This window comes from Pseudomonas sp. NPDC086566 (assembly GCF_050280885.1).
In the GTDB taxonomy this organism is placed as follows: domain Bacteria; phylum Pseudomonadota; class Gammaproteobacteria; order Pseudomonadales; family Pseudomonadaceae; genus Aquipseudomonas; species Aquipseudomonas vlassakiae.
The window spans coordinates 224,286-281,956 of record NZ_JBNNWD010000004.1 but is presented as its reverse complement, the minus strand read 5'-3'; the positions used below and the strand labels follow the sequence as shown (position 1 = coordinate 281,956).

Genomic DNA, 57,671 nt, shown 5'->3' with positions numbered 1-57,671 from the left:
ATCCCGCCGATCCAGGAGCTGCCTTCTTTATCGGAATTCTTCTTGCCAGCCATCCTGCTCTCCTTATGGTTTGTGCGCGACGCGCTCGAGCAGCTCATGCAGCTGTTCAAGCTTGATGGACAACGCCTCAACGTCATGTTTAGACGGAATGCCAAGGCGATTCAAGGCGCGACCTACCCGTGCGTCGAAAGCTTTTTCGATCTTGTCCAGTTGGACTTCGACTTTGCCGCGTACACGGCTGACTTCTACAACGGCTTCGTCGAGCTGGTGGTTGGCAGCATCGAGCTCTTTGTCGATGCGCTTCTTGCCTCGTTTCTCGACGCCTTCACCGGCCTTGACCAGTTCATTGAAGTAGTCGGAGCCTTCCTGGCCGACGCGGGCATAGGCGCCGATACCGGCCAGCCAGATCTTGCGGGCGTAACCACGCACCTCGCCAAGCGTGCCCAGGGCTTCTTCCTTTTTCTTCGCAGTCACTTTGGCCATGCTGTGTACCTCATGCTCATGAGTGGAGGAAAAACCGCCCATGGAGGTTGGGCTTGTGCACACGGTAGGCAAATAAATTAGAAACCTCACCCTAAGCTCACGGCGGCCACATTCATGTACCGCCGCCCATCCGGTCAGGTGCCTTAGCGTGCACGCTCTCACCTGATCGGAGCCTCACCATGAGCGACATGCTGCAAAGCCCTACCTTCAGACAATCGATCGCACATTGCTTCGCCAAACGGCCGCGCTTGCGAGAGGTGCTGTCTCGCGAGGGTTTTCACCTTCTCGTCGACCACTACCCGTGGATCCGCCGCAACCACCCACAACTGTCATCGCTTGACCCGTTTGTCGTCCTCTCCCCCGCCGAAGCAGGCAGCGCGCCCGGGCAACGCCAACTGGTCGAGGTGTTACTGATGCACTTCCTGGCGCGCACCCCACTGCAGCTGACGGCAAGCGACCAGCTGAGCATTGCCCCGCCACAGGTCTTTCGCGCGCAGGAAAGCGCCGCTGGCAGCGCTTCGCAGCCGGAAATCAACCTGGACATGGCAAGGCTCAACAGCGCTTTCGACGACCTCCTCAGCACCCTTGTCGAAGCCTTCCAGCAAGCCCAGGTCAGCTTCTGGAACGGTTATGACGATGACAGCCAGGTACCCCGGCTGCGCTGGGTCGAGCAAACCATCAAAGCCGCTTTGTTGGCCAATGTGCAGCGCCAGGGGCTGCGCGACGACGAAAAGTCGATGCTGTACGAAATGCTCGCGGGCGCCACTGACGGGTTGTCGATCAATACCCTGCAGATCACGCTGGAACACGACGGAGACACTTTTCATCCGCCACTACCCACCCTGCTGCTGACAGCAACACGGGGCACGGCCAACCGGGTGCTGGCCTGCAAGCCTTCCGGTGTCGTTCGCAGTTACAAGGACTTGCCTGCGTTCGGCGCCGCGCTGCAGGCCGAACTGGCCGACCGTTACCACTTCCGCACGCTGCATTGGGCCCGCTCGCCTGCAGGCGAAAGCCCCTTTGCCCTGCAGGGCACTGAAGTCCTCAATGTCATCCTTGACGACATCAGGCGCCTGCGAGTGAACGGCCTGGCCTCTGTCTCCGAACTCGAGGCAACTTTCGCTCGCGTCAGCGACCCATCACCCCACTTTCTCGACCAGGCTTGCCAGGTCGATGACCTGCCCTCCGTCAAGCTGCCTGGCTGGCTGGTGAACGCAAAGCCCGCGGAGCGCTTCGACTATCACGCGGCGTTGCTCGAACTGGCCGCCAGCCAGGGGCAATTCAAAGGCACCACCTCGCTGGGCGATATCGACTCGATAAGCCGCTACGCCAGCCGACGCTTGCGTGAGCAGTTGCAGGTCGCCCATCAGGGCAAGACAACATGCAATCCGGATGCACTGCTCATCAGTATTTCCGAAAGGCTCGAAGGGTCCAGCCCGACAGCACCACAGAGCTTGTTCCTCAGGGAAGAAACCCTGACCGAGCTGGCAATTTCCCGGCTGGGCTCCAGTGAAGTGGCAACCCGCATCAGCAACGCCGACGGCACGCCCTACAAAGGTGAGCTCACGCTTGAAGACATCGAGTCGCTGATCATCAAGGCTGACATCGGCGGCAGCTACCCGAAATACGTGAACGACAAGGTCAACACCCAGCCCCGCAGGGCTGCGCGTGTCAGCCAGTTTGCCCGCGAGTGGCGCAGCCAGCTGCGGTTCAGCACGCTCAAGGCGGGCTGCGAGGGGCAACTGGACGAAGCCACGCGCAAGGCGCTTCTGGATGCCTGTCACGCCGACGAGAAGGCGCCACGGCCACGCTTCGCCCCGCTGGCCTTTCTCTGCGCACCGGGTGCCAAATCCGCCGATCGTGCGCACGGCATGTATCTGATCGAATTGCCAGGGCGCAGCGGCTGGCTGCTGTACCGCCCGTTCTATGAGAACAACACCCTGCTGCAATTCGCCACCCTGGAGGCGCTGATGGTGGCCCTGCGCAGCAAAGGTGAGTTGCAGCAGAGCGTACTCGACTGGCTGGGTAACGACATCCGGGCTGTTTACGAGAATGACGGTTTCATTCGCCCGCATCTGCATCCCGGGCTGTCGAACATCGCCCATTTGCTGGGCGTCGACTCTGCGCTGGTCGACACGGTGCTGGACACGCTCAAGCGGCCAGTCACCATCGAGTTCGCGGCCTGGGACGACGATCTGGATCGCCACCTGTTCGATGCCAGAGTCGAAGCCATGTTGCAGGCCGCTTCAAGGAACAGCGTTTCCAATGCCCAAGAGAAATGGGCATTGGTGAAGCAGGCGGCGTGGGCGCTGTTCAACACGCTGACGCTGTTCTGGCATGGCCCCCTCGCCAGTCTTGTGTGGCTGGTGCTGGCGGTCTCGGCAGCCAAGGATGATGTGTCGGCATTGGCCAACGGCACGGACGAAAACCGTATCCTGGCGGTCACCGACCTGCTTACCAACCTGGCCATGCTCCTCGCCCACGGCGCAGCGCGCCCTCCTGTGCCCATGGTCGAGCCGCCGGCACCGCTGCGTTTCGCGCAACCGGCCGAGCGGTTACTCAACGAGGCGCCGCCCAGCGAGCCGCCCACAGAGCGTGACTGGGCGGCCCCTGATGCCACAACTCGGCCCGGGCATGCCTATGCCAGCAGTTGGCGCGCCAATCAGCGGCTGGGTAACCTGTCGACGGAGCGACGCCAGGCACTGGCCAGGTTGCAGGCCCGGCAGTCGCTCGCTGGCCTGAAGCCGTTGAGCGAGGGGCGCCTGCGGGGGCTGTACGAGGTTAAGCAGCGCTACTACGTGAAGTTGGGCGAAACGGTTTACGAGGTGCAGGAGAACTGGGGCGGCGTGCAGGTGATTGGCCCGGACCAGAGCCAGGATGAATGGGTCTCGCAATGGCAAGGGAGCGCGGACGGCTACCACATCGTCGGGCGTGAGCGCAGCAAAGGCCCCTGGCTGACCCGCTGGAACGGCGAATGGTCGCTGGACCTGAGCCTGGCGGGTGGCATGCCACAACGACTGGACCGAAACCTGCATCGACAATGACCTGTTGCTGATGCGGCGTCTGCTGGAGCTGCCCGACCACGAACGCCTGAAGGAGCTGGCCCAAGGGCTGCGCAGGCTGCCGACAGATGAGGTACAGACACGCCAGTACATCGTGTACCGTGATGCCACCCGCGATGCGCTCAGCGTCAGCCGGCGCCTGCTCAAGGTCAGCGAGCGACTGGACAAGACGCTGGCCGAAGCGCTCGATGACACCCAGGTCGACTTCCAGCACAAGAAAAGCAAGATCGACAAAGCCATCAAGTCACGCCCTTACTCGACCTTGATCATCCGTGCGCAAATGCTGAGCGACCTGGCGTACCTCACACTGGACAAGACCTTGCTCAGTGCCGAATCTGCGGCCGAGCTGCTGCCGCTGCAGGGCGCCCTGAGCGACAAGGCGCTGACCACCACCTTCTGGACCCATGACGGCCTGACCGCCGCCAACCTGCCGCTCGAGCAACAGGCCGAGGTGCTGACCAACGCCCTGCGCGACTACCTGCGCACGCTGGGCAAAGCCCATTACATGCGGTCTTTCGACGAAACGGCTATCGATAGCGGCATGCTCACTGAGTTCATCAAGGCACTGGATGACGTGATCGACCTGACCGAGGCCGAACTGGACGGCGTGGTCAAAAGCATCGAAAGCGGCATTGCCTCGCCCCCACGCCGCGTCACCCACCGCGTGCGGCCCGGCAAACGAACATTGATCCGAACCTCGAAAGGGCACTCGGTGCTGGTGGAGCGTGAGCAGGAGGGCAACCTGGCGGTTCAACGTAACCCGGTCACCGAGCAACCGGCTGGCCGCTATGAACTACGCGAAGGTACCTGGTACGAAATCCCCGCCCAGGATGCCCAACCGGGCGTTCCGGACAGATCCGAGCAGCGCTATCGCGCAAAGCACCTGCTGGAGCGAAAGGACGAACGGATCAGGATCGCCAACCTGTATAGCAACGAGCCCAATAGCCTGAAGGACCTGATGGACTGGCACATCCAGGACATGCGCGAGGTGTCCGGGCAACTGGCAAGCAGCGATACGCCGAAAGACATGAAGCTGGTCAGCGACCTGGGCCTGGCCATCCAGACGGTTACGGCAGAAAAGCAGCGCCTGCTCACCGAGGCCTACCTGAAGACCCGCCACCCGGACGGCGAAGCCTTACGTTACCTCAATCAACAGAAGCGCCTGCAGATTAGCCGTACTACCACGCGCAAGGCCCTGAGCAGACCCGGCGATTACCTCGACGTGTACCAGATCAGGGACACCGAGGCCCCCCAAACGGTGCTCTGGGAAGCCCACTTCCACTACCGCAGCGAAGATGCACCGGCCCGTGACTTTGCCAAGGGCCACCTGAAATTCTGGGAGCCGCGCAGCAAGGACCGTGAGGCGCGGATGGAAGAAGCCAGCAGCGCTGCAGAGCGCTTGCAGGTCTACCGGGGCGACCTGCGCCTGGAGCAGGTGAACGGCGTGATACCGTTCCCTGACCAGTGAGCTACGCCCTTGCCGGCGACAGCCCTGGCTTCAGGCCAGGGCCTTGTCCAGTGCCCGCTCGATCTCGCCCTTGATGGTACCGCTCATCATCGACAGCATCATGCCGAGCTTAAGCTCCACGCGGATGCTGTCATCAAAGATGTGCACGCTGCCATTGGCGCCGCTGCGCGCCACGTCGACCCGGTCACCGTTCCAGGTGGCCTTGAGGTCGTATTCACGGCTGAGCCTGTCGACCAGCGCTTCGGCCTTGGCGCGGGCGGCATCGCGGCCGAGGGAGTGTTTGCGTTCGACGCTGATCTGGGTCATGCGGGTGTTCCTGGGTCTGTAGACATAATCTGCATTATGCCCGCCCCTGCCCCAAGGCACACCCCGCCAAGACAAATCCGCCCGTTCGCCCTAGAATGGCGGTAATTTTTTTCGGTGAAGCGATATGAACGACCAGCGCAAAGGCGACCACGCCGAACCCACCACCCATTTCGGCTACCAGGACGTCCCTGAAAGCCAGAAGGCGAAGAAAGTCGCCGAAGTGTTCCACTCGGTCGCTGCCAAGTACGACCTGATGAACGACGTGCTCTCCGGCGGCATGCACCGCCTGTGGAAGCGCTTCACCATCGAGCTTTCGGGCGTACGCGCCGGCAGCCGCGTGCTGGACATCGCCGGTGGTACCGGCGACCTGGCGGCCAAGTTCTCGCGCCTGGTCGGCCCGACGGGCCAGGTGATACTGGCCGACATCAACGATTCGATGCTCAAGGTCGGCCGTGACCGCCTGCTCGACCGTGGCGTGGCCGGCAACATCGAGTTCGTCCAGGCCGACGCCGAGAAGCTGCCGTTCCCGGACAACCACTTCGACTGCGTGACCATCGCCTTCGGCCTGCGCAACGTCACCCACAAGGACCAAGCCATCCGCTCGATGCTGCGGGTGCTCAAGCCGGGCGGGCGCCTGTTGATCCTGGAGTTCTCCAAGCCGACCAACAAGCTGATGTCCAAGGCCTACGATGCCTATTCGTTCGCCTTCATGCCGCTGGCCGGCAAGCTGATCACCAATGACTCGGAAAGCTACCGTTACCTCGCCGAGTCGATCCGCATGCACCCCGACCAGGAAACCCTCAAGAGCATGATGGTCGAGGCCGGTTTCGACCGCGTCACCTACCACAACATGACCAGCGGCATCGTTGCCGTGCACCGGGGAATCAAGCCCTGATGCTGCTGGCCGGGCTGCTCGCCAGTGTCGAACATGGCCTGAACCGTGTCCTGCGCATGGACAGCACGGCCTTGCCACGGCTGGCCGCGCTCGCAGGCAAGGTCATCGAGATCGACTGCCGCCAGCCGGCCCTGCAGGTGTTCATCCTGCCCGATGAAGAAGGCCTGATGCTCGCCGCCCACTGGGAAGGCGGGGTCGACTGCAGCCTGCGCGCCCCTGCCGGCAGCCTGGTGCAACTGGCCGTGGCCAAGGACAAGACTGCCGTGCTGCACAGCCCGCAGGTCGAGCTGCATGGCGACAGCGCCGTGCTGCTCGACCTGTTCGGCATGCTGCAGGACCTGGAACTGGACTGGGAACACGAGCTGCAGCGCTGGCTCGGTCCGGTTGCCACGGCGATGCTCGCCGGGCACCTGCGCCTGCGCGCACGCTGGACCCGCCAGGGCCTGGCACGTTTCAGCCAGAACCTGTCCGAATACCTGGCCGAAGAGTCCCGAACCCTGGTCGGCAAGCGCGAAGCTGAAGCCGCCTTCAGCGAACTCGATGCCCTTAAGCTCGACACAGAACGCCTCGAGGCCCGCCTCAAGCGCCTCTCCCGATCCCTTGATACCAGCGAAAACGCATGAAGCTGCTCGCCGTCCGCCGTCTTTTTCGCATCCAGCGCGTGGTAATCCGCTACCGTCTCGATGACCTGCTGTTCGAACAACCCCTGCTGCCCTGGTGGCTGGCCAGCCTGCGCCTGCTGATGCCTTGGCGCTGGCTGCCGCGCAAGCCTTCCGAGCTCAGCCGCGGTGCGCGCCTGCGCCTGGCGCTGCAGGACCTTGGGCCGATCTTCATCAAGTTCGGCCAGCTGCTGTCCACACGCCGCGACTTGCTGCCCACCGACATCGCCGACGAGTTGATGCTGTTGCAGGACCGCGTGCCGCCGTTCGACCCGAAAAAAGCCGTGGCGCTGATCGAAGAACAGCTCGGCGCCAAGGTCGGCGAAGTGTTCAGCCGTTTCGACGTCGAGCCACTGGCCTCGGCCTCGGTCGCCCAGGTGCATGCTGCCCGCCTGAAGAGTGGCGAAGAGGTGGTGGTCAAGGTGGTTCGCCCTGGCCTTAAGCCGGTCATCGCCCAGGACATGGCCTGGCTGTTCCAGATCGCCAAGGCCGCAGAGCGCGCCTCGGCCGACGCCCGCCGCCTGCACCCGGTGGAAATCGTCGGCGACTACGAAAAGACCATCTACGACGAACTCGACCTGCTGCGTGAGGCGGCCAATGCCAGCCAGCTGCGGCGCAACTTCGAAGGTTCCGAGCTGATGTACGTGCCCCAGGTGTACTGGGACCTGTGCCGTCCCAAGGTGCTGGTGATGGAGCGCATCTATGGCGTGCCGGTGACCGACATGGCCACCCTGGCCGACCAGCGCACCGACATGAAGATGCTCGCCGAACGTGGCGTCGAGGTGTTCTTCACCCAGGTGTTCCGCGACAGCTTCTTCCACGCCGACATGCACCCCGGCAACATCTTCGTCAGCACAGTCAAGCCGTGGAGCCCGCAGTACATTGCCATTGACTGCGGCATCGTCGGCAGCCTCACCGCCGAAGACCAGGACTACCTGGCGCGCAACCTGATCGCTTTCTTCAAGCGCGACTATCGCCGCGTTGCCGAACTGCACATCGACTCGGGCTGGGTGCCAGCGCATACCAAGGTCAATGAGTTCGAAGCGGCAATTCGCACCGTGTGCGAGCCGATCTTCGAAAAACCGTTAAAGGATATTTCCTTTGGCCAGGTGCTGATGCGGCTGTTCCAGACCGCCCGGCGCTTCAACATGGAAGTCCAGCCGCAGCTGGTGCTGCTGCAGAAGACCCTGCTCAACATCGAAGGCCTGGGCCGTCAGCTGTACCCCGACCTGGACCTGTGGAGCACCGCCAAGCCGTTCCTGGAACGCTGGATGCGCGAACGCATGAGCCCCAAGGCGGTGCTCGGCAACATTCATGGCCAGGTCGAGCAGCTACCGCACCTGGCTGGCATGGCCCGCGACCTGCTCGAACGCCTGTCGCAGCCGCACCTGGAAGACCCGCAGCTGCCTGAGCGTCGCCGCCAGGGCGACCGCTGGGCGCTGCGCCTGCTCGGTGCCGGCCTGCTTGGCGGCGGTGCGGTGCTGGCCACCGGCGCCGCCGAGGCCGCCAGCCTGGCCGCACCTGGCGCCTGGCCGGCCTGGCTGATGCTGGCTGCCGGGCTTTACCTGATTGTGCGCCAATAGCCAGCCGCGCTGCTGGCTGGCACACTAGCGCAAAGGGCCCGACACAGGAGCGGGCCCGCTTTGGAGTCGACGATGAAAGACTGGCTGGACGAGATCAAGTGGAACAGCGATGGCCTGGTACCGGCGATCGCCCAGGACCACAAGACCGGACGCGTGCTGATGATGGCCTGGATGAACCGCGAATCGCTGGCGCTGACCGCCGCCGAACAACGCGCCATCTACTGGTCGCGTTCGCGTGGCAAGCTGTGGCGCAAGGGCGAGGAGTCCGGCCATGTGCAGAAGCTGCATGAAATGCGCCTGGACTGCGATGCCGATGTGATCATCCTGATGGTCGAGCAACTGGGCCATATCGCTTGCCATACCGGCCGTGAAAGCTGCTTCTACCGCGTCTTCGAGGACGGCCAATGGAAAACCGTCGACCCGGTTCTGAAAGACCCGGATGCCATCTACAGCGCAGGACACTGACATGAGCGACACCCTCAACCGCCTGGCCGAAGTGCTCGAAGAGCGCAAGCAAGCGGCGCCCGACAGCTCTTATGTGGCAAGCCTGTACCACAAGGGCCTGAACAAGATTCTCGAAAAGCTCGGCGAAGAGTCCGTCGAGACCATCATCGCAGCCAAAGACGCTGCGGTGAGCAAGGATTACAGTGATGTCATCTATGAAACCGCAGACTTGTGGTTCCATAGCCTGGTCATGCTCAGTGCGCTGGGCCAGCATCCGCAAGCCGTGCTAGATGAACTGGAGCGCCGTTTCGGGCTTTCCGGGCACGATGAAAAGGCCGCGCGTCAGCCCTCGGCCTGAGCCAATAGAATTCTAGGAGAGCACCATGGGTATTTTTGACTGGAAACACTGGATCGTCCTGCTAGTCGTCGTCGTCCTGGTCTTCGGCACCAAGAAGCTGAAGAACTTCGGCAGCGACCTGGGCGAGTCGATCAAGGGCTTCCGCAAGGCCATGAGCGATGAAGAGAACAAGCCGGCCGAGCAGACCCCTCCGCCCGCCCAGCCTGTGCCGCCGGTGCAGAACACTGCCCAGCCGCAGCAAGGCCACACCATCGAGGGCCAGGCCCAGCCGGTCCAAGAGCCGCAGCGGAAAGACTGACCCATGTTCGGCATCAGTTTCAGCGAGCTGTTGCTCGTCGGCCTGGTCGCCCTGCTGGTGCTCGGCCCCGAGCGCCTGCCAGGCGCCGCGCGTACTGCGGGGCTATGGATCGGGCGGCTGAAACGCAGCTTCAATGCGATCAAGATGGAGGTCGAGCGCGAGATCGGCGCCGACGACATCCGCCGCCAGCTGCATAACGAGCACATCCTGCAGATGGAAGAGGAAGCCAAGCGCATCCTCAACCCACTGACGCCACCCGCGCAGCCACCGGTAACCACGGCCAGCGTGCAGCCACCTGCCGGGCTCGAAGCCAGGCCGGTCGAGCCACCTGCCGCCCCGGCCACACCTTCTGAACCGCCTCAACCGCCGCGAGCCCCATGAGCGAGAACCCGGAACATGACCAGCCAATGCCGCTGGTTTCGCACCTGACCGAACTGCGCACCCGCCTGCTGCGCTGTGTGGCAGTCATCTTCCTGATCTTTGCCGGGCTGTTCTCCTTCGCCCAGCAGATCTACACCCTGGTGTCGGCGCCGCTGCGCGACCATTTGCCGGCCAATGCGACGATGATCGCCACCGACGTGGCCTCGCCGTTCCTGACGCCGTTCAAGCTGACCATGATCGTCTCGCTGTTCCTGGCGATCCCGTTCATTCTCCAGCAGATCTGGGGCTTCATCGCGCCAGGTCTGTATCGCCATGAAAAGCGCATTGCCATTCCGCTGCTGGTGTCGAGCATCCTGCTGTTCTACGCCGGCATGGCTTTCGCCTATTTCCTGGTGTTCCCGCTGATGTTCAGTTTCTTCGCCAAAGCCACGCCGGAAGGCGTGGCGATGATGACCGACATCGCCGCCTATCTCGATTTCGTCATGACCTTGTTCTTCGCCTTCGGTGTCGCCTTCGAGATCCCGGTAGCCGTGGTGCTGCTGGTGTGGATTGGCGTGGTCGACGTGATGTACCTGAAGAAGGTCCGCCCGTACGTGATCATCGGCTGTTTCGTGGTCGGCATGATTCTCACGCCGCCAGACATCTTTTCGCAGACACTGCTGGCGGTGCCGATGTGGCTGCTGTTCGAGATTGGCGTGCTGTGTGGCAGCCTGATCCGCAAACGCAGCCATGCCGACGACCAAGCCACCGACGACCCTAACGACCAGCCGCCAGCGACCCAGCCGTGAACCTGTTACTTCTTGAAGAGGCCGATTTCGTCTCGGCCGAGCGTGTCGTTCTCGCTGATCGGCGCTTCACCCACATGCAGGAAATCCACGGTGTCGAGGTGGGCGACACGCTGCGCGTGGGCCGCATCAATGGGCTGATGGGCAAGGCCACCGTGCTGCGCCTGGAGAAGCATGAAGCCGAGCTGGAGGTCGTCTTCAACCAACAGCCGCCGGCCAAGCTGCCGCTGACCCTGGTGCTGGCAGTGCCGCGCCCGAAAATGCTGCGCCGGCTGTTCCAGACCGTGGCCACCCTGGGTGTGCCGCGACTGATCCTGGTCAACAGCTACAAGGTTGAGAAAAGCTTCTGGCAAACGCCCTTCCTCAACCCTGAAACCATCCGCGAGAACCTGATTCTCGGCCTGGAGCAAGCCCGGGACACGGTGCTGCCCGAGGTGATCATCGAGAAGCGCTTCAAACCGTTCGTCGAAGACCGCCTGCCCGCCATTGCCGACGGCACCCTCGGCCTGGTCGGCCACCCTGGCCCCTACCCGGCCTGCCCACGCGCGGTTGAAGGCCCGGTAACCCTGGCCATTGGGCCCGAAGGCGGCTGGATTCCTTACGAAATCGACCTGTTCGGCAAGGCTGGCCTGGCACCCGTGCAGCTGGGTGAGCGCATTCTTCGTGTGGAAACCGCGGTAACCGCCTTGCTCTCAAGGATTTTCTGACAGACGGGTCAGCTTTTATCTATCAAGTTTCCCCGGCGCAAGCCGATGGTGTTGGCAACACTACAATAATCTGTGCTGCCACGTTGCCGGGGAGTCGAACATGTACCAATGGTTTTCCCAATCGCTCGGGAATGTAAGCGTCAATCGCAAGTTGGGGCTGGGCTTTGGCCTGGTGCTGGTGTTGACCCTGGCCATCACCTTTACCGGTTGGCAGGGTTTGAACAGTGTCACCGAGCGTGGTGACAAACTGGGCAACATCTCGGTGATCCACCAGTACACCCAGGAGCTGCGCATCGCCCGCCAGCACTACCAGCGCGACCGCAGCGATGCGGCCATCGGCGAGCTGGAAAAGGCCTTGGGCAATCTCGAACGGCAGATCACCTTCATGCTCGGACAAATCGAGCAGCCCACCGATCGCCAGCGCCTGCAACAACAGCAGGCCGCCGTGAACCAGTACCAGCAGGCCTTCAACGAGCTCAAACAGGCCGGCCAGCGCCGCGAGGCAGCCCGCGGCGTGCTGGGCGACAGCGCCGACAAGGCCGTCGAGCTGATCAATCGAGTGCAACAGCGCCTGCTGCAGAACGGCGACATCAGCCAGTACCAACATGCCGTGGAAGTCAGTGCGCTGGTGCAACAGGCGCGCTTCCAGGTGCGTGGCTACACTTACAGCGGCAACGCTGAGTATCAGCAGACCGCGCTCAAGGCCATCGACGAGGCGCTGACCGTACTCAAGGCGCTGCCAGCCAAGCTACCGGCCGAACATGCCGCCAGCCTCGACGACTCGGCCAGCGCGCTGGCCGCGTACCGCGATGCGGTCACCCAGTTCGGCAATGCCCAGAACGCCAGTGAGCAGGCACTGCAGCGCATGGCTGAACAGGGCTCGCTGCTGCTGCAGACCAGTGAGGCAATGACCGTTTCGCAAACCGAAGTGCGCGATGCCGGCACAGCCCAGGCCAAAGTCATGCTCGGCGGTGCCACGGCCTTGGCCCTGGTACTGGGCCTGCTCGCGGCGTGGGCCATTACCCGGCAGATCATCGTCCCCTTGCGCCAGACCCTGGCTGCCGCAGAGCGCGTGGCCAACGGCGACCTGCGCCAGGACCTGCATTCGACTCGCCGCGACGAACTCGGTCAGTTGCAAGCCAGCATGCAACGCATGACCCAGGGCCTGCGCGAGCTGATCGGCGGCATCGGCGATGGCGTGACGCAGATCGCCAGCGCCGCCGAAGAACTGTCGGCGGTCACCGAGCAGACCAGCGCCGGGGTCAACAATCAAAAGGTCGAGACCGACCAGGTGGCGACGGCGATGAACGAGATGGCTGCCACGGTCCACGAAGTAGCGCGCAATGCCGAGCAAGCTTCGGAAGCGGCAGCTATGGCCGACCAGCAGGCACGCGAAGGCGATCGCGTGGTCAGCGAGGCGGTTGCGCAGATCGAGCGCCTGGCCAGCGAGGTGGTCAACTCCAGCGAAGCGATGAACCAGCTCAAGGCCGAAAGCGACAAGATCGGCAGCGTGCTCGACGTGATCAAGTCGGTGGCCCAGCAGACCAACCTGCTGGCGCTCAATGCCGCCATCGAAGCGGCACGTGCGGGTGAAGCCGGGCGCGGCTTTGCAGTGGTCGCCGACGAGGTACGCAGCCTTGCCCAGCGTACCCAGCAATCCACCGAGGAAATCGAAGAGCTGATCGCCGGCTTGCAAAACGGCACGCAGCGCGTGGCCAGTGTGATGGACGCCAGCCGTCAATTGACCGACAGCAGCGTCGAACTGACCCGCCGCGCCGGCAGCTCGCTGGAAACCATTACCCACACGGTGTCGTCGATCCAGGCGATGAACCAGCAGATCGCCACAGCCGCCGAGCAGCAGAGCGCCACCGCCGAGGAGATCAACCGCAGCGTGATGAATGTTCGCGATATCTCCGACCAGACCTCCGCAGCGAGTGAGGAAACCGCCAGTTCAAGCGTCGAACTGGCGCGCCTGGGTACCCACCTGCAAGGGTTGGTCGGGCGATTCAGGCTCTGACGGCTCATTACTTGCGCTGAATTTTCCTACAGAATTTTCAGGTCAAGTCCTACAAGCCCTCCGCCGATTGGCAGGGATGGAATGCCAGTACTACGCCAGCATTCCATCCCCACCAACTGGACGGAGACTTGCCATGTTCGGCTACCTCAATCACAGGCTCGGCAACATCAGTGTCGGCGCCAAGCTCGCCCTGGGCTTCGCCGTGGTCCTCGCGCTGACCCTGGTCACCACGGTCAGCGGCTGGCGCGCACTGGACGGTGCCATCACCCGCTCGGAACAGCTCAGCGAAATCGGCCGGATCAATGATCTGGTCAAGGACCTGCGCGCCGAGCGCATCACCTACCGGGTGCTGGCGGACGACGCCAGCAAGGCGCAGATCGCCAGCATCCTGCAGCAACTCGATGCCATGCTGACCACCCTGCAACAGCGCAGCAGCGTCGATGAATCACGCCAGATGCTGACCCAGAAGCTGCAGCTGCTACAACGCCTGCGCGATACGTTCACCACGTTGCAACGCAGTGTCGACGAGCGCCGTGCAGTGCGCGCGGCGATGCAGGCCCAAGAGCAAAAGCTCAACGAGGTCATCGACGAACTGCAGACCCAGGCCTTGCTGAAGATGCCCGCCGACAGCCAGGGCGGCGTGCTGGGGCTGATGGATAACCTGAGCCGTCAGGTCGACATTGCCAATCAACAAAGCCTGGTGCCGGCATACACCTTCTCGCCCCTCGAGGACTTCGCCAAGGTTGGCGATGTGGCACTGAATGCCGCCGATACCAGCCTCGGTCAACTGCTCAAGGGCCTTGCGCCACTAGGGCTGCCACGTACGCTGACGGAACAGCCTGGCATCGAACTGGGCAAGTACCGCAGCAGCCTGGAGCAGTACCGCCAAACGGCGTTGCAAGTCGAGCAGTTGCAGAATGAAATGGAACAAATGGGCACGGAGCTCAGGGCCGTCAGCCTGGAGCTAAGCCAAAGGAAAGTCGAGCAACGCGACAGCGAGGCCGTGGCTGCCCGCTCCTTGCTCACCAGCGTCGCGCTGCTGGCCCTGATCGTAGGCTTCATCGCTGGCTGGCTGATTACCCAGCAGATCACCCAACCGCTGCGCCAGACGCTGGCGTTGGCCGCGCGCATCGCCAAAGGCGACCTGAGCCAGCTCGAGCCGGTGCGGCGGCGAGACGAAATGGGACAACTGCAGACCCGCATGAGCGAGATGATCGCCAGCCTGCGCGAGCTGATCGGTGGCATCGACCAGGGCGTCGGCCAGCTCTCCCAGGCGGCCTCGCAGCTGGCTGCGAGCAGTGAGGACACCAAGCTGCGCATCAACCAGCAGCGCGAGGAAACCGACCAGGTCGCCACCGCCATGAACCAGATGAGCGCCACGGTGCAGGAGGTGGCGCAGAACGCCGAACAGGCTTCACTGGCGGCCACCAATGCCGACCAGCAAGCGCAACTGGGTGACCAGGTCGTCGGCGAAGCCATTGGCCGTATCGAGCAACTGGCGGGGCAGATGGACCATTGCCTGGCCGCCATGCAGCACCTGGCCGGCGAAAGCCAGCGCATCGGCAGCATTCTCGATGTGATCAAGTCGGTGTCCGAACAGACCAACCTGCTGGCCTTGAACGCAGCCATCGAAGCGGCACGGGCCGGTGAAGCCGGGCGCGGCTTTGCCGTGGTGGCCGATGAGGTGCGCGGCCTGGCCCAGCGCACCTCGACCGCGACAGAAGAGATTGGCCAGTTGATCGATAGCCTGCACAACGGCACCGACGAAGTGAACCGGCTGCTGGACAGCAGCAAGAGTCTCACCGAGCAAAGCGTCGAGCTGAGCCGCCGAGCCGGCCAAGCCTTGGGGCAGATCACCGACACGGTATCGAGCATTCAGGGGATGAACCAGCAGATCGCCACGGCCAGCGAGGAACAGAGCGTGGTGGCCGAGCAAATCAACCGCAGCGTGATCAGCGTGAGGGACGTGTCGGAGCAGACCGGTGCGGCCAGTGAGCAGACGGCGGCTTCGAGCGGGGAGCTGGAGCAGCTGGGGCGACAGTTGCGGGGGATGGTGGGGCGGTTCAACCTTTAGGACCGCGTCGCCTGCTTCGCGGGTGAACCCGCTCCCACAAGGATCTCCGCCGCCTCATGGGCAGTAAGATACCTGGGGGAGCGGGTTTACCCGCGAAGAGGCCAGTGCGGCTACAACACCTGGCGCAGGAAAGCCTGGGCCCGCGGATCCTTAGGCGCAGCAAAGAAGGCAGCCGGCGCCGAGTCTTCCAGCAGTTTGCCGTGGTCAAAGAACAGCACGCGGTCCGCCACTTCACGGGCAAAGCCCATTTCGTGGGTGACGCAGACCATGGTCATGCCTTCCTGGGCCAAGGTCTTCATCACGTCCAGCACCTCGCCGACCATTTCCGGGTCCAGCGCCGAAGTCGGTTCGTCGAACAGCATCACCTTCGGGTCCATCGCCAGGGCACGGGCGATCGCCACCCGCTGCTGCTGGCCGCCGGACAGGCGCGACGGGTATTCATTGGCCTTCTGCGCGATGCCAACCTTCTCCAGCAGGGCCCGGGCCTTGGCTTCACGCTCGGCCTTGTTGCGCTTGCGCACCACCTTCTGCGCCAGGCACAGGTTTTCCAGCACGGTCATGTGCGGGAACAGGTTGAAGTGCTGGAACACCATGCCGACTTCGCGGCGGTAGGCGTTGATGTCGGTCTTCGGGTCGGCCAGTTGCAGGCCGTCGATGGCCACGCGGCCTTCGTCGAAATGCTCCAGGCCGTTGAGGCAGCGCAGGAAGGTCGACTTGCCCGAACCCGACGGGCCGAGCACCACCACCACTTCGCCCTTGGCGACCTGGGTGGTGACGTTATCCACAGCCCGCACTACATGGCCACGGGTGTCGAAGACTTTCAGCAGGTCACGGACTTCAATCACTTTGCGCAAGCCTCCGCTCGAGCCGGCTGGCGATGTGCGACAGCGGCAGGTTGATCAGCAGGTACAGGCCGGCCACGCAGAACCAGATCTCGAAGGTAGAGAACGACGTGGTAATGGCCTCGCGGCCGCTCTTGGTCAGCTCGGTGATGGCGATCACCGACACCAGCGAGGTGTCCTTGACCAGGCTGATGAACTGCCCGGCCAGCGGTGGCAGCACACGCTTGAATGCCTGTGGCAGGATCACGTGGCGCATCGACTGGCCCGCGTTCAGGCCCAGCGAGCGAGCGGCCTCGTTCTGGCCCTTGGCAATGGACTGCACGCCGGCGCGGACGATTTCCGCGACATAGGCGCCGGTGAACAGCGCCAGCGCGGCCACCCCGGCAAACTCACGGGACAGGTTGAGCACGGTGCCGATGAAGAAGTAGAAGATGAAGATCTGCACCAGCAACGGCGTGCCGCGCACCAGCTCGACGTACACCGTCGACAGGTCGCGCAGGGTCGGGTTGTTCGACAACCGGCAGAGGCCGGCGAACAGGCCGATCACCAGGCCCAGCGCACCAGACACCACCGAGATCCACAAGGTGGTCCACAAGCCCCATGCCAGCGGGCCAGCGGCCCAGTGACGGGTCACGCCGACCTGGTCACCTTCGGCGACATCGTCGCCACGGCTCAGTTGCAGGCTGTCCTTAGCCACGTCGAGCACTTGCTCATCGCCGTTTTCATCCTTGAGCGTGACACGCGCGGCGTCACCGGAAACGACGATTTCCTGCACGCTGCCGTTACCGGCGGCACGCTGCACTTCCTCGGCCTTGTAGGCGAAGTACTGCGGTACGCGGTTCCAGCGCCACTCGTAGGAAATCATCGAAGTGGCCATGTACAGGCTGAACGCCAGGCCCACCAGGACCAGGGCGGTCAAGCCATGCCAGGGCCACTGGGCTTTCTTGTGTTTGATCACGTGGGGTACTTCCGTAAATGCGAACGCGCAGGGTTTGCCTGCGCGTCGGGGTCATAAAGCCGGGCTTGTGGCCTGGGCCTTATTCCATTTCCTTCAGCCAATCCTTGTTCTTGAACCACTTGTCGTGAATACGATCGTAGGTCCCGTCATGCTTGATCTGGTGCAGGAAGTTGTTGATGAAGTTGATGCTGTCGTAGTCGCCTTTCTTCAGGCCGAAGGCCAGCGGCTCGTAGGTGAAGGGCTCTTCGAGGAACAGCAGCTTGCCGGCGCCGGCCTTCTCCACCGCCACCACGTTGTACGGCGCGTCGTAGACGAAGGCGTCAGCCTTGCCGTTGACCACGTCCATCACCGCTTCCTGCTCGTTGTCGTAGCCGTGGTACTTGGCTTTGCCGATCAGCTTCTTGGACACCATTTCGCCGGTGGTACCGAGCTTGGAGGTCAGGCGGTACTTCTCGTTGTTCAGGTCCTTGTACGACTTGATCTCGCCCGCCAGCTCCTTGCGGATCAGCAGGGTCTGGCCAACCACGATGAAGGGTTCACTGAAGTTCAGGCGCAGGTTGCGTTCCTGGGTCAGGGTCATGCCGCTGCCGATCATGTCGAACTTGTCGGTTAGCAGGGCCGGGATGATGCCGTCATAAGCGGTGGAAACAGCCTCGAACTTCACACCCATGGATTTGGCCATGGCTTTGAGGATATCGACTTCGAAGCCGATGATCTCGCCGCGCTTGTTGGTCATCTGGAACGGCATGTAGGTGGGGTCCATGCCCACCCGCAGGGTGCCGCGCTTGACTGCGTCGTCAATGGCGCCGGCCTGGGCCGCAGTTACGGCGACCAGGGCGGTGACACCGACCAGCAGTCGCGAAAGGTATTTCTTGATCATCACCAAGTCCCCTAGCAAGTAAAGAAGCGAATCTTATTGTCATGGCATGGCCGTACCGGCCGATGCGGATTATCGGAAAGGGATGCTAACGCATGGCGGCGCTCGGACCTAGAGCCGGGGGGGACTTTGTTGGCCAAAAAAAAGCATCGCGGATAAATCCGCTCCTACAGGCGTAACCCTCGTAGGAGCGGATTTAACCGCGATTGCGATTTATCAGGCGCCGACGAGTGCCGGCTGGCCTTCATTCTCCGGATGCAGCGGCAGCAGCGGCGAATGTGGGTCGTTCTTGATGGAAGCACGCCACACATCGATCCACGCCGCATTGTGCCCTGCCCAGACCTGCTCATGCAGGCGGCTCAAGGCTACCGGGTCGCTGAGCAAGGCCAGGCGGGTGTTGAGGTCCAGCCCTTTCGGCCCGACCTCGATCGCCTTGGCCACGCGCTCGGCACGCAGCGCCTCGATCGGCGCGGCCTGGCCGTGACGGGCAGTGGCCATGGCACAGGCCAGGGCGTTCTGCCGTGGGTCGACCACCGCACGCACGAAGCCGTCATGCAGGGCATGCCAGCGGTTCTCGTGGGTGTACTGGTCGGTGGCCAGGAGTTCTTGCGGCGTCGCGTATTCCTCGGGAATCAGGAACAGCTTCTCATCCTTGGCCGCCAGGCCCAGGCGCGTGCGGCTGGAGATGACCGATACCGGGATCGACAGCACCAGCGAGCCAACGATCGGCGCCAGCCACCACAGGAAGCTCGGGTTCAGCCAGGCCACCAGCCCGGCCCAGGCGAAGCCCAGCAGGGTCTGAGGACCATGGCGGCGCAGCGCTTCGCTCCACGGGGTGGAATCGTCGTCACGCTGCGGCGAGTTCCAGGTCGCCGCCCAGCCAAGAAACGCGGCCAGCACGAAGCGGGTGTGGAAGATCATCCGCACCGGCGCCAGCAGCATGGAGAACAGCATCTCCATCAGCATCGACAGGGTGACCTTGATGCGCCCGCCGTACTCGACGGCTCCCTTGGCCCAGATCAGGATGACGCTGAGCAGCTTGGGCAGGAACAGCAGCACGATCGTGGTGGAGAACAGCGCCACGGCCTTCTCCGGGTGCCACTGCGGCCACAGCGGGTAGAGCTGGTACGGTTCGATGAAGTACTGCGGCTCCATCAGGGTGTTGGTCGCCAGCAGTGCCGTCGACAACACCAGGAACAGGAACCACAGCGGCGCCGACAGGTAAGACATCACGCCAGTGAGGAACACCGCACGGTGCACCGGGTGCATGCCCTTGACCAGGAACAGGCGGAAGTTCATCAGGTTGCCGTGGCACCAGCGGCGGTCGCGCTTGAGCTCGTCGAGCAGGTTCGGCGGCAGTTCTTCATAGCTGCCCGGCAAGTCATAGGCAATCCACACGCCCCAGCCGGCACGGCGCATCAGCGCAGCTTCGACGAAGTCGTGGGAGAGAATGGCCCCGGCGAACGCGCCCTTGCCCGGCAACGGCGCCAAGGCACAGTGCTCGATGAACGGCTTCATGCGGATGATCGCGTTATGGCCCCAGTAGTGCGATTCGCCCAGCTGCCAGAAGTGCAGGCCGGCGGTAAACAGCGGGCCGTACACGCGGGTGGCGAACTGCTGCATGCGTGCATACAGGGTGTCCATGCCAGAGGCTTTCGGCCCGGTCTGGATGATGCCGGCGTCCGGGTTGGCCTCCATCAGGCGCACCAGGCTGCTCAGGCACTCGCCACTCATGACGCTGTCGGCGTCGAGCACGACCATGTACTTGTACTCGCCACCCCAGCGACGGCAGAAGTCGTCGAGGTTACCGCTCTTGCGCTTCACGCGGCGACGGCGGCGGCGGTAGAAGATACGGCCGAAGCCCTTGGTTTCGCGGCACACGTCCAGCCAGGCCTGTTGCTCGGCCACGGCGATATCGGTGTCGTTGGTGTCGCTGAGCACGAAGAAGTCGAAACGGTCGAGGTTGCCGCTGGCCGCCACCGACTCGAAGGTCGCCCGCAGGCCTGCGAACACGCGCGGCACGTCTTCGTTGCAGATCGGCATCACCAGCGCGGTACGCGCCTCGGGGGCAATCGGCTCGTTGCCGGCACTGCTGCCGGAAATCTTGTATTTGTCACGCCCTGTGAGCAGCTCGAGGAAGCCCATCAGCGCGGTCCAGAAGCCTGCCGAGACCCAGCAGAAGAGGATACCGAACAGTACCAGGATGGACGTCTGCAAGGCATACGGCCACACCTGCACCACGGTGTCCCACAGCGGCTGGTTGACGATTTCGTTCAGGTCGACGAACGACCAGCCCTGGTACGGCAGGATGCCCTTCATGTACCAGCCGGCGACGATGGTCTGGCCAATCATGAGGGCAAGCAGGATATAACGACGGATCGAGCCGACCGTGCGCCAGCGCGCCGCTGGCAGCTCGCGCTTGGGCGGCTGCGGCGCGTTGGCACGGCCCGTCATGCGCCGCCACATGCGGATCAGTACATTGGTGCGCCATGGCTCGGGCACGACCTTGGTGCGCTTGATCGGCGGCGCGATCTTCAGGCACAGGCGGCCGCTGCCGTCGACACCGAGCATCTCGGCGTCTTCCAGCTCGGCGGCGCTGCCCACGGTCAGGCGCGGGCCGACCGAGGCCTGCACGGCCTCGGTGGCGTTGGCGGCCGGGTTGGCCGCCAGGCGTTGGTGCAGCTCACTGAACGAAGTGCAGCTGGCGAGTTCCGCGCGCTGCTCATCGCTCAGTGGGAGGTGGGCCAGGTATTCGCCAAGCGATTCTGGCCTTGCGCTTGAGTTACTCATCGGCAGGCAACTGATAGCTCCAGGTCTCGGTCAGCACTTTTTCAGTGGTGGCCGGGGTCCCGTTGGTGGGTGCCGCATCGGCGGCAGGTTGTTCGGCCTTGGCTGGTTCCGCCTTGGCGGTCTTCTCATGCTTGGCGTGCTTGGCTGCTGCCTTTTCCTGCTTGGTTTCAGCAGCAGGCTTGGCTGCCTCGACCGGCACGTCACGCACCAGCGCAGCGCGCATTTCGGTGGACTTGTTGGCTTCCTTGACCTTCAGCCGCAGGGTCAGGCGCCAGCCCTTGGTCTCCGGGTTATAGCGCAGATTGTTCTCGACCACCTCGGCGTTGTCGCCAACGCTGATCTGGCTGCGCACCGGGGTGTCTTCCGGCAGGGCGGCAAGGGCCGGGCCGGCGAAGTCGACCAGGAAGGCGACGCTGCCGTCTGGCTGGCGGATCAGGTTGGACTGCTTGACGTCACCGGTGGAGCGCAGGGTCTGCTTGACCCAGCCCAGGTCAGGGGCCTGGAACTGCTGCTCGTCGATGGTCCAGTGCAGGCGGTAGGCGTATTCGAACGGCTTGCCTGGCTCAGGCAGCTTCTCCGGGCTCCAGAAGGCAACGATGTTGTCGTTGGTCTCGTCGGCGGTCGGGATCTCGACCAGGTCGACGGTGCCCTTGCCCCAATCACCTTTCGGCTCGATCCAGGCACTTGGACGCTTCTGGTAGTTGTCGTCGAGGTCTTCGAAGTCGCTGAAGGCGCGCTGGCGCTGCATCAGGCCGAAACCACGCGGGTTCTCGACGCTGAAGTTGCTCACGGCCAGGTGTTTCGGGTTGTTCAGCGGGCGCCACAGCCATTCGCCGTTGCCGGCATGGATCGACAGGCCTTCGGAGTCATGCAGGGCCGGGCGATAGTTCAGCACCTTGGAGGGCTGGTTGGGGCCGAACAGGAACATGCTGGTCAGCGGGGCGATACCCAGGCGGCTGACCTGGTCACGCAGGAACACGCGCGACTGTACGTCGACCACGGTATCGGTACCCGGGCGCAGGATCAGTTTGTAGGCACCCGTGGAACGTGGCGAATCCAGCAGGGCGTAGATCACCAGGTGCTTGTCGGCCGGCTTGGGCTTCTCGACCCAGAACTCGGTGAAGCGCGGGAACTCTTCGCCCGACGGCAGCGCGGTGTCGATGGCCAGGCCACGCGCCGACAGGCCGTACACATGGCCCTTGCCGACCACGCGGAAGTAGCTGGCCCCCAGCAGGGTCATGATCTCGTCCTGCTTGTCGGCCTTGTTGATCGGGTAGAGCACGCGGAAACCGGCGTAACCCAGGTTCTTGACGGTTTCCGGGTCGTGCGGCACATCACCGAACTCGAAGCGGCTCGAGTCGTACTTGATTTCCTCGACCTTGGTCGCAGTGATCTCATTGATCTTCACCGGTGTGTCGAAGTGCATGCCCTGGTGGTAGAAGGACAGCTTGAACGGAGTCTTGTCCTTGGCCCACTCGGCCTTTTCCTGCAGGAAGTGGATCTTCTGGTAGTCCGCGAACTTCATGTCGCGGAACACCGCAGGCAGATTGCTCTTCGGTGCTTCGTATTTCTGGCCGGCCAGATCCTTTGCCTTGGCTGCAACATCGTCAAGATTGAATGCCCACAGCTGGCCCGCGCTCATCAGGCCGACCAGTGCCACACTGGCCATCAGGGCCTTGCGCAGCCCGGTGCCGGGGATTCTTGATGCTTTTTGGGGACTAACAATCACGAGCAACCCTCGCCGAAAACAGATCATGAAACCAACGGCCAGCGACAAATGCCGGGTTGGCGAGCACTGTTCGGACCCCATGAGGGCGTAATGATTCCCCAAACGGGTCCAGACAATGCTCGAGTCAGAGTGAAACGAACCTGCGAACGCAGGCCCACGCAGCGCGCGATTATCCAGCAGGATGCGTTACAACGCATCAGTGTGGACCAACTATTTATCGTACAAAACCCCTTGTTTTCCTATAAACAAAGGGTTTTTCGACCTCATATTTGTAACAAGAATGTCACAGGGCCATCATTGACCAGGTGCACCTGCATGTCTGCGCCGAAGTGCCCACTTGCCACATTGGCGTGCTGGCCGCGTGCCTTGCTCAAAAGATAGTCGAACAATTGCGCCCCGAGCGCCGGTGGTGCGGCGGTCGAGAAGCTCGGTCGCATGCCGCTGCGGGTATCAGCCGCCAGGGTGAACTGGGACACCAGCAGCAAGCCTCCACCGACATCCTTGAGCGACAGGTTCATCTTGCCCTGCTCGTCACTGAACACGCGATAGTTCAGCAGCTTGTGCAACAGTTTGTCGGCGTGTTCACGTGTATCTTCAGGCTCCACCGCCACCAACACCAACAAGCCCTGGTCAATGGCACCGACAATCTCCCCGCCTACCTCCACGCGTGCGCCCCGCACGCGTTGCAGCAAGCCCTTCATGCTTCTTCCAGCGGCAGGTCGAGCAGACGGCGCGCCATCTGGTCGGCCGCACGCACCAAGGCATCGGTGATCCCTGGCTCGGAGGCAGCATGCCCGGCGTCGCGGATCACCTTCAATTCGCTGTTCGGCCAGGCCTGGTGCAGCGCCCAGGCGTTATCCAGTGGGCAGATCACGTCGTAGCGGCCATGCACGATCACCGCCGGCAGGTGGGCAATCCTGGGCATGTCGCGAATCAGCTGGTCGGGTTCCAGGAACGCGTTGTTCATGAAGTAGTGGCATTCGATGCGGGCAATCGACAACGCGCGCTGTGGCTCGGAGAAGCGGTCGACCACCAGTGGGTTCGGGCGCAGCGTGGCGGTGCGGCCTTCCCAGGTGGACCAGGCCTTGGCCGCGTGCATCTGGGCGATCTGGTCGTTGCCGGTCAGGCGCTTGTGGAAGGCCCTGACCAGGTCACCCCGCTCCTCCGCTGGGATCGGTGCGATGTAGTCCTGCCAATAGTCCGGGAACATGCGGCTGGCGCCTTCCTGGTAGAACCACTCGATTTCCTGCGGACGGCACAGGAAGATGCCGCGCAGGATCAGGCCGTGAACGCGCTCTGGGTGGGTCTGGGCGTAGGCCAGCGCCAGGGTCGAGCCCCACGAACCGCCGAACAGTACCCACTTTTCAATGCCCAGGTGCTTGCGGATGCGCTCAAGGTCCTCGACCAGGTGCCAGGTGGTGTTGTTCTCCAGGCTCGCGTGCGGCGTGGAGCGGCCACAGCCGCGCTGGTCGAAGGTGATGATGCGGTACAGGTTGGGGTCGAAGTAACAGCGGCTCTGGGCATCGCAGCCCGCACCCGGGCCACCGTGGATGAACACCACAGGCAGACCTTCCGGCGAGCCGCTTTCATCGACATACAACACATGCGGCGCTTCCACGGCCAGATCGTGCCGGGCGTAGGGTTTGATCTGCGGGTAGAGGGTCTGCATCGCGCACTCCGTGTGAGGATTTATTCGGCCGTGGGCCATCATAAACCTGAATTGTCCTTTGAGCATTCCCCCCTCGCTTCCAGCACAGATATATAACGCCTGCCAAGGTCAGGGCCCGGGATAGTGCAGTTCCACTATTGCCATGGAGCGCCTGCACATGTCACTGAATGCACAACCCGACGACATTCCGCATTACGAACTGATCGAACACAAGGCGCCGGCCTGGATCAAGGCCCTACCCGCACAGGCCAGCAGCACGCTGCGTGCGGCATTCAAGGCGGTCCCCGCCTCGCTCGAGCAAGCGTGCCTGCGACATCCCGAGGTTACCCGGGCACTGGGGCGCGAACATGAGCACTACCGGGCCGCTGTGGCAGCGGCAAGCAAGCTGTTCGAAACCCTCCCTGACCTGGACACATTCGCCACCCAGCAGCTTGAAGCCGCAATCAAACAAGAGTTCCAGCTTGAGATCGACGTGGCGAACACCTACCTGTTCGACGCGGTGGGCTATGCCCACCGGCGCCAACTGGGCGCGGCCAAACCGCAAGATTTCGTCCGTTCACTGAAACATCACGCCCTGCAGAACTTCGAACATGCCTCGACTGAAGCTGGCGGGATGGATGTGCCAACGCCACGAATGCGCTCGGTCATTCTCGATCAGCGTGGCTATCAGAACGGGCCGCCGTTCGAAAATGTGATAGCCATCGAGCCCACCGCCTTCGCCGCCTTGTGCCGAAAGCTCGACATTGGCGGCCAATACCAGGCCCTGATCGATGCCATCTACTACCCCGCCCCGCTGCTGCAACCGGGCCAGTCGAAGACATGGGAGACACTGCTGAACGCCCAGGCGCCGGTGCTCGACACGCTCGGCCAGGTCGAACTTTCGGCATTCAGGCAAAACCTGCACCTTGCCTACTTGCAAGCTCAGGTCAGTCAAGCCGCCTATGACGCCCTGCTGGCTACTTCGCTGGATGAACTCGACCCCGCCGCACCTGCCACCTTCAGCTTCCTCAGGCTGTGGCAGACCGAGCTGAACGGCATGCTGCTGATCCAGTTCCGGGCGCTGCCCTGTGTGGTGCTTTACACCCCGCATGCCGTCGAATCGACGCTGCAGGAATACCCGTCCCTGGAGGCATTGTTCAACCACTTGCGCGACTCGGCCCAGAAAGACCTGACGGTCATCACACGCCACATGCCGGATGCGCAAAAGGCGCGCCTGAGCACCCAGCTGCTGGACCTCCTGACACCGCTGACCTTCACTCTGAAGAATGCCTACGAGCGAGTCCCCGACCCGAACGCCGAACTCCCGCTCGTGCCACGCGCAACCAGCCGTCCATTCCAGGCCGAGTTGCTCTACCAGAACTTCACCAAGCTGCGCGACGATGCAAGGTTCCATGCCGTGCCGACCCTCGCCATGGACATCAAGACCTTCCATGATCGCCTGGCCTACTTCGAGTCTATTGCCCTGAATGCCCTGAACATCGTGGGTTTCCTGTTACCGGGGATAGGCCTGGTGGTGCCGGGCGTCGCTATCGCGGCGACTGTCGTCAATGACCTGCTGCTTGGGTCGATGATCCTGCAAATGGGCCATGAGGTTTACGAAGGCATCGAAAGCTGGCAGCACGGTGAACGTCAGCAGGCCTATGCCTACTTGCTGGATGTCGTGGAAAACATCGTATTCCTGGCCGTGATCGAAGCCGGTGCCGGTGCGGTGAAGGCAGAGCTGAAGGGCGATGTCGCAGAGCCCGAACCCGTTCTGCGCGACGTCACCGCGCCCTCTTTCATCGAGGAATTGCTGGAAGTGGAAATGCCGGATGGCAGCAGGCGCCTATGGAACCCCGACCTGACACCCTTCGAGCAGGATGTGCCGTTCGAGCCTGGGCTCCAGGCCGACGACCTGGGGTTATACCGACACGATGGCAAGCTGTGGCTTCACCTCGATGGCAAGCGCTATTCGCTGAAATGGAAACCTGAGAACGGCACTTACCACATCGAACACCCGAGCAAACCGTTCAGTTACGAGCCTGCGGTCTACCACAATGGCAGGGGGCTATGGCTGCACGAACTGGACCGCCCGCTGCAATGGCCGACCCAGCGGTTGCTCAGGAGGCTGCTGGATTCCCAGGCTGCATCATTCAGTGACGAAGAGGCCATGCGCATCCTGGAGGTCAGTGGTACGGACGCAGCCGCGCTACGCCGCAGCCTGGTCGAGAACCAGAAACCCCCGGCACTGCTGCAAGACACCCTGGCACGTTTCAAGCTGGATCAGGCGCTGCGCTCCATGCAGAGCGAGCCAAAGGCCCTGCGAGAGGCGTTCGAGACGCGCTATGAGCAGTTGTACGCCAGGCCCGCTACCGTGATCGCCCCCCTCCGACGCTATCCTGGACTTCCCGCCCCCATCATCGACGAACTGCTGCAGCACGCCGATGGGCCAACGCTGCGTTCGCTCGCCGAAGGCAAGGTTGAACCACAGCTTGCCGAAGAGATTCGGGCCTACCAGCAACAGGTACGGCTGGCACGTGCCTATGAAGGGTTGTATCTGGATGCAGTGCGCAACTGGGATGCCGACCGGCTGATCCTGCAAACGCTTGGTCAATTACCCGATTGGCCAGCGGACACGCGCATCGAGCTGGTACGCCAGGGCATGCTGCCTGCAGACAGCATGCGCATAGGCGATACAAGCGCTGAGCCTGCCATCAGCATCTTTAGCACCCACGATGGCTACATTGTGCTCGACAGCACCCCAGCGCATGCCTCCGAGCAGCTTCATGACACCTTATACAGCGCGCTGGCTGAGGTCATCCCACCCTCCATACGCAACACACTTGGCGGTACGGGGACAGCAAACGCTTCGGCCCTCAAGCGCTTGTTGCGAACCAGGCCGCCACTTGCGCGTGCCGAGCTCAAAGCGTTGTTGCGCATGCAACCTGTGCGTCCGGGCTACCGCTCGCCGATGCGCCTGGCCGACGGCCGGCTGGGCTACCCGATGGGGGGAGGCAACCCCGTCGGCAATTACATCAGGAGGCCCACACTGATACGCATGATCAACCAGCTGGCTCTGCCTCAGCACATGTCCCAAGGCGCCGCGGACATTCTCCACACCCTGGAACGGAGAGGCTTGAACTTGCGTCAGATCAACGATGATCTGCTGCGCCTGATCCGGGAGCGTAACCAGCTGACGCTTCATCTGGACGCCTGGCAGAACACGCTGCCCGGCGCAGGTGACAATATTGAAGCGATCAGCCTGCTGCGCGATCAGCTCATGCAGTGCTGGTATGACCATGCTCCGCCATTCGATAGCACCGTACGGCCAACCCTGCGCCTGGAACGCGTCCGTCTGGACACATTCCCTGCCAACCTACCCGCTTTCCTTGGCCAACGGATCACCCGCCTGGAGCTGATCGACCATACCTATGATCACACGATGGGGGTGCAGCGGCGCACGCGTAGCCTCGCCCGGGTATTGGAGCAATTTCCCCTCTTGCGTTCACTGGAAATTTCCCACCCTGTCAGCGAAGGTGGCACAACCATCAGGGCGAGCCAGGATGTCTTGCTTTCGATTGCGACGAGCCTCCACGAACTGGAATCGCTCGATCTGACCAATCAGAACCTGATTCTGTCAAACCAGGATTTCGAAAGGTTGAGCGCAATGCCACGACTGCGTCGGCTTACCCTCGATGGCAACCGGGTTTCGCCATTCGCCAGAGAGCAGTTCGGCAGGCTCACGCTCGACCATCTGAGCCTTGATCGCATGTCACTGGACAGTTGGCCTGCAAGCCTGAACCAGCGGGCCTTGAACCAGATCGGGACCGTTTCGCTGCGGCACAATCGGATTCGCTCGCTTCCCGACTTTCTGATTGGCAACGAGCAATCCACGCTCCCGCACACTGTGTTGTCCCTGGAGGGGAACAACCTCATTGACGATCAGCTACTACGCATCCTGCTCAGCCACGAGAACAGCCCAGAACGTATCCGCTTCGATCGATCGGCTGCTCTGAGCGAGCAAATGCGCCGATACACCGAACAACGCGAGCAATTGCACGAGGCCACTTACGGCTGGGCTGATGCGTCCAGCTCCACGGCGCCGCTGAGCCCGTCAGCCATGGCAATGCGCACCCGCATCAGCATGACCCTCAATGCTTACTGGCGCAGTGTCGAGCGGGGTTCGCGAAGCCCACTGCGCCTGGATAACATCGCGCTGGAGCACTTCCCGCCGCAGCTACCGACATTCTTCTATGCGCAAGTCCGCGCCCTGTCGATGGAGCGGACCAGTGGCACAGCCGGGCAACTGGAAGCGCTCTTGCAGCGCTTCAACGCAGTGGAAGCCCTCAGTCTCGGCCATCATGCCCAAACGAGCCCGACCCTTGTGCCAGCGCTACTCAACCTACCGCAGCTCAGCTACCTCTCATTGCATGAGATGGGCCTGGAAATCGATTCCAGCCTGCTGGCCACCCTCGGCCAGCTGGGCAGCCTGCGCACCCTGGAACTGGCCGGCAACCGCCTGGGCGAGATCACTGAAGTACCGCAGTCCTTGCGTAACCTCAACCGTCTGGACCTGAGCAACATGTCCATCAGCCAGTGGCCCACCTGGGTCGACGCGCTGCTACCCCTGGAACTGCTCAATCTCAGCGACAATCTGCTGACCGTGCTGCCCGAACACATCCTCAACAACCCCGACACCCGCGCGCAGGTGACATCGATTGCGCTCTTCGATAACCCGCTCACCCCAGAGACCGTAGACCGCGCAAGGCGATCCTCCGCGACCCAGCGGCGTTTCACCTTCGCCTTCAGCCCCTCGGACGACGCCCCCCCAAGGGGCCACCTGCATGATCCCCTGCCCATCGACAGTGAAGATGCGCCGGACCTGGCGCTCTGGCTGCTCGGCACCCAGGATCAGAATGACGCGATGCGCGATGCGTGGCAGGGACTCAAGCAGGCGGGAGATGCACGCAACCTGTTGACGTTCGTGGGACGCCTGCAACAGGCGGCGCCCTTTCGTAATGGCGAGACGCGTGCAGCCTTTGCCGAACGGGTGCGGTTGGTGCTGATAAGGGCGCTCGTCAACCAGGAAGATCGCACCTTGTTCGATCAGATTGCTCAAGAGGCGCTGGTGCAACCGGACACGGGTGAGCAGACCTGCCACGACGGCGTATTGCTGGTGTTCCAGAACCTGGAGTTTCTCATCGCCGGCCAACGCATGCTGGTCGAGACAGCCGACACCGAGCAGGCGCTCTATCAGGAACTCAGGCGGCTGTACCGCATGAGCCGACTCGATGAGATCGCCCGTGAAAACGCCGGTGAACGCGACGAAACGGAGGTTCGCCTGGCTTATCGCCGCGAGTCGAACGACCCCTTGAAGCTTGGCGTACCCAACGACAACATACTCTTCGAGGCGATCGCAGATGTCAGCCGTGACGAGCTGACCCGTGCGATCGAGCAAGTGCTGCACGACCAGGATGGCCAGGACTTCCTGAAGTATGCAGTGAATAACCAGGAATGGGTCCGTTACTTGCGTACCTTCCACGCGGATCGATTCGACAGTATCGAGCAAGCGTACCAGGCCAACGTGCTCGACCTGCCCAACCACTTCCCGGAAGACACCGCCATTGAAGACCTGGCCAGCGAGTACGACGCCCTGCTACGCCGCAAGACAGAACAGGAGCAGGAACTGATTCGCGAACTCACCCTGCTGGCCAACCCAGACCGTATCTGACGCTGGCCCGAGAAGCGCGATACGAGGCTACGCAGCGTATCGCGTCGCCCCCCATTCCAACGCACACGCCAGCAACCGGCTCAGCACCTCACGCGTGCGCGGTGCCCGGTCTTCGCGGTAGGCAAACGGCTCGGTTTCATCCATGTAGGTGCATTGGGCCAGTTCCAGCTGCACCGCATGGATGTGCTTGGCAGGGTCGCCATAGTGACGTGTGATGTGCCCGCCCTTGAAGCGCCCATTCAATACATGGCTATAGCCTTGTGCCGCGGCGCATACGCCCTGCAGGCGTTCGGCCAGTTGCGGATCGCAGCTCGCGCCATTGAAGGTGCCGAGGTTGAAGTCGGGCAGCTTGCCGTCGAACAGGTGCGGGATCAGCGAACGGATCGAGTGAGCGTCCCACAGCAATGCGTAGCCATGGGCTTCACGCAGGCGCGCCAGCTCGCTGCGAATCGTGTTGTGATAAGGCCGCCAGATCGTCTCCAGATAGGTGCTGCGCTCTTCGGCGGTCGGCTCCAGCCCCTGTTTGAACAACGGCTCGCCATCGAACAGCGTCGACGGGAACAAACCGGTGGTCGCGCCAGCGTACAGCGGCTTGTCGTCGTCGGGGCGGTTCAGGTCGATGACGAAGCGCGAATATTCCGCCGCCACTATGCTCGCCCCAAGTTCACGGGCGAAGTCGTACAAGCGTGGGATGTGCCAATCAGTGTCGGGCAGGCTGCGGGCCTGCTCGACCAGGCCCTTGTCCACGGCCGGGGTCAGCTTGAGGCCGGCATGGGGCATGCTGATCAGCAGCGGCAGGCGGCCTTGGTGAAAACTCAGTACCTTGTCCATCGTGCCTCGCTCAGTTAAGCATTTCATGGCCCTTGCGCACCACGCGCTTGGGCAGGTCGCCGCCTAGCCAGTAGGCAAGGTCGGCGGGACGGGCAATCTGCCAGGCGACGAAGTCGGCGACCTTGCCGACCTCCAGCGAACCGTGGCTGCCACCCAGGCCCAGCGCCGTGGCGGCATGCAGCGTCACGCCGGCCAAGGCCTCCTCCGGGGTCATGCGGAACAGCGTGCAACCCATGTTCAGCATCAGGCGCAGCGACAACCCTGGCGAAGTACCCGGGTTGAGGTCGCTGGCCAGGGCAATTTTCACGCCGTGGCGGCGCAGGGCGTCCATCGGCGGCAGCTGGGTTTCGCGCAGGAAATAGAAGGCGCCCGGCAGCAGCACGGCAACCGTGCCGGCCTTGGCCATGGCGATGGCATCTTCCTCGGTCATGAACTCCAGGTGGTCGGCCGACAGCGCCTGGTAGCGCGCCGCCAGGCTTGAGCCGTGCAACGATGACAACTGCTCGGCATGCAGTTTCACCGGCAAACCCAGTTCGTGCGCCTTGATGAACACCTTTTCGACCTGAGCCGGCGAAAACGCCAGGTGTTCGCAGAAAGCATCCACCGCGTCCACCAGGCCTTCGGCAGCCAGAGCGGGCAGCATCTCGTCACAGATATGCGCGATGTAGTCATCTGACCTGCCGGCATATTCCGGCGGCAAGGCATGGGCAGCCAGGCAAGTGGTGCGCACTGCAAGCGGCAGCTCGTCGGCCAGGCGCCGGGCCACGCGCAGCATCTTGCGCTCGTTGGCCAGGTCAAGGCCGTAGCCGGACTTGACCTCTATGGTGGTGACACCATCGCGCATCAACGCCTGAACCCGCTGGCGAGCGCTGGCGAACAGCTCGTCCTCGCTGGCCGCACGGGTAGCCCGCACGGTGCTGGCGATACCACCGCCCTGGGCGGCGATCTCGGCATAGCTCACGCCTTGCAGGCGCTGTTCGAACTCACCGCTGCGGTTGCCGCCGAACACCGCATGCGTGTGGCAGTCGATCAGCCCTGGGGTGACCCAGGCGCCGCCCAGGTCCACTGTGCGGTCAAGTGCGAATGGCTGCAGCTCGGCGCGGGGGCCGATCCATTCGATCAGCCCGGCGCTGGTGACGATGGCCACGTCCTCGATGATCGAGTAACGGCCCTCGGCCAGGGTTGCCGCGTGGCAGTGCTGCCAGAGGGTTCTCATGTGCAATCTCCTTGACTAGCGGTGCAGCTCGACCGGCACGTGCTTGCCTGCGCGCGGCTTGCACCACAGCAGGTAGGACGCCACCAGGAACACCACCCAGATAACGCCGACCAGCAAGGCCGCCTGGGTATCCGGGAAGTAACCGAGCACACCGAAAATGAACACCATGAAGGCAATGGCCATGGCCGGGCCGTAAGGCCAGAACGGTACCGGGAACTTCAGCTGGGCGGCCTCTTCAGCGCTCATGCGGCGGCGCATGGCCACCTGGGTGACCAGTATCATCAGCCACACCCACACGGTGGCGAAGGTGGCGATGGAGGCGATCAGCAGGAACACGTTTTCCGGGATCAGGTAGTTGAGCAGCACACCAACCAGCAGCGCCGCGCCCATCACCACCACGGTCATCCAGGGCACGCCGTGTTTCGACAGCTTGCCGAAGCTGCGCGGTGCATGGCCTTGCTGGGCGAGGCCGTACATCATGCGGCCGGCGCCGAAGATGTCGCTGTTTATGGCCGAGATCGCCGCCGAAATCACCACGATGTTCAACACGGCAGCGGCCGAGCCAATACCGAGGTGGCTGAATATCTGCACGAACGGGCTGCCTTCGCTGCCGATCTGCGGCCATGGGTACAGGCACATCAGCACGAACATGGTCAGCACATAGAACAGCAGGATGCGCAGGGGCACGGCATTGATCGCCTTGGGGATGACGCGCTGCGGGTCCTTGGCTTCACCGGCGGTGACACCGATGATCTCGATGCCACCGAAGGCGAACATCACCACGGCGAACGAGGCGATCAGGCCGCCGATGCCATTGGGCATGAAGCCACCATGTTCGAACAGGTTGCTGATGCCTGCGGCATGTTCGCCACTCACCTGGCTGAAACCGAAGGCCATGATGCCAAGGCCGGCCAGGATCATCGCCACGATGGCGCCGACCTTGAGCAGCGACAGCCAGAATTCCATTTCGCCGAACACCTTGACGTTGCACAGGTTGAGGCCGCCGATCACGAAGACGATGCCCAGCACCCAGATCCAGCGGGCCACTTCCGGGAACCAGAAGCCCATGTAGATGCCGAAGGCGGTGATGTCGGCGATGGCCACGATGACCATTTCGAAGGCGTAGGTCCAACCAAGGATGAAGCCGGCCATGGGGCCGAGGTAGGTGGTGGCGTAGTGGCCGAAAGAACCGGCTACCGGATTGTGCACGGCCATTTCGCCAAGGGCGCGCATGACCATGAATACCGCAGCGCCGCCAATCAGGTAGGCCAGCAGCACAGCCGGGCCGGCCATCTGGATCGCCGAGGCGGAGCCGTAGAACAGGCCGGTACCGATGGCGGAGCCAAGGGCCATGAAACGGATGTGGCGGGCCGTTAGCCCGCGCTTGAGACCTTGAGCTTGTTGCATGTCACGTCCTTAAATTGTTTTTGTGGTCGTGAGGTCGATGGGGGCCGCCTTGCGGCCCTTTTCGCGGGACAAGCCCGCTCCTACAGGGCGTGTGGGAGCGGGCGTGCCCGCGAAAGGGCCGCAAGGCGGCCCCGAGGGGGCATCACAGGCTAGGCAGGACACCCGCAGGCAGCAGCCCGGTCAGGCAGCCCTTGGCCAGCAACTCGACAGCTGCCTCGATGTCCGGTGCAAAGAAGCGGTCACGGTCATAGTGCGGCACCTCCCGGCGCAGCGCCTGACGCGCCTGCTCAAGCTTCGCCGAAGTCTTCAGGCCTTTGCGCAGGTCCAGCCCCTGACACGCACCCAGCCATTCGATGGCCAGCACGCCACGGGTGTTCTCGGCCATTTCCCACAGGCGCTTGCCAGCGGCCGGGGCCATCGACACGTGGTCTTCCTGGTTGGCCGAGGTCGGCAGGCTATCGACACTGTGCGGGTGCGACAAGGCCTTGTTCTCGCTGGCCAGCGCGGCAGCGGTGACCTGGGCGATCATGAAGCCGGAGTTGACCCCACCATTTTCCACCAGGAACGGCGGCAGCTGGGACATGTGCTTGTCCATCATCAGCGAGATGCGGCGCTCGCTCAGCGAACCGATTTCGGCGATCGCCAGGGCGATGTTGTCGGCAGCCATGGCTACCGGCTCGGCGTGGAAGTTGCCACCGGAAATCACGTCGCCTTCGGCGGCGAACACCAGCGGGTTGTCCGACACGGCGTTGGCTTCGATGCCCAGCACCTCGGCGGCCTGGCGGATCTGGGTCAGGCAGGCGCCCATGACCTGTGGCTGGCAGCGCAGCGAGTAAGGGTCCTGGACCTTGTCGCAGTTCTTGTGCGACAGCGACACTTCGCTGGAATCGCCGAGCAGGTCGCGGAAGCAGGCAGCGGTGTCGATCTGCCCACGCTGGCCACGCACTTCGTGGATACGCGCATCGAACGGCGAACGCGAACCCAGTGCCGCTTCGACGCTCAGCCCACCGCAGGCGATGGCGGCGGCATACAGGTCTTCAGCCTGGAACAGGCCACGCAGGGCGTAGGCGGTGGAAGCCTGGGTACCGTTGAGCAGGGCCAGGCCCTCTTTGGCAGCCAGAGTCAGCGGCTCGAGGCCGGCGACCGCCAGGGCTTCGGTAGCCGACAGCCATTGGCCCTGGTGACGGGCCTTGCCTTCACCGAGCAGCACCAGCGACATGTGCGCCAGCGGTGCCAGGTCGCCGGAAGCGCCGACCGAGCCCTTGAGCGGGATGTGCGGGTAGACTTCGGCGTTGACCAGGGCGATCAGCGCATCGATGACCTTGCGGCGGATACCGGAAAAACCACGGCTGAGGCTATTGATCTTGAGGACCATGATCAGCCGCACCAGGGCATCGTCCAGCGGCGCGCCAATACCGGCGGCGTGGGACAGCACCAGCGAGCGCTGCAGGTTTTCCAGGTCGTGGCTGGCGATGCGGGTCGAAGCCAGCAGGCCAAAACCGGTGTTGATGCCGTAGGCGGTACGGTCTTCGGCAATGATCTGTTCGACACAGGCAACGCTGGCGTCGATGGCCGGCGCGGCACTGGCGTCCAGCTGCAGGCGCACAGGTGCGGCGTGGATGGCACGCAACTGGGCCAGGGTCAGGGTACCGGGCTTGAGGGTCAGTACGGTCACTTCGCTACTCCAATTCTTGTCAGGGGCCCGCAGGCCCCTCTTATATTCAGTATCACTCAAAGCGCAGCGATCAGCCCGTGATCATCGGCAGGTCGAGGCCCTGCTCCTTGGCGCAGTCGATGGCGATGTCGTAACCGGCATCGGCGTGGCGCATCACACCGGTCCCCGGGTCGTTGGTCAGTACCCGAGCGATACGTTCGGCGGCTTCATCGGTGCCGTCGCAGACGATGACCATGCCCGAGTGCTGGGAGAAGCCCATGCCCACGCCACCGCCGTGGTGCAGCGAAACCCAGGTGGCGCCGCCTGCGGTGTTGAGCAGGGCGTTGAGCAGCGGCCAGTCGGAGACGGCATCGGAGCCATCGCGCATGGCTTCGGTTTCGCGGTTGGGGCTGGACACCGAGCCGGAGTCCAGGTGGTCACGGCCGATCACCACCGGCGCCGACAGCTCGCCGCTGCGGACCATTTCGTTGAAGGCAAGGCCCAGTTTGGCGCGCAGGCCCAGGCCAACCCAGCAGATACGCGCCGGCAGGCCCTGGAAGCTGATGCGCTCGCGGGCCATGTCCAGCCAGCGGTGCAGGTGGGCGTCGTCCGGGATCAGTTCCTTGACCTTGGCATCGGTCTTGTAGATGTCTTCAGCGTCGCCGGACAGCGCCGCCCAGCGGAACGGGCCGATGCCACGGCAGAACAGCGGACGGATGTAGGCCGGGACGAAGCCAGGGAAATCGAAGGCGTTGGCTACGCCCTCTTCCTTGGCCATCTGGCGGATGTTGTTGCCGTAGTCGAAGGTCGGGATGCCCTGCTTCTGGAAGTCGAGCATGGCCTGTACGTGCACGGCCATCGACTGTTTGGCGGCCTTGACCACAGCAGCTGGCTCGGTCTGCGCGCGGTCGCGGTACTGTTCCCAGGTCCAGCCGGCTGGCAGGTAGCCGTTCAGTGGGTCGTGGGCGCTGGTCTGGTCGGTGACCATGTCCGGGCGCACGCCACGCTTGACCAGCTCTGGCAGGATTTCGGCGGCGTTGCCGTGCAGGGCGATGGAGATCGCCTTGCCTTCGGCGGTGTACCTGGCAATGCGGGCCAGGGCGTCGTCGAGGTCAGTGGCCTGCTCGTCGACGTAGCGGGTTTCCAGGCGGAAGTCGATGCGGCTCTGCTGGCACTCGATGTTCAGCGAGCAGGCACCGGCCAGGGTTGCGGCCAATGGCTGGGCGCCGCCCATGCCGCCGAGGCCTGCGGTCAGCACCCACTTGCCTTTCAGGCTACCGCCGTAATGCTGGCGACCGGCTTCGACGAAGGTTTCGTAGGTGCCCTGGACGATGCCCTGGCTGCCGATGTAGATCCAGCTGCCGGCGGTCATCTGGCCGTACATGGCCAGGCCCTTGGCGTCCAGTTCGTTGAAGTGCTCCCAGTTGGCCCAGTGCGGTACCAGGTTGGAGTTGGCGATCAGTACACGCGGCGCGTTGCTGTGGGTCTTGAACACGCCGACCGGCTTGCCCGACTGCACCAGCAGGGTTTCGTCGTCTTCCAGGCGGGTCAGGGTCTCGACGATCTTGTCGTAGCAGGCCCAGTTGCGTGCGGCGCGGCCGATGCCGCCATACACCACCAGCTCTTTCGGGTTTTCCGCGACCTGTGGGTCGAGGTTGTTCATCAGCATGCGCAGTGGCGCTTCGGTCAGCCAGCTCTTGGCGGTCAGCTTGTTGCCACGTGGGGCACGGATTTCAACGTCACGGTATTTGTTGTTGTCGGTCACGGGAAGGTCCTCGGCGGTTGTCCGCGGGCAGATGTGTCGTGGTCAATATACAAACACATCTTTACTTGTATGTACAAGCATGGACAACCAAAATAATCGGACCGCTCCTCGGATTTCTGCTCAAAGCAAAAGGGGCCGCTATGCGGCCCCTTGCTGATTACAGCGGACTTAGCGTGGTATCAGCTCGATCAGACAGAACCGACCCTGTACCTCCAGCCCCAGCAACTGGTCATTGCCCTCCAACCGCAGGCAGTCATACAGCCCCAAACGCTGCACTTCATGCCCAGCCATCGCTACTTCAACCTGATTGCTCGCAGCAAACAGCAACACCGTCGACGCCGAGCTGTACAAGCGGCTGGTACCGTCGAACCACTGCAAGCGCGCCCGATAGCGCTGCGGCGCATAAATCAGGTTGAAATCACGGATCGCCCCACCGAGCAATTTGCAACTGACCTGGCTCTCGCCACTGAAGGCGAACGCATCGAACGGTAACAATGGCCGGCTGGCCTGCTCGTCGACCAGCAAACGCATGCCGTCGCCCTGCAGCACGGTGATGATCCGCTGGTAGCCGGCAAACACGGAAAACCCACCCGACTCCTCGATATCGGCAATCGACAGGCGCCAACCGAAGCCGTCGAGCCCCTCGCCGTTATCACGGGTAATCTCTTCGGTGAAACCGCCACCGTTCTTCCACGGCATACGCGGGTAATCCTGCGCACGCAGCAACTGCAACTGGGTCATTTACTGAAACGTCCTTCAAGGCGGTGACGGGAACCGGGGTGGATCAGCCGCGCTGCTGTCACGGGCTGACGACCCGACCAGGTGCGACGACGGATCAGCAGGCAGGGCTCGCCGCGCTCGATCTGCAACAGGCGACACTCTTCGGGCTCGGCGAGAATCGCCTCGACCACGTGCTCGCCCTCGGTCAGCGGCGCAACCTGGGACAGGTAGGCGTAAGGCGTTTGTCGGGTGAAGTCCTGCTTGAGGTACTCGGGGGCAATGGCGGCGTTGACGTAGCGGTCCTCGATCTGCACCGGCACGCCATTTTCGTAATGCACGATCAACGAGTGAAACACCCGCTGCCCTTCGCGCATGTCCAGGGCCAAGGCGCGTTCGGAACCCGCGGCCTCTTCGGCCAGCTTGATCACTTGGCAGCTGTGCTGGTGGCCACGGCCGGCGATCTCGTCGGCGATGTTGTTGACTTCGAACAGCGCCGAGCGGGTCTTGGGCTCGGCGACGAAGGTGCCTACGCCCTGCATCCGCACCAGCAGGCCTTCAGCGGTGAGTTCACGCAAGGCGCGGTTGATGGTCATGCGGCTGAAGCCCAGCTCGCTGACCAGTTCGCTCTCCGAGGGCACCCGGTGATGCGGCGGCCAGCTGCCATTTTCGATCTGCTGGATGATCATCTGCTTGACCCGGGCATACAGCGGCGCCGGGCCCTCGCCCATCTGGGCAACCAGCGCGGAGACAGGAGGTGTCGGCACGGCGTTGAGTCCTTAGGCAATGGAATGAGCGGTAGCTTGCCGCAGTTTACCCGGCAGGCAAACGCCTGTATATGTATATACAAGTTAAACAATAACAGGATTCCCTCCGATGTCCGCCTATTTTGCCGAACGCGCCCTGCTGCCTACGGGTTGGGCCAGCAACGTCCGCCTCGAAGTGTCCAGTGACGGCCTGCTCAGCCGCATCGAAGCCGACGCTTCGGCCGAAGGCGCCGAACGCCTGGCCGGGCCGTTGCTGCCCGGCATGCCCAACCTGCACTCGCATGCGTTCCAAAGGGCCATGGCGGGGCTGGCGGAAGTCGCGGGCAACCCCAACGACAGCTTCTGGACCTGGCGCGAGCTGATGTATCGCCTGGTCGGCAAGATCACCCCGGAGCAGCTGCAGGTCATTGCCCGCCAGCTATACATCGAGATGCTCAAGGCCGGCTACACCTCGGTGGCCGAGTTCCACTACGTGCATCATGACCAGGCAGGCAAAGCCTACGCCGATCCGGCCGAGCTGTCCCGACGCATCAGTGCAGCTGCGGCCAGCAGCGGCATCGGCCTGACCTTGCTGCCAGTGCTGTACAGCCATGCCGGTTTTGGCGGCCAGGCGCCGAACGAAGGGCAGCGGCGCTTCATCAACTCCACCGAACAGTATCTGCACCTGCAGGCGCAGCTGGCGCCAATGCTGGCAGCGCAACCCGCGCAGCAGCTGGGCCTGTGCTTCCACTCCTTGCGCGCGGTCACGCCCGGCCAGATCTCCGAGGTACTGGCCGCCGGTAACCTGCAGTGCCCGATTCATATCCACATCGCCGAACAGCAGAAGGAAGTCGATGACTGCCTGGCCTGGAGCGGGTTGCGGCCGCTGCAGTGGCTGTATGAACACGTCGATGTGGACCGCCGCTGGTGCCTGGTGCATGCCACCCACGCCGAAGCCGACGAAGTCACGGCCATGGCGCGCAGTGGTGCAGTGGCCGGCTTGTGCCTGACCACCGAAGCCAACCTGGGCGACGGTATTTTCTCGGCCGTGGAGTTCCTCGCCCAGGGCGGGCGCATGGGCATCGGTTCAGACAGCCATGTGTCGCTGAGTGTGGTCGAAGAGTTGCGTTGGCTGGAATACGGCCAACGTCTGCGGGATCAGCGGCGCAACCGGCTATACCGTGGCGACCAGCCGATGGTCGGGCGCACGCTGTATGACGCGGCACTGGTCGGCGGCGCGCAGGCACTGGGGCAACCGATCGGCGAGCTGGTGGTCGGCAAGCGCGCCGACTGGCTGGTGCTGGATGGGCAGGACCCATACATCGCCATGGCCAAGGGTGACGGGATACTCAACCGCTGGCTGTTCGCGGGCGGCGACCATCAGGTCCGCGACGTGATGGTCAATGGTCAGTGGGTGGTGCGTCAGGGGCGACATGCCCATGACGAGGAGAGCCGGCAGGCGTTTGCCGCAGTATTGCGAACGCTACTGGGCTGAATGCAGAAGGGGCCGCAACTGCGGCCCCCTTCATCTCAATGCATCTGCACGATCTGCTTGTCCGGGGTACGCCAGATCAAACGGCTGGTGTCGTAGCCCTGCTGCCGGGCCTTGGACATCAGGCTCTCGCGCTCCCACACCGGCAGGGTCGGTGTGCGCGACAGGATCCACAGGTACTTGCGGTCCGGGCTGCCGACGATCGCGGTACGGTAGCGGTCGTCCACGTACAGGATCCAGTACTCGCCCTTGGCCACGCCCGGGACCAGGCGGGTAAACCAGTTGTCGAACTCGACCCACAGCCTGTCGGTGTGCCCCGGTTGCTGGATGTAGGCGTGCCCCTCGGCGCGTAGCCACTCATCGCCCATCGTGCGGCAGCGGTTCAGCACACCGTACGAGCCATCGGGCTTGAGGTTGTAATGCGCTTCGGACTGCGCACAATCGGCCTGGTACTTCATCGGCAGGCGCGCCAGTTCATACCATTTGCCCTGGTAGCGCTTGAGGTCGACATCACCCGCGGTTTTCGGCGCCAGCGGATCGTTAGCGGAAGTGGCACAACCCCCTAGCAGCATCACCAGGCACAGCCCCAGCAGAACGTGCAAACGCCTCATTTGAGGCCCTGCCCGGAGTAGATCAGCACCTTGTCGGCCGCGTATTGCACGCTGATGAAGCTCTTCTCGTCCCCCCAGGTACAGCTGCTCATGCCCAGTGCGCCAGAGCACTCGGTGGGCGTGCCGAGCAGTTGCTCGACCTCAGCCTTGTTCATACCGGCCTTGAGCTTGGAATAGTTTTCCTGATTGATCTTGCTGCACGCGGTCAGGGCGACGCACAAGGACAACAGGGCGAGGGAACGCAACGACATGAAGGGACACTCCTGGTAAATAGACACAGGCGAGTGGCCTGCAGTGACCTTCGACGGGAAAATCCCTCCCTGGTTCCCTGACAACACCGCTTTCGTCGTACACCGTTGGTCGGCTGGCCCTGCGCAAACGATTAATGTTTCAGCCCACCGCGACGACACAGCGAGCACGCTGTGGCGCATTGCCACAGTGCCCTCCTACGCCTTGCCTTGTGCAGACCAGAAAAATGACCAAGAACCTCAAGTTCAGCCACAAGATCCTGCTGGCCGCCGCCCTCGTGGTGGCCGTTGCCTTTACCTGTTTCGTGCTGTTCAACGATTACCGACAACGCCAGTCCCTGCGCAGCGACACGCAGACCACGCTGCAGGACCTGGGCAGCCTCACCGCCGGCAACATCCGCAACTGGCTCGACAGCCGGATCCAGTTGCTCGACTCGCTGGCCCAGCAAGTTGCGGTCGATGGGCCGGGCAAAGCCAGCCTGGACCGCAGCCTGGCCTTGCCGGTCTACGGCAAGAACTTCCAGCTCACCTATTTCGGCGGCCAGGACGGCAGCATGCAGTCGGTACCGGTGGGTAACCGCGCCGCCGATTACGACCCGCGGGTGCGGGGCTGGTACAAGGCGGCGACTGCCAGCGGCCAGACCGTCGTCACCGAGCCGTACATCTCGGCCTCGGCCGGTAAGCTGGTGATCACCCTGGCCACGCCGGTACAGCAAGCGGGCCGGCTGATCGGCGTCAGCGGCGTCGACACCGACCTGCAGACCATCAGCAACCTGATCAACGCCTTGAACTTCGACGGCCAGGGCCATGCTTTCATCGTCAACGGCGAAGGCAAGATCCTCATCCACCCGAAAGCCGACCTGGCGCTGAAAACCCTGGCCGACATCTACCCGCAGGACACGCCCCGCATCGGCAGCGGCCTGAAGGAAGTCGAGGTCGATGGCCACAAGCAGTTCATCAGCTTCACCCACGTCGACGGTGTGCCGTCGGCAGACTGGTACGTGGCCCTGGTACTCGACCAGGATGCAGCGTTCGCCATGCTGGGTGAGCTGCGCACGTCCGCCATCATCGCCACCTTGATCGCGGTGGTGGCGATCATCGCCCTGCTCGGCCTGCTGATCCGCGTGCTGATGGCGCCATTGCACCTGATGGGCCGCGCCATGCATGACATCGCAGAAGGCGAAGGCGACCTGACCCGGCGCCTGACCATCCACGCCCAGGACGAATTCGGCAGCCTCGGCCAATCGTTCAACCGCTTCGTCGAGCGTATTCACGAATCGATCCGCGAAGTGGCCTCGGCCACCGGCCAGGTCAACGCGGTGGCTGCCCAGGTAGTGAGCGCTTCGAATGCCTCAATCAACAACGCCGACCAGCAGTCCAGCCGCACCAACAGCGTGGCGGCAGCCATCAACCAGCTGGGCGCCGCCGCCCAGGAAATCGCCCAGAACGCCGCGCTGGCCTCGCAACACTCCAGCGAAGCCCGTGGCCTGGCCGAGGATGGACAGCAGGTGGTCGGGCGCACCATCGATGTGATGAACCAACTGTCGGCACGGATCAGCGACTCGTGTGGCAACATCGAGACGCTCAATGCCCACACCGCCAACATCGGTCAGATCCTCGATGTGATCAGCGGCATATCCCAGCAGACCAACCTGCTGGCGCTCAATGCCGCGATCGAAGCGGCCCGTGCCGGCGAGGCCGGGCGTGGCTTTGCCGTGGTTGCCGATGAAGTTCGCAACCTGGCGCACCGTACCCAGGAGTCGGCCCAGCAGGTACAGCGTCTGATCGAAGAGTTGCAGGCCGGCGCGCAGGTGGCGGTCAGCACCATGAACCAGAGCCGCGCGCACAGCGATCACAGCGTGGGCATTGCCAACCAGGCTGGCGAGCGATTGGGCAGCGTGACCCAGCGCATTGGCGAAATCGATGGCATGAACCAGTCGGTGGCCACCGCCACCGAAGAGCAGACGGCCGTGGTCGAGTCGATCAATGTCGATATCAACGAGATCAATACGTTGAACCAGGAAGGGGTGCAGAACCTGCAGAGCACCTTGCGTGCCTGCACCGACCTTGAGCATCAGGTCGAACGGTTGAAGCATCTGGTGGGCAGTTTCAGGATCTGAAACTGTTGGGGCCGCTGTGCGGCCCCGATGGCACTAGAACCTGGACCCAGGCTCCAGCAAAAAATCCATCTCTTCGCTGGTACTCGGCCGCCCCAGCACCAGGTTACGGTGCGGGAAGCGGCCGAACCGGGCAATCACCCGCTGGTGCTGTTCGGCGTAATCGAGGAAACCTTCGAACAAGCGCCGGTTGTCCTCCGGCTGCTCTTCAAGCAGCACCTGGTAGCGCTCGACGCACAGGTTTTGCCAGTCCAGCACCTCGGCATGCTCCAGCACCAGCAGCACGAATACCCGCTGGATCGGCAGCAACTGGTAATCCCAGTTCTTCTGCAGACCCTGCATGGCCACTACCTGGGCACGCCGGTCGCCTTCGAAGGCGCGCGGCGTGTCGCGGTAGAGCATGCGTGGCAGCTGATCCAGCAGGATCAGCAGGCCGAGCCAGCCCTGTGGGCTCTGCTGCCACTCGTCGAGCCCACCCGCCAGGGCCTGCTCGACCAGGTCGCCAAACAGCGCCTGGGCTTCGGCATCATGATGCTTGCCGAACCACAGCGTGCTCTTCTCGTCAGCCACGGCCTGGGGACTGGTGCCCCAACCGAACCACCACTCCAGCAACGGCTGCCAAGGTGCGAGCATGACTTACTCCTTGTGGTAGGCGGTGACGCGCTCGACCTCTTCCTTCGAGCCGAGGATCACCGACACGCGCTGGTGCAGGCTCTCCGGCTTGATGTCGAGGATGCGATCGTAACCGTTGGTGGAGGCGCCGCCGGCCTGCTCGATGATGAACGACATCGGGTTGGCTTCGTACATCAGGCGCAGCTTGCCCGGCTTGCTCGGCTCGCGGGCATCGCGCGGGTACATGAACAGACCGCCACGGGTCAGGATACGGTGCACGTCGGCCACCATCGAGGCGATCCAGCGCATGTTGTAGTTCTTCTTCAGCGGGCCGGTCTCGCCAGCCAGCAGTTCACCTACGTAGCGCTGCACCGGAGCTTCCCAGTGACGCTGGTTGGACATGTTGATGGCGAACTCGGCGGTGCTTTCCGGCACGCGGATGTTCTCGTGGGTCAGGACGAAGCTGCCCAGCTCGCGGTCCAGGGTGAAGCCCTTGACGCCATTGCCCAGGGTCAGGATCAGCATGGTCTGCGGGCCATAGATGGCGTAACCGGCGGCGACCTGCTGGGTACCTGGCTGCAGGAAGGCGTTTTCGTTCAGGGTCTCGTTCTGGCTCAGGTACTCGTTAGGGCAACGCAGTACCGAGAAGATGGTGCCGACCGACACGTTGACGTCGATGTTGGACGAACCGTCCAGCGGGTCGAAGACCAGCAGGTAGGCGCCTTTCGGGTACTTGCCCGGGATCTGATAGGCGTTGTCCATTTCCTCGGACGCCATGCCCGCCAGGTGGCCGCCCCACTCGTTGGCTTCGAGCAGGATATCGTTGGAGATCACGTCCAGTTTCTTCTGGACTTCGCCCTGCACGTTTTCTGTGCCCATGCTGCCCAGCACGCCGCCGAGGGCGCCCTTGGACACGTGATGGCTGATTTCCTTGCACGCACGCGCCACCACTTCGATCAGGAAGCGCAGATCGGCAGGGGTATTGTTGCTGCGGGTCTGCTCAATCAGATAGCGACTCAGGGTAACGCGGGACATGTATGGCTCCGAAAGGATGGGGGAGATAAAAACCCCCGCAGTTTACAGGGAGAGTTGCAGGCTAGCGAGTGATGAGACTCGCCACGGCTCTCTGACGGCACAATAGGTCGGTAGTTCAGCCGGCGCCAGGCCGATGGTCGGAGCCGGCTCCATTCGCGGGTAAACCCGCTGCCACAGGGATCTTCACGGGCTTCAAGAGCTGCGCAGTTCCCTGTGGGAGCGGGTTTACCCGCGAAGAGGCCCGGACAGGCTTACATCAATCCAGCGCCTTCCAGATCTCGGTGGCATATTCCCGGATGGTCCGGTCCGAGGAGAACCAGCCCATCCGCGCCGTGTTCAGCACCGCCATGCGCCACCACTCCTGAGGTGTATGCCACAGTTCCTCGACCCGCCGCTGGGCATCCCAGTAGGCATCGAAATCGGCGCACACGAGGAAGCGGTCATAGGCCACCAACCCGTCGATCAGCCCGGCATAGCGCGACGGATCATCCGGCGAGAACACCCCGCTGCGAATCGCCTGCAGCACATCGTTCAGGCGGCTGGACGCGGCGATAGCCGCATTCGCACCGAAGTCCCCCGCCTTGCGCCGAGCCTCCACCTGCTGCGCGGTCAGGCCGAAGATGAACATGTTCTCCGCCCCCACCTGCTCGCACATCTCGACGTTGGCGCCATCGAGCGTACCGATGGTCAATGCGCCGTTGAGGCCGAACTTCATGTTGCTGGTGCCGGACGCTTCGTAACCGGCGGTGGAGATCTGCTCCGAAAGGTCCGCCGCCGGGATGATGCTTTCGGCCAGGCTGACGTTGTAGTTGGGCAGGAACACCACCTTGAGCAGGCCGCGCACGGTCGGGTCGTTGTTGACCACCCGGGCGATGTCGTTGGCCAGCTTGATGATCAGCTTCGCCTGGTGGTAACTGGCCGCCGCCTTGCCGGCGAAAATCTTCACTCGCGGTACCCAGTGGGTAGCGGGGTCGTTGCGCATGGCCTGGTACAGCGCCACGGTGTGCAGCAGGTTGAGCAACTGGCGCTTGTACTCGTGGATGCGCTTGACCTGAACATCGAACAGCGCCTCTGGGTTGACCGTGACGCCGACCCGGTCCTGGATGATGCTGGCCAGGGCACGCTTGCTGTGCAGTCGCTGGGCGGCGAACTGTTTGCGGAAGCCCGCCTTGTCGGCGAATGGCACCAGCCCGGCCAGGCGGCCCTCGGGGTCGTCCTTGAGCTCCGGCCCGAGCGCCTCGACCAGCATCTCGGTCAATTGCGGGTTGGACTGGTACAGCCAGCGGCGGAAGGTGATGCCGTTGGTCTTGTTGTTGATCCGCTGCGGGTAGAGCTTGTGCAGATCGGCGAACACCGTGCTCTTCATCAGTTTGCTGTGCAACGCCGATACGCCGTTGACGCTGTGCGAACCGAGAAATGCCAGGTTGCCCATACGCACCCGACGGCCGTTGTCCTCTTCGATCAGCGAGACGGCGCGCAGCACGTCGAAATCGTGCAGGCCTTTGGCGCGAAGGCTATCGATATGGTAGGCATTGATCAGGTAGATGATCTGCATATGCCGGGGCAACATGCGCTCCACCAACGCCACGGGCCAGGTTTCCAAGGCTTCGGGCAACAGCGTGTGGTTGGTGTAGGCAAGGGTGCCGACCGTCAGCTCCCAAGCGGTATCCCAGGGAATTTCGTGCTGGTCGACCAGCAGGCGCATCAGCTCGGCCACGGCGATCGACGGGTGAGTGTCATTGAGCTGGATGGCCGCCGCATCCGGCAGGTTGAGCAGGTTGTCATGCATGTTGAGGTGGCGGCGCAGCAGGTCCTGCAGCGAGGCCGACACGAAGAAGTACTCCTGGCGCAGGCGCAGTTCCTGGCCGGCCTCGGTGCTATCGGCTGGGTACAACACCCGCGATATGCTCTCGGCCCGTGCGACTTCGGCGACCGCTCCGAGGTGGTCACCGGCATTGAAGCGCTCCAGGTGCAGTTCTTCCAGCGCCCGTGCCCGCCACAGGCGCAGGGTGTTGACACTGGCTCCGCGCCAGCCGACCACGGGCGTGTCGTAGGCGACTGCCCGCACCGTCTCGCCCGGCCACCACACCTGGCGTTGCTGGCCGTGGGTATCGTGCACCGTTTCGACACTACCGCCGAAACTGATCGGGTAAATCACCTCGGCGCGCTCGAATTCCCAAGGGTTACCGAAGTCCAGCCAGTTCTCGGTCTGCTCCTGCTGCCAGCCATCGACCAGCGCCTGGCGGAACAGCCCATGTTCGTAGCGAATGCCGTAGCCATGGGCGGCGATGCCCAGGGTCGACATGCTCTCCATGAAGCAGGCCGCCAGGCGGCCGAGGCCGCCATTGCCCAGCGCGGCATCCGGCTCGAGCAGGCGAATGCGCTCCAGGTCAACGTTCAGGCCTTCGAGCGCATCGCGGGCGATGTCCAGCAAGCCAAGGTTGCTCAGGCTGTCGTAGAGCAGGCGGCCGATGAGAAATTCCAGGGAAAGGTAGTAGACCCGCTTCTGGCTACGTCGGTAGGCCCGGCGAGTGTGGTCCATCCAGTGGTCGACCATGTGATCGCGCGCGGCCAGGGCGATGGCTTCGAACCAGTCATGGTCGAAGGCATGCTCCGGGTCCTTGCCGACCGCGTAGGTCAGCTTATCCAGTACAGCAGCGCGAAATTCCGCGACTTCGGCGTCACGAGCTTCAGGTTCCTGGGACATGGGGCATCCTCGGGCAAGTTGACGAAAGCGGAGGCAGATTGATCAGCCTAGTCGCTTCGACCAAGAGCGACAGCCAGTGTTCGTGGTTTTCATGAACCTTTGCGCTTCCGCTCAAAAGGTTGTTCAAAAATTGAGCAATTCCGGTATGATCGCGCCCCCGAGACCGTGATACACCCCCATAACGATGAAAACGACCCTGATCGCCGCCGCCGAAGTCGACCGCCTGGAGACCTGGCAGCGCTACACCAGCAACATGTGCCATGGCTGCCATTCGACCTGTTGCACCCTGCCCGTGGAGGTGAAGATCAAGGATCTGATCCGTATTGGTGTGGTGGATGAGTTCGAGAAAGACGAACCGCCGAAGAACGTGGCCAAGCGTTTGCAGAAGGAAGGCATCATCGAGCGCTTCAACCAGAAGTCGGGGATCTTCACCCTGACCCGGATGAGCAACGATGACTGCATGTACCTGGATCGCAAGAGCCGACTGTGCACCATCTATGACAAGCGGCCGGATACCTGCCGCAATCACCCGAAGGTCGGGCCGCGGCCGGGGTATTGTGCTTACAAGCCGAAGGTGGTTGGGCGTTGACGGTCCCGCCAGGACTCAATAGACTTTCACCTGTCTCGATGTACACGGAGCTTCCGTCAGGAAGTGTCTAGACGCCGCCACCTGGTTCCGGCCGTGCCGGTTGATGGGATTAGTCCCTAAGGGCATCCGCGATACGACCCCCTTCATTGGGGGTTTCGTATTTTTACAGGCTGCTATCGCCTTACAGGCCGTCGAATCGGCTCATTTCTCAGCTTCTTCAGCATCAGCAACCAGCCTTTGATCTTTTCGTGCCGTTTCAGCGCCGTAGGCCGATTCGAAGGATGGCCAGGGTCACGCACGTAAGCGCTTTCGACATAGAGTTTCAGACTACGGGGCGAGTCTCGACGCAAGTTGAAATACACCTCATATCGGCTGCCTTCCGGATACCCGAATTGATTACCCTCGATGGTCAACCAGTTGCTATGCCCAGTAAACAGGCACTGCCGCTCAGGCAAAGAAGCAATAATCGAAGGCAATTGAACTGACAGCTTGTGACGGTTAGGGCAGAAGGCACGACGAATTCCTCGATGATCGATCAGCAAGTGATCGTGCCCCAAATGATCGAAGTCCAGCTCAGTACCTTGCTTGGGGCCATAGCTGACGCAGTGACTTGAGTACTCGACCGCCAGCGCTACTTCCTCCACCCCGTGGCCCGGGATCTTCAACTGATGTGAGAGTGGGCGCAAATGGAGCAGACTCCACGTACTGCCTGCGACCTCAATGTGGCCACGAGCCAAGTGCTCCTTCCACCCCTTGCCCTTCATTTTCTGCCTCAACCAATTGCCAGCAGGCAGCGTACTGAGGCAATCGGCTATTGCCAAAGACAGCTTGGTAAGTAATTGAGTACAAAGAAATATGTTGTAACCGACACTGGAAATATCAGTCTTCTAGACTGCCTAAAATCTAAGCTGTACACGGCCCCAGCCAAGGCAACTAAAAACTTTTCCTCTATGTATCAAGAAACTTTCTCACTCTAGATGCAGATAATTCCTACAGGTAGTAGCTGGCGACTTCAGTCCTAGCGAAATACCCTACAAACCCTGTCGACTCGCGTCTGATTGTTACTGGAAACCTGTCCCCCTAGGCTGTCCAGGTCGCTGAATGGTTCAGCGATCGGGTGTGGAAACCCGGCAATTCATGAGAACTGCGACTGTCGTTATGGCGGTTGTACGCGGAAGGCCGCAAGGCCTGCCGGGTTCTCATGCCTGGTTTTCCACTCCGTGTACAACCGCCACCCTTTCGTGTGGAAACGAACGGGTGAGGTCAATGACATGAGAGCCAGCCATGAAAAAAAATCGTCCCCGACCCACCCCACCACTTCGACCTCCCAGACGGCACGACCCTCACCCACGCCATCTGCGAAAACCTCGTCCCCCTCGACCACGTCGTGGTCAACATCACCCACTACCTGATGATCGCCTACAACCACAGCCACCGCGCCCTCGACGGCATCGAGGATGACCGCACGCGGGAGACGCTGGTGAATGGCTTGAGGGCCATGCAGCTGGCCTGGGGGCAGGCGGATGCCTTGTCGCTCGCCCTGGAGCGTGCCGGCAGCACGCATTGATATTCGCCTTTTCGCGGGGCAAGCCCGCTCCCACAGGACCTGCACAGTATTCAGGGCTTGCGAACTACCTGTGGGAGCGGGCTTGCCCCGCGAACACCGGCGAAGCCGGTGCCATCCACAACAAGACTCAGGGAGATGGACCAATGACCGAAATCAACCCGACCACCCCCGGCAAAACCTGCTTCTACCAAGGCGAAGAGCACAAACAACCCCTGTTTCAGGTCTGCGCAGGCATTCCCTGCCAAGACGCCCGCGACCAAGCCTCGGAACTGCTGGGCTGCGTGCGCGACCTGACCCTGACCGCCGTCATGGACAACGACCCGCAACTGATCTGGGCCGCGCACTACCTCAGTGCATTGGCCAAAGCCCTGCTGGACGACGCCGAACTGCGCATGCCGCACTGAGCCAGCATTTCACGCGCTCTGCGCCGGGAAGCTGCGGCAAGCACCACCGTGATCCGTCGGCGGATGTTCCGGATAGGTCTGCGGCAGCACGCTGACCGGGCTGGTGGCGACGAAGCCATCCGCGAATGTCGCCTCGACGAACTGCGCCTGCCACCCCGTCGCGGGCGCCGTGCGTTGCAGGGTCAAGTACTGCTGGGGTACCAGCGTTTCGGACTGGTAGCGCACCCCGCAGGCATAGCGGAAGTCGCGATCCTGGCTGTTGCTTGCCGTCCATACCCTCACTGCCACGGGCGGCTCGGAGAAGTTGACTGCCATCAGCCCGGGCTGCCCGCCATCTGTTACCTGCACGCTCGGCAGCGGTTTGCCATCGCGCAGGCGCGTCACCGCCGGGACTAAGGTGCTGACCACCTGCTGACGTACCCCGCCGTGGTCCGAGTTCGGCAACACCCTCAGGCTCGTCTGGCCCGGCAGGCGCTGCTGATAATCGGTGACGGGGTCCGGCGCAAAAAAATCATCGCCGCTGGCAGACACCAGGTACTTGGGAATCGCCAGGCGCTGCCCCTCCTCGTTCAGGTACTGCATCGGGTCCATCATCGCCATCAGCCGCTCGAATGCCGGGGTGCCCAGTTGTTGCAGCACACCAGCCTGCTGATAGGAACCCAGGGCCAAGGGCCAGTGACCACCGTATCGTTTACGTAATCCGGCCAGCATGTCCGAGGTGTCCGCCACGTCGATCACAGCAGGCACGATGGCCATCACCCGCTCATCGGCCAACGCCGTAAGCCAGGCACTCCAGCCGCGTTTGGAGGCCCCGCTGATGATGAAGCGGTCCACGGCAAGACCCTGCTTTGTCAGCTCCTGCTCAGCCAGGTCCATCGCCCGGCTCGCCGCAGCAGCCATCGGTACATGCAGCGGCAATTCCGGCGCAGCCCCACGAAGCGAATGCGCCCATGTATGGGCCACGGCGTCGTCCTCGCGCAAGGGCTTGTCGACATCGCTGAAATTCACGTACTGGTTGGGCGCATCGCTGATCATGACCACAGCCATCTGCGACTTGAGAGCGACTTCACGCAACGCTTCGCGGGTATAGTCCGGGGTTTGCGCCGGCCCGTGCCGCACGCCATTGTTCACTACCAGCAAGGCTTTACCAGGCAAGGCATTGCGCGGTATGTGCAGCTCGACATCGTGCTCCCAGCGACGCGGCTCAACCACAGGCGCTGGCTCCCACACCTGCGAAACCATCTGCAGGCGACGGAATTCGTAGCCAGGTTCGGAGGCTTGTTCGAGCAGTCGAGCCTCCAGAGGTGCCTGGCGTACATTTTCGATATGGCAGCGGGCGACTTCCTGCGGACGTAGCTCGCTACAGTCCTGCAGAGCGCTGGCATGGATACTCGCCATCAGGCAGGGGATGGCCAGTGCGAATCGGTATTTCATGGGCTTGCTTCCTATTACAGAAAGCACTCCACGCTAGGTGGCTCAGCAACCGTATACAAGGCGTGGAGACTACGGAAAGAAGCGCCCTACACCAGCTTGAGACACAGACTACAACTTGCATCCCCAGAAAAACAAAAACGCCCCCGGCCTTTCGACCGGGGGCGTTTTCATTCAGCCTGAGCTAACTCAGTTCTTGGCTTTCTTGGCAGCGCGGGTACGCTCGCCTTCGTCCAGGATCTTCTTGCGCAGACGGATCGACTTAGGCGTCACTTCGCAAAGCTCGTCGTCCTGGATGAATTCCAGAGCCTGTTCGAGGGTGTGGCGAACCGGCGGAACCAGGGCGATGACTTCGTCTTTGCCCGAAGCACGCATGTTGTCGAGCTTCTTGCCTTTGGTCGGGTTCACGCCCAGGTCGTTGTCACGGCTGTTCAGGCCGATGATCTGACCGTTGTAGATCTCCTGGCCGTGCTCAACGAACAGCTTGCCGCGAGCCTGCAGGGTTTCCAGCGAGTAGGTCAGTGCCTTGCCGGTCTCGACCGAAACCAGAACGCCGTTCAGACGGCCGGACATCTGGCCCGACTTCATGGTGTCGTAGCGATCGAAGATCGAGGTCAGGATGCCTGCACCGTTGGTCAGGGTCAGGAACTGGTTACGGAAACCGATCAGACCACGGGCTGGAATGTTGTACTCCAGGCGAACACGGCCCTTGCCATCCGGCACCATGTTGGTCAGGTCGCCCTTACGCAGGCCCATCTCTTCCATGACCTTGCCCTGGGATTCTTCAGGGATGTCGATGGTGACGTTCTCGAACGGTTCCTGCTTGACGCCGTCGACTTCGCGGATGATCACTTCAGGACGGCCTACAGCCATCTCGAAGCCTTCACGGCGCATGGTTTCGATCAGCACGGACAGGTGCAGCTCACCACGGCCCGATACCTTGAACTTGTCAGGGGAATCGGTTTCCTGAACGCGCAGAGCAACGTTGTACAGCAGCTCCTTGTCCAGACGGTCCTTGATGTTACGGCTGGTGACGAACTTGCCTTCCTTGCCGCAGAACGGCGAGTCGTTGACCTGGAAGGTCATCGAAACGGTTGGCTCGTCAACGGTCAGCGGCTTCATCGCTTCTACCGCATCCGGGGCGCACAGGGTGTCGGAGATGAACAGCTCGTCGAAACCGCTGATGCAGACAATGTCGCCAGCCTGGGCTTCTTCGACGTCGACGCGGTGCAAGCCGTGGTGGCCCATCAGCTTGAGGATACGGCCGTTACGCTTCTTGCCGTTGGTGTCGATGGCGACAACCGGGGTGTTCGGCTTGATGCGGCCACGGGCGATACGGCCAACACCGATAACGCCGAGGAAGCTGTTGTAGTCCAGTGCCGAGATCTGCATCTGGAACGGGCCGTCACGGTCAACGGAAGGCGCCGGTACGTTGTCGACGATCGACTGGTACAGGGCGGTCATGTCTTCGCCCATGGCGGTGTGGTCCAGGCCGGCGATACCGTTCAGGGCCGAGGCGTAGACGACTTTGAAGTCCAGCTGTTCATCGGTGGCACCGAGGTTGTCGAACAGGTCGAAGATCTGGTCCAGAACCCAGTCAGGACGCGCGCCTGGACGGTCGACCTTGTTGATCACGACGATCGGCTTCAGGCCGGCTTCGAAGGCCTTTTTGGTCACGAAGCGGGTTTGCGGCATCGGGCCGTCCTGGGCGTCGACCAGCAGCAGCACGGAGTCGACCATCGACATCACACGCTCGACCTCGCCACCGAAGTCGGCGTGGCCGGGGGTGTCGACGATGTTGATGTGGTAGCCGTTCCAGTTGATGGCGGTGTTTTTCGCCAGAATGGTAATACCGCGCTCTTTCTCCTGGTCGTTGGAGTCCATGACGCGCTCGTCGTTGAGCTCGTTACGCTCCAGAGTGCCGGACTGACGCAGGAGTTTGTCGACCAGGGTGGTTTTACCATGGTCAACGTGGGCGATGATGGCGATGTTACGCAGATTTTCGATCACAACTGTATCTCGATCAGAGGATTCGGTTGCCGCCAGTGTAGGCGGCGAATATGTACGGTTTGAGGCTCAGCGGGCCCGATGGTCGGGAGGGCGATGGCGGATACTGCCGCCATAGAGCCCTGGCGTCTTATGTCGGACGATAAACACGCACATTGGCATGTCCCTCACTGAGCAGGTGGTGTGCGTGCAAACGGCTCATCACACCTTTGTCGCAATACAGCAAATACTGGCGCGTAGGGTCCAGATGCTTGAACTTGCTGTTGATCGCGTAGAACGGCATGGCCTGGATTTCGATACCTTCCAGTGCCAGAGGTTCGTCTTCCTGGGCATCGGGGTGACGAATGTCGATGACGATCTGGCCAGGCAGCGCCTCGGCCACTTCTTCAACCTCGATGTCCTTGCCCAGCTCATCGATCACGTGGTCGATGGAGATGAATTTGGCACGCTCCAGGGCGCGTTCCAGGACGGCCATGTCGAACTGCTTTTCTTCATGCTCCATGCGGTGACGCTTGGCATGGGTGGTCGGGTTCACCGAGATCACGCCGCAGTATTCCGGCATATGCTTGGCGAAGTCGGCGGTGCCGATCTCGGTAGCCTGGTCGATGATGTCCTGCTTGTGGCTGGCCAGCAACGGACGCAGCACCAGCTTGTCGGTGGCCGAGTCGATGATCGACAGGTTCGGCAGGGTCTGGCTGGAGACCTGGGAAATCGCCTCGCCGGTGACCAGGGCATCGATCTGCAGGCGGTCGGCCATGTGCGCAGCACCCCGCAGCATCATGCGCTTGAGGGTCACGCCCATGTAGCTGTTGTCGACCTTGTTGAGGATCTCGCCGACCACTTCTTCGAATGGCACGCTGATGAACAGCACGCGCTGGCTGCTGCCGTACTTTTTCCACAGGTAGTGGGCGACTTCCATCACGCCCAGTTCGTGGGCACGGCCGCCGAGGTTGAAGAAGCAGAAGTGGGTCATCAGGCCACGGCGCATCATCTGGTAGGCCGCCACGGTGGAGTCGAACCCACCGGACATCAGCACCAGGGTCTGCTCCAGCGCGCCCAGCGGGTAGCCGCCGATGCCGTTGTGCTGATTGTGGATCACATACAGGCGCTGATCGCGAATCTCGATGCGCACCACGACTTCAGGCGTCTTCAGGTCGATGCCGGCGGCGCCGCACTGCTGACGCAGCTGGCTGCCGACGTAGCGGTCGACGTCCATCGAGGTGAAGTCGTGGTGACCGCCGCGCTTGCAGCGCACCGAGAAGCGCTTGCCGGCCAGCAGGTGGCCGAAGTGGTGCTTGCACTTGGCGACGATGTCGTCGAAATCACCCAGCGGGTATTCCTCGACCTGCAGGAAGTGGGTGATGCCCGGGGTGCAGGTGAGGCGCTCGATCATCTCGCGCTGGACCTTCTCGTCCTCGACGCGGGTGACCACTTCGAGATTGTCCCAGACACCATCGACCGCGAGCTCCGGATCAAGATCCTTGAGCACGTTGCGGATGTTCTTGCCGAGCTGGCGGATGAAGCGCTTGCGCACCGGCCGGCTCTTGATGGTGATTTCTGGGAAGACTTTGACGATAAGTTTCATTGGTTTAACAGCGCGCGCAAGGCCTGCCGAAAATGAGGGGCGCGAATTATAGCGGAAATTGCTCAGGATTTGACCAACTTTTGATCAGAAGCTTTGAGATAAATGCAGCAGCCGGGTTTTGCGGCGCCCGTTCCGGCCCCTTCGCGGGTAAACCCGTTCCCACAGGGGGCGCGCCAAGCTGACGACAGTACAGTACCTGTGGGAGCGGGTTCACCCGCGAAGAGGCCCTGAAAAAATGCACACCTTTAGGTCTGTGCACTAAATTGGTGCTCTACACTGGAATTCTGCCTCCTAAGGGTGCGCTTTTATCCGCAGACAGCCCGGCAAATGCCCGCAGACGCCCCTTTTTATCCAGCCCTCGCCATTTTCGGGCACTGGCATGCAATTTGCTCCCTTGTGAGGCAGGTACGCTTGGCCGACTATCCGCGCCCGGCAACACCCTTTTTCCAGAGCAGTGGCCCACCGCGCTCTAGACCCTCCGGAGGACAACATGTCGAAGTCGGTTCAACTCATCAAAGATCATGACGTCAAGTGGATTGATCTGCGTTTCACGGACACCAAAGGCACTCAGCATCACGTGACCATGCCGGCGCGTGATGGCCTGGACGAAGACTTCTTCGAAGTCGGCAAGATGTTCGACGGTTCCTCCATCGCTGGCTGGAAAGGCATCGAAGCTTCCGACATGATCCTGATGCCGGTCGACGAGACCGCCGTTCTGGACCCGTTCACCGAAGAGCCGACCCTGATCATCACCTGCGACATCGTCGACCCGTCGAGCATGCAGGGCTACGATCGCGACCCACGTGCGATCGCCAAGCGCGCCGAAGAGTACCTGAAGAGCACCGGCATCGGTGACACCGTATTCGCTGGCCCAGAGCCAGAATTCTTCATCTTCGACGAAGTGAAGTTCCAGTCGGACATCTCAGGTTCCATGTTCAAGATCTTCTCCGAGCAAGGCTCGTGGATGACTGGCGCTGACGTGGAAGGCGGCAACAAAGGCCACCGTCCAGGCGTGAAAGGCGGCTACTTCCCGGTTCCGCCGTTCGACCACGACCACGAAATCCGTACCGCCATGTGCAACGCTCTGGAAGAAATGGGCCAGACCGTTGAAGTTCACCACCACGAAGTGGCCACTGCCGGTCAGAACGAAATCGGCGTCAAGTTCAATACCCTGGTGAAGAAAGCTGACGAAGTTCAGGCCCTGAAATACGTCGTGCACAACGTTGCCGACGCTTACGGCCGTACCGCCACCTTCATGCCGAAGCCACTGTACGGCGACAACGGCTCGGGCATGCACGTGCACATGTCGATCTGGAAAGACGGCAAGAACACCTTCGCCGGCGAAGGCTATGCCGGCCTGTCCGACACCGCTCTGTACTTCATCGGCGGTATCATCAAGCACGGTAAGGCCCTGAACGGCTTCACCAACCCGTCGACCAACTCGTACAAGCGTCTGGTCCCAGGCTTCGAAGCCCCGGTAATGCTGGCCTACTCGGCTCGCAACCGTTCCGCCTCGATCCGTATTCCTTACGTCGGCAGCCCGAAAGCCCGTCGTATCGAAGCCCGCTTCCCGGATCCATCGGCCAACCCGTACCTGGCCTTCGCAGCCCTGCTGATGGCTGGCCTGGACGGTATCCAGAACAAGATCCACCCAGGCGATGCTGCCGACAAGAACCTGTACGACCTGCCGCCAGAAGAAGCCAAGGACATCCCGCAGGTTTGCGGCAGCCTGAAAGAGGCTCTGGAAGAGCTGGATAAAGGCCGTGCGTTCCTGACCAAGGGCGGCGTGTTCTCCGACGACTTCATCGATGCCTTCATCGAGCTGAAGAGCGAAGAAGAGATCAAGGTCCGCACCTTCGTACACCCGCTGGAATACGAGCTGTACTACAGCTGCTGATCCGATTGGCGCCTTGCGCCGATCTGATTCATCAAAAACGGCCTTCTTCTGAAGGCCGTTTTTCGTTTTACGCCTGTCTCTTTCAGATGCTTCCTACAAGCAGGGCTCTACCTGACTGCGCACAATCAAATCTCCAACAATAAGGAGATTGTCATGCGCCCCCTGCCCATCGTGCTTTGCCTCACCATGACCCTTCTCGGCTGCAGCGCCCCCTCGCAACCTGAGCTCAGGCCTTTGCTCACGGCAATCGGGCAGCGCCTGGACCTGGCCTACGCCGTGGCCGTGCACAAGTGGGACAATGGCGTACCCGTCGAAGCGCCACTGCGTGAACGAGAGGTGCTGCAGCAGGTTCAAGCTGCGGCGCATGACTACGGGCTGCCACCCGAACGCGCAGAGGCCTTCTTTGCCAACCAGATCGAAGCCAACAAGCTAGTGCAGTACGCCCTCATCGACCGCTGGACTGCCATGGGAAAGCGGCCCCCACTGCAAGCCCGGGACCTCGCCAATGAGCTGCGCCCGCGCCTGGACAGGCTTCAGGCGACGCTGTTGTACGAGCTGGGAAATCTGGACCGCAAGCCGCTGAACGACTGCCCTCGCCAATTGGCCGACGCCCTGGCCCTGCATGCCAACGAGCCGCTCCGGCACATGGCCTTGGTCCGCGCAACCGCACAACTGTGCGTTAAACGCTGACTGCAGCAATGCTCTATATTGGTGCATAACTACGCAGAGCGCTTCAATCTGCAACCCAAAACAGGTCATTTGAAACGATTAATCAGGCCAATCTGATCCGAATAAGCGCAATGCCAGGCTTTTATCGGGCAATTCCGCTTCTTTTCGGAGCCTTGGTTTGTTTCTTGCATTTTCCTGTGCAGAGACTGGCATTCGCGGATCCGCCGCCTGCCCGGCCATGGCCGTGCCCGCCCGACAAGCGCCAAAAG

General features: G+C 62.5%; 47 protein-coding genes and 3 pseudogenes (1 of these 50 only partly in view). 24 read left to right on the top strand and 26 right to left on the bottom strand.

All coding sequences use genetic code 11. The annotated features are described in order from the left end of the window. Nucleotides 1-53 carry the beginning of a phasin family protein gene (locus ACQKPS_RS11230; protein ID WP_427604050.1) on the bottom strand. It extends 748 nt beyond the left edge of the window, so only the first 53 of its 801 coding nucleotides appear in the window; the start codon lies at nucleotides 51-53; the stop codon falls past the left edge of the window. 10 nt (nucleotides 54-63) lie between these two features. Continuing rightward, on the bottom strand, nucleotides 64-483 hold the full coding sequence (locus tag ACQKPS_RS11225; RefSeq protein ID WP_283724905.1) for a phasin family protein: 420 nt from the start codon (nucleotides 481-483) through the stop codon (nucleotides 64-66). A 179-nt stretch (nucleotides 484-662) separates the two neighbouring features. Between ACQKPS_RS11225 and ACQKPS_RS11220 the strand changes: the two genes are divergently transcribed. Beyond that, entirely contained in the window at nucleotides 663-3,527 is a 2,865-nt protein-coding gene (locus ACQKPS_RS11220) for a dermonecrotic toxin domain-containing protein (RefSeq protein WP_427604048.1), read from the top strand. Then, nucleotides 3,484-5,013 carry a hypothetical protein gene (locus ACQKPS_RS11215; protein WP_427604046.1) on the top strand — a complete coding sequence of 510 codons (1,530 nt, stop codon included), beginning with the start codon at nucleotides 3,484-3,486 and terminating at the stop codon, nucleotides 5,011-5,013. Before ACQKPS_RS11220 ends, ACQKPS_RS11215 begins: the two co-directional genes overlap by 44 nt. A gap of 30 nt (nucleotides 5,014-5,043) precedes the next feature. Here the strand turns inward: ACQKPS_RS11215 and ACQKPS_RS11210 are convergent, their stop codons facing one another. Continuing rightward, nucleotides 5,044-5,319: a polyhydroxyalkanoic acid system family protein gene (locus ACQKPS_RS11210; RefSeq protein ID WP_254482761.1), complete on the bottom strand. Its 276-nt coding sequence runs from the start codon at nucleotides 5,317-5,319 to the stop codon at nucleotides 5,044-5,046. Between the two features lie 124 nt (nucleotides 5,320-5,443). Here ACQKPS_RS11210 and ubiE point away from each other — a divergent pair, with 124 nt between their 5' ends. From ubiE to ACQKPS_RS11145, 13 genes and pseudogenes are all read left to right on the top strand, one after another. Further along, complete coding sequence (gene ubiE, locus ACQKPS_RS11205) at nucleotides 5,444-6,214, top strand: bifunctional demethylmenaquinone methyltransferase/2-methoxy-6-polyprenyl-1,4-benzoquinol methylase UbiE (RefSeq protein WP_054884292.1); 771 nt, start codon at nucleotides 5,444-5,446, stop codon at nucleotides 6,212-6,214. Next, nucleotides 6,214-6,837: a ubiquinone biosynthesis accessory factor UbiJ gene (locus ACQKPS_RS11200; protein ID WP_254482758.1), complete on the top strand. Its 624-nt coding sequence runs from the start codon at nucleotides 6,214-6,216 to the stop codon at nucleotides 6,835-6,837. The genes ubiE and ACQKPS_RS11200 overlap by 1 nt, the downstream gene beginning before the upstream one ends. After that, complete coding sequence (ubiB, locus tag ACQKPS_RS11195; RefSeq protein WP_254482756.1) at nucleotides 6,834-8,456, top strand: ubiquinone biosynthesis regulatory protein kinase UbiB; 1,623 nt, start codon at nucleotides 6,834-6,836, stop codon at nucleotides 8,454-8,456. Before ACQKPS_RS11200 ends, ubiB begins: the two co-directional genes overlap by 4 nt. A gap of 72 nt (nucleotides 8,457-8,528) precedes the next feature. Then, nucleotides 8,529-8,921, top strand: coding sequence for a phosphoribosyl-AMP cyclohydrolase (hisI, locus tag ACQKPS_RS11190; RefSeq protein ID WP_027592414.1), 393 nt, complete (start codon nucleotides 8,529-8,531; stop codon nucleotides 8,919-8,921). 1 nt (nucleotide 8,922) lies between these two features. Continuing rightward, nucleotides 8,923-9,258, top strand: coding sequence for a phosphoribosyl-ATP diphosphatase (locus tag ACQKPS_RS11185; RefSeq protein WP_013974545.1), 336 nt, complete (start codon nucleotides 8,923-8,925; stop codon nucleotides 9,256-9,258). Nucleotides 9,259-9,283: 25 nt separating this feature from the next. Next, the gene (locus ACQKPS_RS11180; RefSeq protein WP_254482754.1) at nucleotides 9,284-9,556 is read left to right on the top strand and encodes a twin-arginine translocase TatA/TatE family subunit; all 273 of its coding nucleotides are present in this window, start codon (nucleotides 9,284-9,286) and stop codon (nucleotides 9,554-9,556) included. Nucleotides 9,557-9,559: 3 nt separating this feature from the next. Continuing rightward, on the top strand, nucleotides 9,560-9,937 hold the full coding sequence (tatB, locus tag ACQKPS_RS11175) for a Sec-independent protein translocase protein TatB (protein WP_176508161.1): 378 nt from the start codon (nucleotides 9,560-9,562) through the stop codon (nucleotides 9,935-9,937). Beyond that, a complete protein-coding gene (gene tatC, locus ACQKPS_RS11170) occupies nucleotides 9,934-10,725 on the top strand; it encodes a twin-arginine translocase subunit TatC (RefSeq protein WP_254482753.1) in 792 nt (263 codons plus the stop codon). The genes tatB and tatC overlap by 4 nt, the downstream gene beginning before the upstream one ends. After that, entirely contained in the window at nucleotides 10,722-11,429 is a 708-nt protein-coding gene (locus ACQKPS_RS11165) for a 16S rRNA (uracil(1498)-N(3))-methyltransferase (RefSeq protein ID WP_427604040.1), read from the top strand. The genes tatC and ACQKPS_RS11165 overlap by 4 nt, the downstream gene beginning before the upstream one ends. A 100-nt stretch (nucleotides 11,430-11,529) precedes the next feature. After that, nucleotides 11,530-12,591, top strand: a pseudogene (locus ACQKPS_RS11160) (methyl-accepting chemotaxis protein); the annotation flags it as partial. After that, nucleotides 12,574-13,446 (top strand): methyl-accepting chemotaxis protein, encoded by an 873-nt coding sequence (locus tag ACQKPS_RS11155; protein ID WP_409457400.1) that lies wholly within the window; start codon nucleotides 12,574-12,576, stop codon nucleotides 13,444-13,446. The pseudogene ACQKPS_RS11160 and the gene ACQKPS_RS11155, both read left to right, overlap by 18 nt. Next, nucleotides 13,328-14,617: pseudogene (locus tag ACQKPS_RS11150) on the top strand (methyl-accepting chemotaxis protein); the annotation flags it as partial. The gene ACQKPS_RS11155 and the pseudogene ACQKPS_RS11150, both read left to right, overlap by 119 nt. A 9-nt stretch (nucleotides 14,618-14,626) precedes the next feature. After that, a complete protein-coding gene (locus ACQKPS_RS11145) occupies nucleotides 14,627-15,520 on the top strand; it encodes a methyl-accepting chemotaxis protein (RefSeq protein ID WP_427604258.1) in 894 nt (297 codons plus the stop codon). A 110-nt stretch (nucleotides 15,521-15,630) separates the two neighbouring features. Here ACQKPS_RS11145 and ACQKPS_RS11140 read toward each other — a convergent pair whose 3' ends face one another. From ACQKPS_RS11140 to pip, 7 genes are all read right to left on the bottom strand, one after another. Then, nucleotides 15,631-16,365: an amino acid ABC transporter ATP-binding protein gene (locus tag ACQKPS_RS11140; protein ID WP_054884283.1), complete on the bottom strand. Its 735-nt coding sequence runs from the start codon at nucleotides 16,363-16,365 to the stop codon at nucleotides 15,631-15,633. Beyond that, entirely contained in the window at nucleotides 16,358-17,320 is a 963-nt protein-coding gene (locus ACQKPS_RS11135) for an amino acid ABC transporter permease (protein WP_427604038.1), read from the bottom strand. Before ACQKPS_RS11135 ends, ACQKPS_RS11140 begins: the two co-directional genes overlap by 8 nt. 79 nt (nucleotides 17,321-17,399) lie before the next feature. Beyond that, nucleotides 17,400-18,197 (bottom strand): transporter substrate-binding domain-containing protein, encoded by a 798-nt coding sequence (locus ACQKPS_RS11130; RefSeq protein WP_025752328.1) that lies wholly within the window; start codon nucleotides 18,195-18,197, stop codon nucleotides 17,400-17,402. Between the two features lie 216 nt (nucleotides 18,198-18,413). Beyond that, nucleotides 18,414-20,987, bottom strand: coding sequence for a glucans biosynthesis glucosyltransferase MdoH (mdoH, locus tag ACQKPS_RS11125; protein ID WP_254482747.1), 2,574 nt, complete (start codon nucleotides 20,985-20,987; stop codon nucleotides 18,414-18,416). Beyond that, the gene (locus tag ACQKPS_RS11120; RefSeq protein ID WP_302329828.1) at nucleotides 20,980-22,716 is read right to left on the bottom strand and encodes a glucan biosynthesis protein G; all 1,737 of its coding nucleotides are present in this window, start codon (nucleotides 22,714-22,716) and stop codon (nucleotides 20,980-20,982) included. Before ACQKPS_RS11120 ends, mdoH begins: the two co-directional genes overlap by 8 nt. A 263-nt stretch (nucleotides 22,717-22,979) precedes the next feature. Next, complete coding sequence (gene dtd / locus ACQKPS_RS11115) at nucleotides 22,980-23,417, bottom strand: D-aminoacyl-tRNA deacylase (RefSeq protein ID WP_427604035.1); 438 nt, start codon at nucleotides 23,415-23,417, stop codon at nucleotides 22,980-22,982. After that, a complete protein-coding gene (pip, locus tag ACQKPS_RS11110; RefSeq protein WP_254482744.1) occupies nucleotides 23,414-24,385 on the bottom strand; it encodes a prolyl aminopeptidase in 972 nt (323 codons plus the stop codon). The genes dtd and pip overlap by 4 nt, the downstream gene beginning before the upstream one ends. Before the next feature lie 157 nt (nucleotides 24,386-24,542). On the opposite strand from pip, the gene ACQKPS_RS11105 reads away from it, so the two are divergent. After that, nucleotides 24,543-30,095 (top strand): NEL-type E3 ubiquitin ligase domain-containing protein, encoded by a 5,553-nt coding sequence (locus ACQKPS_RS11105; protein WP_427604033.1) that lies wholly within the window; start codon nucleotides 24,543-24,545, stop codon nucleotides 30,093-30,095. A 27-nt stretch (nucleotides 30,096-30,122) separates the two neighbouring features. Here the strand turns inward: ACQKPS_RS11105 and hutG are convergent, their stop codons facing one another. The 7 genes from hutG to hutC form a co-directional block, all read right to left on the bottom strand. Further along, nucleotides 30,123-30,926, bottom strand: a complete 804-nt coding sequence (gene hutG, locus ACQKPS_RS11100) for an N-formylglutamate deformylase (RefSeq protein WP_254482742.1) — start codon at nucleotides 30,924-30,926, stop codon at nucleotides 30,123-30,125. A gap of 10 nt (nucleotides 30,927-30,936) precedes the next feature. Continuing rightward, complete coding sequence (gene hutI / locus ACQKPS_RS11095) at nucleotides 30,937-32,142, bottom strand: imidazolonepropionase (RefSeq protein ID WP_254482741.1); 1,206 nt, start codon at nucleotides 32,140-32,142, stop codon at nucleotides 30,937-30,939. A gap of 15 nt (nucleotides 32,143-32,157) precedes the next feature. Next, nucleotides 32,158-33,549, bottom strand: coding sequence for an amino acid permease (locus tag ACQKPS_RS11090; RefSeq protein WP_254482740.1), 1,392 nt, complete (start codon nucleotides 33,547-33,549; stop codon nucleotides 32,158-32,160). Nucleotides 33,550-33,691: 142 nt separating this feature from the next. Continuing rightward, nucleotides 33,692-35,224 (bottom strand): histidine ammonia-lyase, encoded by a 1,533-nt coding sequence (hutH, locus tag ACQKPS_RS11085; RefSeq protein WP_176508149.1) that lies wholly within the window; start codon nucleotides 35,222-35,224, stop codon nucleotides 33,692-33,694. Between the two features lie 70 nt (nucleotides 35,225-35,294). Beyond that, complete coding sequence (hutU, locus tag ACQKPS_RS11080; protein WP_054884271.1) at nucleotides 35,295-36,968, bottom strand: urocanate hydratase; 1,674 nt, start codon at nucleotides 36,966-36,968, stop codon at nucleotides 35,295-35,297. A 168-nt stretch (nucleotides 36,969-37,136) separates the two neighbouring features. Then, on the bottom strand, nucleotides 37,137-37,709 hold the full coding sequence (locus ACQKPS_RS11075) for a HutD/Ves family protein (RefSeq protein WP_254482739.1): 573 nt from the start codon (nucleotides 37,707-37,709) through the stop codon (nucleotides 37,137-37,139). Then, a complete protein-coding gene (hutC, locus tag ACQKPS_RS11070; RefSeq protein ID WP_177408507.1) occupies nucleotides 37,706-38,416 on the bottom strand; it encodes a histidine utilization repressor in 711 nt (236 codons plus the stop codon). Before hutC ends, ACQKPS_RS11075 begins: the two co-directional genes overlap by 4 nt. A gap of 145 nt (nucleotides 38,417-38,561) precedes the next feature. Here hutC and ACQKPS_RS11065 point away from each other — a divergent pair, with 145 nt between their 5' ends. Continuing rightward, on the top strand, nucleotides 38,562-39,926 hold the full coding sequence (locus ACQKPS_RS11065; RefSeq protein WP_427604029.1) for a formimidoylglutamate deiminase: 1,365 nt from the start codon (nucleotides 38,562-38,564) through the stop codon (nucleotides 39,924-39,926). Between the two features lie 35 nt (nucleotides 39,927-39,961). Here ACQKPS_RS11065 and ACQKPS_RS11060 read toward each other — a convergent pair whose 3' ends face one another. Further along, complete coding sequence (locus tag ACQKPS_RS11060; protein WP_254482736.1) at nucleotides 39,962-40,534, bottom strand: lipocalin family protein; 573 nt, start codon at nucleotides 40,532-40,534, stop codon at nucleotides 39,962-39,964. After that, complete coding sequence (gene bamE, locus ACQKPS_RS11055) at nucleotides 40,531-40,785, bottom strand: outer membrane protein assembly factor BamE domain-containing protein (RefSeq protein WP_254482734.1); 255 nt, start codon at nucleotides 40,783-40,785, stop codon at nucleotides 40,531-40,533. The genes ACQKPS_RS11060 and bamE overlap by 4 nt, the downstream gene beginning before the upstream one ends. Nucleotides 40,786-40,919: 134 nt before the next feature. Here bamE and ACQKPS_RS11050 point away from each other — a divergent pair. Both ACQKPS_RS11050 and ACQKPS_RS11045 read left to right on the top strand, forming a co-directional pair. Then, nucleotides 40,920-42,047: pseudogene (locus ACQKPS_RS11050) on the top strand (HAMP domain-containing protein); the annotation flags it as partial. Between the two features lie 24 nt (nucleotides 42,048-42,071). Beyond that, on the top strand, nucleotides 42,072-42,902 hold the full coding sequence (locus ACQKPS_RS11045) for a methyl-accepting chemotaxis protein (RefSeq protein WP_427604255.1): 831 nt from the start codon (nucleotides 42,072-42,074) through the stop codon (nucleotides 42,900-42,902). A gap of 33 nt (nucleotides 42,903-42,935) precedes the next feature. Here ACQKPS_RS11045 and ACQKPS_RS11040 read toward each other — a convergent pair whose 3' ends face one another. The 3 genes from ACQKPS_RS11040 to ACQKPS_RS11030 all read right to left on the bottom strand — a co-directional run bounded on the left by ACQKPS_RS11040 (nucleotide 42,936) and on the right by ACQKPS_RS11030 (nucleotide 47,253). Next, complete coding sequence (locus tag ACQKPS_RS11040) at nucleotides 42,936-43,532, bottom strand: DUF924 family protein (protein WP_254482730.1); 597 nt, start codon at nucleotides 43,530-43,532, stop codon at nucleotides 42,936-42,938. A 3-nt stretch (nucleotides 43,533-43,535) separates the two neighbouring features. Further along, on the bottom strand, nucleotides 43,536-44,546 hold the full coding sequence (locus ACQKPS_RS11035; RefSeq protein WP_016712457.1) for a class 1 fructose-bisphosphatase: 1,011 nt from the start codon (nucleotides 44,544-44,546) through the stop codon (nucleotides 43,536-43,538). Nucleotides 44,547-44,802: 256 nt separating this feature from the next. Beyond that, nucleotides 44,803-47,253: a glycogen/starch/alpha-glucan phosphorylase gene (locus ACQKPS_RS11030; RefSeq protein ID WP_313200766.1), complete on the bottom strand. Its 2,451-nt coding sequence runs from the start codon at nucleotides 47,251-47,253 to the stop codon at nucleotides 44,803-44,805. Between the two features lie 184 nt (nucleotides 47,254-47,437). Between ACQKPS_RS11030 and ACQKPS_RS11025 the strand changes: the two genes are divergently transcribed. After that, nucleotides 47,438-47,842 carry a YkgJ family cysteine cluster protein gene (locus tag ACQKPS_RS11025; protein WP_003249225.1) on the top strand — a complete coding sequence of 135 codons (405 nt, stop codon included), beginning with the start codon at nucleotides 47,438-47,440 and terminating at the stop codon, nucleotides 47,840-47,842. Nucleotides 47,843-48,015: 173 nt separating this feature from the next. On the opposite strand, the gene ACQKPS_RS11020 is transcribed toward ACQKPS_RS11025, so the two are convergent. After that, on the bottom strand, nucleotides 48,016-48,606 hold the full coding sequence (locus tag ACQKPS_RS11020; protein WP_427604025.1) for a hypothetical protein: 591 nt from the start codon (nucleotides 48,604-48,606) through the stop codon (nucleotides 48,016-48,018). A gap of 530 nt (nucleotides 48,607-49,136) precedes the next feature. Here ACQKPS_RS11020 and ACQKPS_RS11015 point away from each other — a divergent pair. Next, on the top strand, nucleotides 49,137-49,409 hold the full coding sequence (locus ACQKPS_RS11015; RefSeq protein WP_427604253.1) for a hypothetical protein: 273 nt from the start codon (nucleotides 49,137-49,139) through the stop codon (nucleotides 49,407-49,409). Between the two features lie 143 nt (nucleotides 49,410-49,552). Next, on the top strand, nucleotides 49,553-49,813 hold the full coding sequence (locus tag ACQKPS_RS11010; RefSeq protein ID WP_427604023.1) for a DUF3077 domain-containing protein: 261 nt from the start codon (nucleotides 49,553-49,555) through the stop codon (nucleotides 49,811-49,813). Nucleotides 49,814-49,822: 9 nt separating this feature from the next. On the opposite strand, the gene ACQKPS_RS11005 is transcribed toward ACQKPS_RS11010, so the two are convergent. The 3 genes from ACQKPS_RS11005 to thiI form a co-directional block, all read right to left on the bottom strand. Continuing rightward, entirely contained in the window at nucleotides 49,823-51,247 is a 1,425-nt protein-coding gene (locus ACQKPS_RS11005) for a PhoPQ-activated pathogenicity-related family protein (protein ID WP_427604021.1), read from the bottom strand. A gap of 186 nt (nucleotides 51,248-51,433) precedes the next feature. After that, complete coding sequence (gene typA, locus ACQKPS_RS11000; protein ID WP_054884261.1) at nucleotides 51,434-53,254, bottom strand: translational GTPase TypA; 1,821 nt, start codon at nucleotides 53,252-53,254, stop codon at nucleotides 51,434-51,436. Between the two features lie 127 nt (nucleotides 53,255-53,381). Beyond that, complete coding sequence (gene thiI / locus ACQKPS_RS10995; protein ID WP_054884260.1) at nucleotides 53,382-54,836, bottom strand: tRNA uracil 4-sulfurtransferase ThiI; 1,455 nt, start codon at nucleotides 54,834-54,836, stop codon at nucleotides 53,382-53,384. A 490-nt stretch (nucleotides 54,837-55,326) separates the two neighbouring features. Here thiI and glnA point away from each other — a divergent pair, with 490 nt between their 5' ends. Then, the gene (gene glnA, locus ACQKPS_RS10990) at nucleotides 55,327-56,733 is read left to right on the top strand and encodes a type I glutamate--ammonia ligase (protein ID WP_054884259.1); all 1,407 of its coding nucleotides are present in this window, start codon (nucleotides 55,327-55,329) and stop codon (nucleotides 56,731-56,733) included. A 153-nt stretch (nucleotides 56,734-56,886) separates the two neighbouring features. After that, on the top strand, nucleotides 56,887-57,423 hold the full coding sequence (locus ACQKPS_RS10985) for a chorismate mutase (RefSeq protein WP_313200770.1): 537 nt from the start codon (nucleotides 56,887-56,889) through the stop codon (nucleotides 57,421-57,423). Nucleotides 57,424-57,671 lie beyond the last annotated feature (248 nt).

What these genes read in the sequence shown, in the direction of transcription:
- ACQKPS_RS11225 (WP_283724905.1), bottom strand. Translation starts at nt 483, where the DNA reads ATGGCCAAAGTGACTGCGAAGAAAAAGGAAGAAGCCCTGGGCACGCTT.
- ACQKPS_RS11220 (WP_427604048.1), top strand. Translation starts at nt 663, where the DNA reads ATGAGCGACATGCTGCAAAGCCCTACCTTCAGACAATCGATCGCACAT.
- ACQKPS_RS11210 (WP_254482761.1), bottom strand. Translation starts at nt 5,319, where the DNA reads ATGACCCAGATCAGCGTCGAACGCAAACACTCCCTCGGCCGCGATGCC.
- ubiE (WP_054884292.1), top strand. Translation starts at nt 5,444, where the DNA reads ATGAACGACCAGCGCAAAGGCGACCACGCCGAACCCACCACCCATTTC.
- ACQKPS_RS11200 (WP_254482758.1), top strand. Translation starts at nt 6,214, where the DNA reads ATGCTGCTGGCCGGGCTGCTCGCCAGTGTCGAACATGGCCTGAACCGT.
- ubiB (WP_254482756.1), top strand. Translation starts at nt 6,834, where the DNA reads ATGAAGCTGCTCGCCGTCCGCCGTCTTTTTCGCATCCAGCGCGTGGTA.
- hisI (WP_027592414.1), top strand. Translation starts at nt 8,529, where the DNA reads ATGAAAGACTGGCTGGACGAGATCAAGTGGAACAGCGATGGCCTGGTA.
- ACQKPS_RS11185 (WP_013974545.1), top strand. Translation starts at nt 8,923, where the DNA reads ATGAGCGACACCCTCAACCGCCTGGCCGAAGTGCTCGAAGAGCGCAAG.
- ACQKPS_RS11180 (WP_254482754.1), top strand. Translation starts at nt 9,284, where the DNA reads ATGGGTATTTTTGACTGGAAACACTGGATCGTCCTGCTAGTCGTCGTC.
- tatB (WP_176508161.1), top strand. Translation starts at nt 9,560, where the DNA reads ATGTTCGGCATCAGTTTCAGCGAGCTGTTGCTCGTCGGCCTGGTCGCC.
- tatC (WP_254482753.1), top strand. Translation starts at nt 9,934, where the DNA reads ATGAGCGAGAACCCGGAACATGACCAGCCAATGCCGCTGGTTTCGCAC.
- ACQKPS_RS11155 (WP_409457400.1), top strand. Translation starts at nt 12,574, where the DNA reads ATGCAACGCATGACCCAGGGCCTGCGCGAGCTGATCGGCGGCATCGGC.
- ACQKPS_RS11145 (WP_427604258.1), top strand. Translation starts at nt 14,627, where the DNA reads ATGGGACAACTGCAGACCCGCATGAGCGAGATGATCGCCAGCCTGCGC.
- mdoH (WP_254482747.1), bottom strand. Translation starts at nt 20,987, where the DNA reads ATGAGTAACTCAAGCGCAAGGCCAGAATCGCTTGGCGAATACCTGGCC.
- dtd (WP_427604035.1), bottom strand. Translation starts at nt 23,417, where the DNA reads ATGAAGGGCTTGCTGCAACGCGTGCGGGGCGCACGCGTGGAGGTAGGC.
- pip (WP_254482744.1), bottom strand. Translation starts at nt 24,385, where the DNA reads ATGCAGACCCTCTACCCGCAGATCAAACCCTACGCCCGGCACGATCTG.
- ACQKPS_RS11105 (WP_427604033.1), top strand. Translation starts at nt 24,543, where the DNA reads ATGTCACTGAATGCACAACCCGACGACATTCCGCATTACGAACTGATC.
- hutG (WP_254482742.1), bottom strand. Translation starts at nt 30,926, where the DNA reads ATGGACAAGGTACTGAGTTTTCACCAAGGCCGCCTGCCGCTGCTGATC.
- hutI (WP_254482741.1), bottom strand. Translation starts at nt 32,142, where the DNA reads ATGAGAACCCTCTGGCAGCACTGCCACGCGGCAACCCTGGCCGAGGGC.
- ACQKPS_RS11090 (WP_254482740.1), bottom strand. Translation starts at nt 33,549, where the DNA reads ATGCAACAAGCTCAAGGTCTCAAGCGCGGGCTAACGGCCCGCCACATC.
- ACQKPS_RS11075 (WP_254482739.1), bottom strand. Translation starts at nt 37,709, where the DNA reads ATGACCCAGTTGCAGTTGCTGCGTGCGCAGGATTACCCGCGTATGCCG.
- hutC (WP_177408507.1), bottom strand. Translation starts at nt 38,416, where the DNA reads ATGGGCGAGGGCCCGGCGCCGCTGTATGCCCGGGTCAAGCAGATGATC.
- ACQKPS_RS11065 (WP_427604029.1), top strand. Translation starts at nt 38,562, where the DNA reads ATGTCCGCCTATTTTGCCGAACGCGCCCTGCTGCCTACGGGTTGGGCC.
- ACQKPS_RS11060 (WP_254482736.1), bottom strand. Translation starts at nt 40,534, where the DNA reads ATGAGGCGTTTGCACGTTCTGCTGGGGCTGTGCCTGGTGATGCTGCTA.
- bamE (WP_254482734.1), bottom strand. Translation starts at nt 40,785, where the DNA reads ATGTCGTTGCGTTCCCTCGCCCTGTTGTCCTTGTGCGTCGCCCTGACC.
- ACQKPS_RS11040 (WP_254482730.1), bottom strand. Translation starts at nt 43,532, where the DNA reads ATGCTCGCACCTTGGCAGCCGTTGCTGGAGTGGTGGTTCGGTTGGGGC.
- ACQKPS_RS11035 (WP_016712457.1), bottom strand. Translation starts at nt 44,546, where the DNA reads ATGTCCCGCGTTACCCTGAGTCGCTATCTGATTGAGCAGACCCGCAGC.
- ACQKPS_RS11030 (WP_313200766.1), bottom strand. Translation starts at nt 47,253, where the DNA reads ATGTCCCAGGAACCTGAAGCTCGTGACGCCGAAGTCGCGGAATTTCGC.
- ACQKPS_RS11025 (WP_003249225.1), top strand. Translation starts at nt 47,438, where the DNA reads ATGAAAACGACCCTGATCGCCGCCGCCGAAGTCGACCGCCTGGAGACC.
- ACQKPS_RS11020 (WP_427604025.1), bottom strand. Translation starts at nt 48,606, where the DNA reads ATGAAGGGCAAGGGGTGGAAGGAGCACTTGGCTCGTGGCCACATTGAG.
- ACQKPS_RS11010 (WP_427604023.1), top strand. Translation starts at nt 49,553, where the DNA reads ATGACCGAAATCAACCCGACCACCCCCGGCAAAACCTGCTTCTACCAA.
- ACQKPS_RS11005 (WP_427604021.1), bottom strand. Translation starts at nt 51,247, where the DNA reads ATGAAATACCGATTCGCACTGGCCATCCCCTGCCTGATGGCGAGTATC.
- thiI (WP_054884260.1), bottom strand. Translation starts at nt 54,836, where the DNA reads ATGAAACTTATCGTCAAAGTCTTCCCAGAAATCACCATCAAGAGCCGG.
- glnA (WP_054884259.1), top strand. Translation starts at nt 55,327, where the DNA reads ATGTCGAAGTCGGTTCAACTCATCAAAGATCATGACGTCAAGTGGATT.
- ACQKPS_RS10985 (WP_313200770.1), top strand. Translation starts at nt 56,887, where the DNA reads ATGCGCCCCCTGCCCATCGTGCTTTGCCTCACCATGACCCTTCTCGGC.